This window comes from Kitasatospora sp. NPDC002522, from assembly GCF_053595195.1.
In genome coordinates, this window is sequence record NZ_JBSFXE010000027.1 from 55,982 (window position 1) to 111,829 (window position 55,848).

A 55,848-nucleotide genomic window follows, 5' to 3' on the forward strand; every position below is an offset into this window, starting at 1 on the left:
CCCGCGAGACCCTCGCCGCCCCCAAGGCCTGACCCCCCGTCACCGGGCCGCCCGCCACGTCGCGGGCGGCCGGGTGTCGACAGGCGACCGCGACCGCAGGGCCGCAGGCTGGACTCCGACAGTCCACGCAACCGAGACAGCCGTGAGGTGCACGCCATGCCACTGCTGAGCCAGATCACCGGGCCCGCCGACCTCAGACGACTGCACACCGGGCAGCTGCCGATCCTCGCCGACGAGATCCGCGACTTCCTGATCGACGCGGTCACCCGCACCGGCGGCCACCTCGGCCCGAACCTCGGCGTGGTGGAGCTCAGCATCGCCCTGCACCGGGTCTTCGACTCCCCGCACGACCGGATCCTCTGGGACACCGGCCACCAGGCGTACGTGCACAAGCTGCTCACCGGCCGTCAGGACTTCTCCCGGCTGCGCGCCAAGGACGGGCTCTCCGGCTACCCCTCGCGCGCCGAGTCCCCGCACGACCTGATCGAGAACTCGCACGCCTCCACCGCGCTCGGCTACGCCGACGGCATCGCCAAGGCCAACCAGCTGCTCGGCGTGGACCGCTGCACCGTCGCGGTGATCGGCGACGGCGCGCTCACCGGCGGCATGGCCTGGGAGGCGCTCAACAACATCGCCGAGGCGCAGGACCGCCCGCTGGTCATCGTGGTCAACGACAACGAGCGCTCCTACGCCCGCACCATCGGCGGCCTCGCCCACCACCTGGCCACCCTGCGCACCACCCGCGGCTACGAGCGCTTCCTGTCCTGGGGCAAGGACGCCCTGCAGCGCACCCCCGTGGTCGGCCCGCCGCTGTTCGACGCGCTGCACGGCGCCAAGAAGGGCTTCAAGGACGCTTTCGCGCCGCAGGGCATGTTCGAGGACCTGGGCCTGAAGTACCTCGGCCCGATCGACGGCCACGACATTGCCGCCGTCGAACAGGCGCTGCGCCAGGCCCGGCACTTCGGCGGCCCGGTCATCGTGCACTGCCTGACCGTCAAGGGCCGCGGCTACCGGCCCGCCGAGCAGGACGAGGCCGACCGCTTCCACGCCGTGAACCCGATCGACCCGTACACCTGCCTGCCGATCTCCCCGTCCGCGGGGGTCTCCTGGACCTCCGCCTTCGGCCAGGAGATGCTCGCCATCGGCGCGGAGCGGCCGGACGTGGTCGGGGTGACCGCGGCGATGCTGCAGCCGGTCGGACTCGGGCCGTTCGCGCGGGCGTACCCCGACCGGATCTACGACGTCGGGATCGCCGAGCAGCACGCGGTGGCCTCCGCCGCGGGCCTGGCCACCGGCGGTTTGCACCCGGTGGTCGCGGTGTACGCCACCTTCCTCAACCGGGCCTTCGACCAGGTCCTGATGGACGTCGCGCTGCACCGGCTCGGCGTCACCTTCGTGCTCGACCGGGCCGGGGTGACCGGGAACGACGGGGCCTCGCACAACGGCATGTGGGACCTGTCGATCCTGCAGGTCGTCCCCGGGCTGCGGCTGGCCGCCCCGCGCGACGCCGACCGGCTGCGCGAACAGCTCCGGGAGGCCGTCCAGGTCACCGACGCGCCCACCGTGCTGCGCTTCCCGAAGGGTGAACTCGGGCCCGCGGTACCGGCGTTGGAGCGGATCGGCGGCATCGACGTGCTGGCCCGCACCGGGCCCAGCCCGGACGTCCTGCTGGTCGCCGTCGGCGCGATGGCCCCCGCCTGCCTGGACGCCGCCGCGCTGCTCGCCGCCGAGGGGATCACCGCCACCGTGGTCGACCCGCGCTGGGTCAAGCCGATCGACCCGCAGCTGGTCACGCTGACCGCCGCCCACCGGATGGTGGTCACCGTCGAGGACGGCGGCCGCACCGGCGGCGTCGGCGCCGCCCTCGCCCAGGCCATGCGCGACGCCGAGGTGGACGTCCCGCTGCGCGACCTCGGCATCCCGCAGGAGTTCCTGGCGCACGCCTCGCGCGGTGAGATCCTCGAGGAAGTCGGACTCACCGGCACCGGCGTCGCCGCCCAGACCGCCGCCTACGCCCGCCGCCTGCTGCCCGGCACGCGGAGCGGCGCCGAGGAGTACCGGCCTCGGGTGCCGCGCAAGTGACCGACCCAAGGAGCGAACCAGCGTGACCCAGGCCGAACCGCTCGACCTCGCCGCCCTGCTCGACGCCCGGGGCGGCGAACGCTACGAACTGCACGCCCGCTACCTCAACCCGCAGCAGCCGCGGATGCTGCACACCATCGGCTTCGACCGGTACTACGAGCGCGCCGCGGGCCCGTACTTCTACGACGCCGAGGGCAACGAGTACCTGGACATGCTGGCCGGGTTCGGCATCTTCGCGCTCGGCCGGCACCACCCCGCCGTCCGGGCGACCATCGAGCAGGTGATGCGGCTGGAGACGGCCGACCTGACCCGCTTCGACTGCTCGCCGCTGCCCGGCCTGCTCGCCGAGCAGCTGATCGCGCACGCGCCGGGCCTGGACCGGGTGTTCTTCGGCAACAGCGGCACCGAGGCGGTCGAGACGGCGCTGAAGTTCGCCCGGTACGCCACCGGCCGGCGGCGGGTGCTGTACTGCGACCACGCCTTCCACGGGCTGACCGCGGGCTCGCTGTCGGTCAACGGCGAGGGCGGCTTCCGCAAGGGCTTCGACCCGCTGCTGCCGGACACCGCGATCCCGCTCGGCGACCTGGACGCGCTGCGGCGCGAGCTGAAGAAGGGCGACGTCGCGGCGCTGATCGTGGAGCCGATCCAGGGCAAGGGCGTGCTGGCCCCGCCGCCCGGCTGGCTGGCCGCCGCCCAGGCCCTGCTGCACGAACACAAGGCCCTGCTGATCTGCGACGAGGTGCAGACCGGCGTCGGCCGCACCGGCACCTTCTTCGCCTACCAGGCGGAGGAGGGCGTCCAGCCCGACCTGGTCTGCGCGGCGAAGGCGCTGTCCGGCGGCTACGTCCCGATCGGGGCGACCCTCGGCAAGTCGTGGATCTTCGAGAGGGTGTACTCCTCGATGGACCGCGTGCTGGTGCACTCCGCCAGCTTCGGCTCCAACGCCCAGGCGATGGCGGCGGGCCTGGCCACCCTGCACGTGATGCGGCAGGAGGGCGTGGTGGAGAACGCCGCCAGGATCGGCGAGCTGTTCCGCTCCCGGCTGGCCGCGCTGACCGACCGGTACGAGCTGCTGGCCGAGGTGCGCGGCCGCGGGCTGATGATCGGCATCGAGTTCGGCCGGCCCAGGTCGCTGAAGCTGCGCACCGGCTGGACGGCGCTGCAGGCCGCCCGCAAGGGCCTGTTCGCGCAGATGGTCGTGGTCCCGCTGCTGCAGCGGCACCGGATCCTCACCCAGGTCTCCGGCGACCATCTGGAAGTGATCAAGCTGATCCCGCCCCTGATCATCACCGAGAAGGAGGTCGACCGCTTCGTCGACGCCTTCACCGAGGTGATGGACGAGGCCCACCGCGGCAGCGGCCTGATGTGGGACTTCGGCCGCACCCTGGTCAAGCAGGCGGTCGGCAGTCGTTAGAGCTCGGTCCGGCGGCGGCGGACCACCACCCACAGGTCGGCCGCCGCCACCACCGTCAGCACGCCGCAGCCGACCGCGAAGACGGTCAGCGTCCCGCTGCTGGGCGCGCCGTCCGGCGCGGCGAGTGCCGCCCAGACCGCGAAGCCGGCGGTGCACAGGGCGAAGAACGGCAGGAACAGCACCGACAGCAGGAACCGGAGCTTCAGATCGCTGCGCGCGGTGGCCGGCTCCGTCCCGCTCCGCCACGTCCTGGGCGTCCTGGCGCGCCGCATCGCACACCGCCTCCCGCTGTCGTCGGCCTACTCTTTCAGCGTAGGACCGGTGGCAAGCGGGAGGCGGCGATGGACGACGTACTGGCGGACTACCTGGGACTGCCGGAGGAGCCGGCCCGCGCACTGGCGGCCGAACGGGGCTGGCGGACGGTGCGGGTGCTGGCCCCCGGCGAGCTGGTGACCATGGAGTACCGGTCCGACCGGCTCAACCTGACCGTCCGGGACGGCGAGGTCGAACGGGCCTGGGCGGCCTGAGGGCGGACCGGCAGCGGGGTGGTCGTCCACGACGGCCGGGCCGGCTCCCGGCGCGGCCGGGCGGCCGCGGGGCGGGCCGCGTCGCGTTCGCGGTGCCAGATCTCGGTGATCCGCTCGTTCAGCGCGGCCACCGCCGGCTCGGCCAGCGGGAGCGAGAGCAGCACCAGCGCCCCGGCCGCCCAGCCCGCGAGGACGTCCGAGATCCAGTGGGTGCCCAGGTAGACCGTGGTCAGTCCGATGGAGGCGGCGGTCAGCCCGGCCAGCACCGCGCCGGTCCGGCGCCAGCGGACCGCCAGGTAGGCCAGCACCCCCCAGGTGACCACCGCGTTGGCGGTGTGCCCGGAAGGGAAGATGGTCCCGCCGGAGAAGAGCTCCGGCGAGCCCACGTAGTGCGCGTAGTGCGGCCCGAGCCGCCCGGTGATGATCTTGACCGCGCCGACCGTGACGTTGAGCAGTAACAGCGCCATCCCCATCACCAGCAGCGGCCGCGCCGAGTGGGTCCGGTAGCAGCGCCAGCCCAGCCACAGGCAGGCCGCGATGGCGGTCGGCCCGCGCTGCCCGGCGACCACCCAGATGTCCAGGTACGGCAGCGCCTCCGGCCAGCGCCGGTACGGGCGCAGCTGCTGCAGCGCCCAGTCCAGGTCGACCAGCGGGGAGTCGTAGAGGATGGCGACCACCACGGCCAGGTACACCAGCCCGGTCAGGCCGAAGAGCACGGCGTGCCGTCGGCTGATCGGCGGAAGGACGGAATCGGTCACGGAAGTGGCGGATTCGCGGTCGGATTGGACCGGAACCGTGCACACGGTGGTCGATATCCGCTTCTCGAGGGATTCGGGCATGGCTGGCACGGTTCGACATTACCGGCTGCCCCCGGGCGGACCGGCTGATTCCGGGCACTTGTCACCCGCCGGTGACCCGTTGTCCGCAGCATCCACATAACGGCAGCTCACGGGCGGTACGGTGGCGCGGCAATCGCCGCACGAGTGGGCGAAATCACGCCCCCGGGGGCGCATCCGCGCGCCGTATTCCGCAGGTTTCTCCAATTGCCCTACGGGTAGTGCGCACGCGAAAGGGGCGGTCGATTTCCGGTGACGCAGGTCACTTCCGGGAAATCGGCCGCCCCTTCGAAGGGTGGCGCAGGGGTCAGGGCAGCAGCCGCTCGACGGCCACCGCGCCCTCCGTCTCCAGCTGTCGCCTGGCCTTCTCGATGAGCTCCGGCGTGGGGGTGCGGCCCGAGGCCATCACCAGGTCCTCGGGGTCGACGGGGTGCTCGGCCCCGGTGTGCAGCAGGTTGTCCGGCGTCGGCATGGAGTCGCTGTCCGTGGGTCCGGTCATCAAGAACCTCCGTGGATGGAGCACCGGAAGGGCCGTCGCGGCCCTTCCGTTCGGGCGCCCGCCGCCGGTCGGACGGCGGGAGGACTGCAAGTCGAGTGTGACCCCGGCCGCCGTCCCTCCGCACCACGAGGGCCGCGACGCGCCGGGATCAGTCCAGCGGGCCGCCCGCCACGTAGATCACCTGGCCGGAGACGAAGCCGGCGCCCTCGGAGGCGAGGAAGGAGATGGTGTGCGCGATGTCCTCCGGCACGCCGACCCGCGCCACCGGGATCGCGGTGGCCGCCGCCTGCTTGAAGGCCTCGAACTCCATGCCCACCCGGGCGGCGGTGGCCGCGGTCATGTCGGTCGCGATGAAGCCCGGGGCGACCGCGTTGGCGGTGATGCCGAACTTGCCGAGCTCGATCGCCAGGGTCTTGGTGAAGCCCTGCAGGCCGGCCTTGGCCGCCGAGTAGTTGGCCTGGCCGCGGTTGCCCTGCGCGGAGGAGGAGGAGAGGTTGACGATCCGGCCGAAGCCGGCGTCCACCATGTGCTTCTGCACCGCGCGGGTCATCAGGAAGGCGCCCTTGAGGTGCACGTTCATGACGGTGTCCCAGTCCGACTCGGACATCTTGAACAGCAGGTTGTCGCGGAGCACGCCCGCGTTGTTCACCAGCACCACCGGCGTGCCCAGCTCGGCGGCGATCCGGTCGACCGCCGCCTGCACCTGCTCGGCGTCCGACACGTCCGCGCCGACCGCCAGTGCCCGTCCGCCCGCCGCCTCGATCGCGTCGACGGTGCCCTTGGCGGTGGACTCCTCCAGGTCGACCACCGCGACCGCGTAGCCGTCGGCGGCGAGCCGCAGGGCGGTGGCCGCCCCGATCCCACGCGCCGCACCCGTCACCACGGCCACCCGGACCGGGGCGTCGGCGGTCACGGACGTGCTCTGCTCGGTCATCTTCGTACTCGTCTCTCTCGAAGTCGGACGACGGGACCGGCCACGTGCCGGCGACCCGCGAATGAGAATCAGGGGTTGCGCTGCGCGCTGCGGGCGTCACCCTACCGGCGGGTAGCGTTCCGGGCCAGAGTGCAGCGCCGCAGGTGACAGAGGGTGAGGTAGGGCTGCGGCCGAGCGGGTGATGTGACCCCGACATACGAGAGAAATATGCCAACTTCACCGAACCTGCGACTACTATCTGCCCCTACCTGCCAGCGCAGGCCGACCGTTTGTATAGTGTGCGCCAGCAGCCACCGGCTGCACGGCTGGCGCGTCCTCCCTCACAGCGGGATGCTCACTCGCCGTTACTGCCCCGCTCGGGTGTCCCACACACCCCGAGCGTGACACCGGGACGGATTTCATGGTGCTGGGGGAGATCCCGACGACCCGCGTGCCCGGCCGACTGCAGCAGTCGCCCGGTCACCTCATCCGCGTGGCCCAGCAGGTGCACACCCGCTTGTGGTCCGAATACGTCGGTACCGAGCTGACGGCTCCGCAGTTCGCGGTGCTGCTGGTACTGGCGTTGGAGCCCGGAGCCGACCAGCGCACGGTCGGCGAACGGGCCTCGCTCGACAAGGCCACGATGGCCGAAATGGTTGCCCGGCTGGTCCGGCGGGGCCTGGTGCTCCGCCGCCGCGACCCCGCCGACGGCCGCCGCAAGCTGCTGGCGCTCTCGCAGAGCGGCGCTCAGGCCGTCCGCGAGGCCACCGGCGGCGTGGTCCGCGTCCAGCGGACCCTGTTCGAACCGCTCAGCCCCGACGAACAGTTGGAGGTCGTCCGGGTGATGTCCCGGATAGCCAGGCTGGAGCCGGCCGCGGTCGCCGTCATGAACGACGCCCGGCCGACGCTGGACGCCCAGCGCGCCATCGGCTACCTCATCCGGGTGGCCCAGCAGGTGCACACCAAGCTCTGGTCGGAGAAGGTCGGCAACGAGCTGACGGCTCCTCAGTACGCGGTGCTGGACGCGCTGGAGACCGAGCCGGGCGCGGACCAGCGCACGGTCGGCGAACTGGCCTCGCTGGACAAGGCGACGATGGCCGAGATGGTCAGCCGGCTGGTCCGGCGCGGCCTGGTGCTGCGCCGTCGCGACCCCTCGGACGGGCGCCGCAACCTGCTCTCGCTCTCCCCGACCGGCCAGGAGCTGCTGCACCGCTCCACCGCCGGGGTCCGCGAGGTCCAGGAGGCGCTGCTCGCCCCGCTGGAGCCGCACGAGCACGCGTCGGCGCTGGCGCTGCTCGCGAAGGCGGCACGGCTGTAACGATTCTGCATCGCGCCGCCCGGCGGTTCGGGGGGCGACCGTGATCCGGGTGGCAACGCGGCACCGCCCGGAACGCGCCGGAGCGGGCCGACACCTGACAGGGTGTCGGCCCGCTCCGGTGTGCTGCGGGGGTTCTTGGCGCCGGATCAGTTCCAGTCGAAGCCGGCCGGGTCCGGGCCGATCCGCTTGCCGGTGGCGATCCCGGCGATGGCGGCCAGGTCCGCGGCGTCCAGCTCGAAGCCGGTGACGTCCAGGTTCTCCCGGATCCGGGCCGGGGTGACCGACTTCGGGATGGCGATGACGCCGCTCTGCAGGTGCCAGCGCAGCACCACCTGGGCGGCCGTGCGGCCGTGCTTCGCGGCGATCTCCAGCAGCGCGGGCTCGGCCAGCAGGTCACGGCCCTGGCCCAGCGGGCTCCACGCCTCGGTGGCGATGCCGTGCGCGGCGTGCAGCGCGCGCAGCTCCTCCTGCGGGAAGTACGGGTGCAGCTCGATCTGGTTCAGCGCCGGCACCACGTCGGTCTCCTTGAGCAGCAGCTCGAGGTCCGGGACGCGGAAGTTGGAGACGCCGATCGCGCGGACCCGGCCCTCGGCGTGCAGCTGCTCGAAGGCGCGCCAGATGTTCAGGAAGCTGTCGCCGTGCATCGGGCGCGGCCAGTGGATCAGGTACAGGTCCAGCTGGTCGACGCCGAGCTTGCCGAGCGACTCGTCGAACGCGCGCAGCACGCGGTCGCGGCCCTGCTCGCCGTTCCAGTCGAGGGTGCCGGAGTTCCACAGCTTGGTGGTGAGGAACAGCTCGGCGCGGTCGACGCCTGCCTCGGCCACGGCCTGACCGGTGCCCGCCTCGTTCTCGTAGATCGCGGCGGTGTCGATGGAGCGGTAGCCGGCCTCGATCGCGGTGCGCACCGCGGGGACGGCCTCCGCGTCCGGCACCTGCCAGACGCCGAAGCCGAGCTGCGGGATCTCCACGCCGTTGTTGAGCGTGATCGAGGGGATTGCGGGAGTGCTGGTCACGGGAAGGGGTGCCCTTCGGTTGTGCTGGTTGTTTCCAAGAGGCGGCCAACCCGGGTCGGCAATGGCCTATTCCCGGTCGGGAGAAAATCCCCGGATCGGATGAACCGTGACAGGGCCGACTCCCGCACCGGGCCGATCTGTCGGAAAACCTGTTGCGTGCGTCACATTCCGGCGGTCAGGCTCCCCATCATGACGAGCTGACACCCCCGCGCCGCTGCGCCGCCGCCCGCCCCGGCCCCCCTCCGCGACTCCGCTCCCCGGCCGCCTCCGCCCGCCGCGGAGCCCGTCCGTCCACGGCACCGCCGTCCCCGACCCGCCCCGCCGCGCCCCCACCCAGCGCGGCAGGCCGTCGCCGCCTGCCCCGACTCACCCCCGCAACGGAGCGACCATGCCGCTCAGGCCCCTCCCGCTGCCCGATCCCGGCAGCCCCGACCTCACCTCCCCGCTGGCGTTCCTGCGCTGGCTCCAACGCAGCCAACGCCGCGGGCAGTTGCTCGCCACCCTGTGGAGCCTGCTGGAACTCGGCTGCCTGGCCGCCCTCCCGGTGGCGATCGGCCGGGGCGTCCAGGCCGTGGTCGACGGCGACCCGGGCGCGCTGCTCGCCGCCGGCGGGCTCGCCCTGCTGCTCTCCGCCTGCCAGGCCGGGATGACGGTGCTGCTGCACCGCCAGGTGGTCTGGAACTGGATCCAGGCCGCGTCCCAGGTCCGGCAGCTGGTGGCCCGTCAGGCCTCCCGGCTGGGCTCCGGGCTGACCAGCCGGATCGCCACCGGCGAGATCGTCGCCGTCTCCAGCGGCGACGTGGAGAAGATCGGCTGGTACGTCGAGCTCACCGCCCGGCTGTACGGCGCGGTGCTCGCCTGGCTCGGCGTCAGCCTGGTGGTGCTGTTCTGGCAGCCCGGCCTCGGTCTCGCCGTCCTGCTCGGCGTGCCGGTGCTGGCCGCCGCGGTCTGGCCGCTGCTCGGCCCGTTCGAGCGGCGGTACACCGAGCAGCGCGCGCTCGGCGGCAAGGCGTCCGAGCTGGCCGCCGACACGGTGGCCGGGCTGCGGGTGCTGCGCGGCATCGGCGGCGAGGAGCTCTTCCTGGAGCGCTACCGCACCGCCTCGCAGAAGGTCCGCACCGCCGCCGTGCGCACCGCCCGCACCTGGGCGCTGATGCAGTCCCAGGAGGTGCTGCTGCCAGGCCTGTTCGTCATCGGTGTCACCTGGTACGGCGCACACCTCGCGCTCAGCGGCCGGATCGGGGTCGGCGAGCTGATCTCGGTCTACGGCGCGACGGCCTTCCTGGCCGCGCCGCTGCGGGTGCTGGGCGAGGCCGCGCACGCCTGGAGCGTGGCGCGGGTCTCGGCGGGCCGCGCGGTGCGGGTGCTGTCGCTGCAGCGGTCCTCGGCCGATCCGACACGAACGGAGGGTGACGGAGCGTCAGCATCGCCCGACGCCTCGTCGGAGCTGCTGGCCCGCGCAGACAGGTCCGACCTGCACGACCCGAGCAGCAGGCTCACCGCCCGGGCCGGACTGCTGACCGCCGTGGTGTGCGGCGATCCGGACGTGGCGGGCGAGTTGGCCGCCCGGCTGGGCGGGCAACCGGCGCTCGCCGAGGGCGCGCAGCCCGTGGCCTCCGCGCGGCTCGGAGGTCTGGAGCTGGACGCGGTGTCGTTGGCGGCGGCCAGGGCGGCCGTCCTGGTGCACGACAAGGAGCCGGTGCTGCTCTCGGGCTCGCTCGCCGAGCTGCTGGACGTGCCGCGCTCCGGCCGGGTCGGCACCGCGGAGGCGCTGGCCGCCGCCCGGGCCGAGGACGCGCTGGAGGCCCTGGTCGACGGCTCGCCCGAGTGCGCGGGCGACCCGATGGCGGCCAGGATCACCGAGCGCGGCCGCTCCCTCTCCGGCGGCCAGCGCCAGCGCCTGGCCCTGGCCCGCTCGCTGGTCGCCGACCCGCCCGTACTCGTCCTCGACGAGCCCACCAGCGCGGTCGACGCCCACACCGAGTCCCGCATCGCCGTCAACCTCCGCAAGCTCCGGGGCGGCCGCACCACGGTCGTGTTCGCCACCAGTCCGCTGCTGCTCGACCAGGCGGACGCGGTGCTGCTGGTCCAGGACGGCGCGGTGGTGGCCACCGGCACCCACCGCTCCCTGATGGCCCAGGACGGGCGCTACCGGGCGATCGTCACCCGCGAGGAGGCGGCGGCTGACGATCCGTCAGCTGCCGCCTCCGAGCCCGCGCTGCCCGCACCGACCGTCCCCCTGTTCCCGACCGCCCCGATCACCCCGACCGCTCCCGGAGGCTGCGCATGACGCCCACCCCCGTCCGCGGAACGTCACCCGCCGCCGCCCGCCGCCGGGTCCACCCGACCTGCCCGACCCACCCGACTCGTCCGAGGAGCGTGCTGTGAAGCCCCCCATGATCAAGGAGCAGGGGCCGGCGACCACCCTGCCGGTCGGTTCGACCCGCGCGGTACGGGAGTACGGGCGGATGCTGGCGCGGCGTCACCGGCGCGGGCTGGCCGGTGTGGTGGCGCTGCACGGGACGGCCACCGTCGCCGGGCTGGTCGGGCCCGCGCTGCTGGGGTCGCTGGTGGAGTCGCTGTCCACCGGCGGCGGGGGCGGGCAGATCGCCGCCGCGGTCGGCTGGTACCTGGCGGCGCTGCTGGTGCAGACGCTGTTCACCGGGCTGTCGCTGCTGCGCGGCAGCATCCTCGGCGAGGAGGTGCTGGCCGACCTGCGGGAGGACTTCCTGGTCCGCTCGGTCGCGCTGCCGCTCGGCGTCCTGGAGCGGGCCGGCACCGGCGACCTGGTCTCCCGCGGCACCACCGACATCGACCGGCTGGCCCGCTCGATCCGCGACGCGGTGCCCGAACTCGTGGTCGCGACGGTCTCGGTGGTGCTGGTGCTCGGCGCGCTGGTGGTCACTTCGCCGCTGCTGGCCGCCACCGCCGTGTTCGGCCTCCCGCTGCTGCTGATCACCTCCCGCTGGTACTTCCGGCGGGCCCCGGAGTCCTACCGCCACGAGTCGGCGGGGTACGCGGCGGTGAACACGGCGCTGGCCGAGACGGTCGACGCCGGCCGGACGGTCGAGACGCTGCGCCTCGGCGACCAGCGGGTGGCGCTGACGGACCGGAAGATCCGCGAGTGGATCCAGTGGGAGCGCTACACCCTGTGGCTGCGCAGCATCTGGTTCCCGACGGTGGACGGCACCTACGCGCTGGCGGTGCTCGGCACCCTGGTGCTGGGCGGGCTGTTCGCGATCCACGGCTGGATCACCCCCGGCCGCCTCACCACCGGGGTGCTGTACGCGCAGGCGCTGGTCCACCCGGTGTCGCGCCTCCTGCGCTGGTACGACGAGCTGCAGATCGGGCAGACCTCGCTGGCCCGGCTGGTCGGGGTGCGGGAGGTCGCCGAGCCGGACACCGACGAGGCGCTGCGGCCGGACGGCCGCCGGGTCGAGGCGGTCGACGTGAGCTTCGGCTACCGCGAGGGCACCGACGTGCTGCGCGAGATCACGCTGGAGGTGGAGCCGGGCAGCCGGGTCGCGCTGGTCGGCCCGTCGGGCGCGGGCAAGTCCACGCTCGGGCGGCTGCTGGCCGGGATCTACGCCCCGGGCCGCGGCCGGGTCACCCTCGGCGGGGCGCAGCTGTCCCGGATGCCCGCCGAGCGGGTGCGCACCGAGGTGGCGCTGGTCAACCAGGAGCACCACGTCTTCGTCGGCACCCTGCGCGACAACCTGCGGCTGGCCAGGGCGGAGGCCGACGACACCGAGCTGCGCGCCGCGCTCACCGCGGTGGACGCCGACGAGTGGGCGGACGCGCTGCCGGACGGGCTGGACACCGAGGTCGGCTCCGGCGGCGCGGCACTGACGCCCGCTCAGGCGCAGCAGCTCGCGCTGGCCCGGCTGGTGCTGGCCGACCCGCACACCCTGGTGCTGGACGAGGCGACCTCGCTGCTCGACCCGCGGGCGGCCCGGCACCTGGAGCGCTCGCTCTCCCGGGTGCTGGCGGGCCGCACGGTGGTGGCGATCGCGCACCGGCTGCACACCGCGCACGACGCCGACGTGATCGCGGTGGTCGAGCAGGGCCGGATCACCGAGTACGGCCCGCACCCGGAGCTGGTCGCCTCGGGCGGTCCGTACGCGGCGCTGTGGCGGTCCTGGCGGGACGAACGGTAGCCGCACCGGCCCGGGCGGCTGCTGACCCGGCGACGGTCAGCGGCCGCCCGGGCCGCCGCCGGTGGCGCGGACGGGTGAATGGGGCCCGGGCGGCGGGGGTGGCGCGGGCGGCGGGCGGCGGGGCGGGCGCAGACTGCGGTGGTGACCAAGACATCCGGTGGTTTCCAGTCAGGCTCCGGTCAGCGCAGTGAGATCGCGGGCATCCCGACCCGGTACCTCGCGATCGGCGCGATCACGGTGTTGGCGATCTGGTTCCTGTTCGCCAACCTGGAACGGGTGAAGATCCAGTTCTGGGTGTTCACCGTCACCAGCCCGCTGTGGATCGCGCTGCTGGCGACGCTGCTGGCCGGCATGGCACTGGGCTGGCTGCTGAAGGGGCGGCGCAGCAAGTGACGGTCCCGCAGGAGGCGGCGGGCTTCGCGCCGCTGATCGAGCTGCGCGCGGTCAACAAGCACTTCGGCGAGTTGCACGTGCTGCGGGACATCGACCTGACGGTGGGGCGCGGCGAGGTCGTGGTGGTGATCGGGCCGTCCGGATCGGGGAAGTCCACGCTGTGCCGGGCGATCAACCGGCTGGAGCCGGTGGAGAGCGGCAGCATCCGGATCGACGGCGAGCCGCTGCCCGCGGAGGGCAAGGGCCTGGCGAAGCTGCGGGCCGAGGTGGGGATGGTCTTCCAGTCCTTCAACCTGTTCGCGCACAAGACGGTGCTGCAGAACGTGACGCTGGCTCAGATCAAGGTCCGCGGGCGGGGCCGGGCGGAGGCCGAGACGAAGGGCCGGGCGCTGCTGGAGCGGGTGGGGCTGTCGGCGCACGCGGAGAAGTACCCGGCGCAGCTGTCCGGCGGCCAGCAGCAGCGGGTGGCGATCGCCCGGGCGCTGGCGATGGACCCCAAGGCGCTGCTGTTCGACGAGCCGACCTCCGCCCTCGACCCCGAGATGATCAACGAGGTGCTGGAGGTGATGCGCTCGCTGGCCGCCGAGGGGATGACGATGGTGGTGGTCACCCACGAGATGGGCTTCGCCCGGGCCTCCGCCAACCGCGTGGTGTTCATGGCAGACGGGCGGATCGTCGAGGACCGCGTCCCCGAGGAGTTCTTCGCGAACCCGCGCAGCGAGCGGGCCAGGGACTTCCTGTCCAAGATCCTGAAGCACTGAGGCGGCGCGGTGAGACGGTACGTACTGCCGGCGCTGGCGCTGCTCGCCGTGCTGGCCGGCTGCGGCAAGGAGGGCACCCCGCCGCCGAAGGGCCCGCAGCCCAGCGCCCTGCCCAGCTACCAGGTCCGGAGCAGCGACACGGTCAGCGGCTCGCCGACCCTGGACGCGGCCCGGGCACGCGGCCACCTGGTCGTCGGCGCCAAGGAGGACCAGCCGTACCTGGGGCAGAAGAATCCGGCGACCGGCGTCTACTCCGGCTTCGACATCGAGATCGCCAAGATGGTCGGCGCCGACCTCGGCTTCCCGCCCGACCGGATCGAGTTCCGCACGATCGCCTCGGCCAACCGGGAGACGGCGCTGCAGAACGGCCAGGTCGACTACTACGTCGGCACCTACACCATCAACGACAACCGCAAGAAGCTGGTCGGCTTCGCGGGCCCGTACTTCATCGCCGGGCAGAGCCTGCTGGTCCGGCACAACGAGGACAAGATCAACGGGCCGCAGGACCTGGCCGGGCGCAAGGTCTGCTCGGCGGCCGGGTCCACCCCCTTCCAGCGGATCCAGAAGGACTACCCGAAGGCGAAGCTGATCGGCTACGACACCTATTCGGCCTGCGTGGACAACCTGATCAGCAGTCAGGTCGACGCGGTGACCACCGACAACGCGATCCTGCAGGGCTACGCGGCGAAGGTCCCGGACGAGTTGAAGATCGCCGGGCAGCCGTTCTCCACCGAGCCGTACGGCATCGGGGTGCCCAAGGGCGACACCGTGCTGCGCCTCGCGCTGGACGACGCACTCCAGCGGCACGAGGCGAACGGCGACTGGAGGAAGGCGTACGACGCCACCCTCGGCCTGTCCGGGGTGCCGGCGCCGCAGCCGCCCCCGATCGACCGGTACCAGTAGGGAGGCGGCGCATGAAGGTCCTGGTCGACAACTGGTCCACCTACTGGCACGGCTTCCTCGGGACGCTCTGGCTGACCCTGGTCAGCGCGGCGCTGGCGCTGGTGCTCGGGGTGGTGACGGCGGGCTTCCGGGTCTCGCCGGTGCGGCCGCTGCGGGCGTTCGGCACCGGGTGGGTGACGGTGCTGCGCAACACCCCGCTGACGCTGCTGTTCTTCATCGTGGTGCTGGGCCTGCCGCGCTTCGACATCACGCTGCCGTTCTTCACCTTCGCCGTGCTGGCGCTGGGCTGCTACACCTCGGCGTTCGTCTGCGAGGTGCTGCGCTCCGGGGTGAACACGGTGCCGGCCGGGCAGGGCGAGGCGGCCCGCAGCCTGGGCATGACGTTCAGTCAGACGCTGTCCGTGGTGGTGCTGCCGCAGGCGTACCGCTCGGTGGTCGCGCCACTGGGCAGTGTGATGATCGCGCTGGCGAAGAACACCGCGATCGCCGGCTCGTTCAGCGTGGTCGAGCTGCTCGGCACCTACCGGACCATCAACGAACTGGGCTACAGCATCGTCTGGACCTTCGTCTGGATCGCGGTCGGCTACCTGATCATCACCCTGGCGATCAGCGCCCTGTTCAACCTGCTGGAGCGACGGGTGGCGGTGTCCCGATGACGGTGGAGTCCTCCGCGCTGTACGACGTCCCCGGCCCCAAGGCGCTGGCCCGGCACCGGCTGTACGGGGTGGCGGCGCTGCTGGCGATCGCCGCGCTGGTCGGCTGGGTGGTCTACATGCTGTTCCACACCGACCAGTTCACCTACGAGAAGTGGACGCCCTTCCAGTACAAGGGCGTTCAGCGGCTGCTGCTGCACGGCCTCGGCAACACCCTGAAGGCCTTCGGCTGGACGGTCCTGTTCGCGCTCCCCTTCGGCGCGCTGTTCGCCGCCGGCCGGCTCTCCGACCACCGGGCGGTGCGCTGGGTGTCCACCGTGGTGGTGGAGTTCTTCCGGGCCATGCCGCTGCTGGTGATGATCTTCTTCATCTTCGTCGCGCTCAAGGTCGAACCGCTGTGGGCCCTGGTCGCCGGACTCACCCTCTACAACGGCTCGGTGCTGGCCGAGGTGTTCCGGGCCGGCGTGCTGGCCGTGCCCCGCGGACAGAAGGAGGCGGCGTACGCGCTGGGCATGCGCAAGACCCAGGTCATGGCGTACGTGCTGGTGCCGCAGGCGAACCGGGCGATGCTGCCGACCATCGTCAGCCAGCTGGTGGTCGCGCTGAAGGACACCTCGCTGGGCTTCCTGATCACCTATGAGGAGTTCCTGCACGCCGGGAAGTTGATCGCCACCAACCTCGACTACGACCTGCCGTTCATCCCGGTGGTCATGGTCATCGCGCCGATCTACATCGGGATGTGTCTGCTGCTCTCCTGGCTGGCCAAGTGGCTGGAGCGGCGCGGTCGGCGCAGCCCCAAGGTGAAGGGCGGCGCGCCGGTCGCCGAGGTCGGCCCGGTGGTGGATGCCCAGGGGTAGCACCACCGATCGGCTAGGGTCGGATGGTCTACGACCGATGCCATCAGGAGGTCCCGGATGTCCGTGCTGCCGAGCCGCGAGGACCTGGCCGAGGCCGAACTGATCGACCGTCGGGACGGCCCGTACGGCGAGGTGGCGCTGCGACGTCGCGGGGCGCACTTCGAGATCATCGCCAACGGGTGCTTCCTGATGGACACCGCCGACGGGCGCTCCGAACGGTTACTGGTGCAGGCCGCACTGGACGAGTTGGCCGTCGAGCGGCCGAGCGTGCTGATCGGCGGACTCGGCGTCGGCTTCTCGCTGGCGTACGCCGTCGCCGAGCCGCGCTGGTCGCGGATCGCCGTGGTGGAGCGCGAGGGCGCGATCATCGACTGGCACCGCACCGGCCCGCTCGCCGCCGTCTCCGCCGGGGCGCTGGCCGACCCCCGGGTCGAGGTGCTGCACGCCGACCTGCTCGCCCACCTCGCCGCGCCCGGCGCGCGCTACGACGCGCTCTGCCTCGACATCGACAACGGCCCGGACTGGACCGTCACCGAGGACAACTCCGGCCTGTACGGCCCGGCCGGCCTGGCCGCCGCAGCCGAGCGCCTCCACGCCGGCGGGGTCCTCGCGGTGTGGAGCGCCCGGCCCTCCGCCGCCTTCGAACAGGCGCTGCGGGACGCCGGGTTCGGCGGGGTGCGCACCGAGGAGGTCGCGGTGGAGCGCGGCGCACCGGACGTCGTCCACCTGGCCCGCCGAACCTGACGCCACGTCAAGCCGACGCCGCGGCCCCTTCACCGGTCGGAGTCCTCGGGTTGGTGGTGCGGGGCCTGCTTGCGTACGGTGCGCCACCGGGAGCGCGTCTGTTCGACGATGGCGTCCCACTGGCGGCGGACCTCGTCCTGGGACGGCCGTCGGCCGTGGCGGATCCGGACGAGCTCCTCGCGCACCTCGCGCCCCAGGGCCGCCGACGCGACGAGCAGGATCATGGCGCCGAACAGGACCGACGCCATCCCGAAGACCGCGCCCGCCGCGCCGTAGTGCGAGGCGTAGGAGTTGAACAGGCGGGGCAGGTAGACGGTCGCGACCACCGAATAGGCCGCGGTCAGGACGGCGGCGCAGAGCGCGAAGGGGAGCAGGACCGTCGCGGTGAGCCGCTTCGCGGAGAGGAGCCGGCCGCTCAGGGTGAGGAAGGCCGCGGTGACCGGCACTTCGCACACCGCGGCCGCCAGTCCGAGGCGTCCGCCGCCCAGGGTCACGTAGAGCCACCCGATCACCGCGCTGTAGAAGCTGAGCGCGCAGACCCACCACAGGCCGTTGCGGGTGTTGCGCACACCGAGCGGCTTCAGTTCCCAGGTCTGCTCGAACAACCGCTGCATGGTCCGGGAGAAGCTCAGCACCGAGATCGCCAGGAAGACCGTCCCGAACGCGCCGACACCGGCACTCGCCGCCTCACCGGAGAACACCGTCCGGACCGCCTCGGCACCCCCGCCGGTGAGCCCGTAGCGGTTGATGATCCGGTCCGCGGCCTCACCGCCGAAGACCGCGCTGCTCAGCACCGCGAGCGGGATGAGAGCGGTCAGCGCGCCGGAGGCCAGGGCCATCGCGCGGTCGAAGCCCGCGATCCGCTGGAAGCGGCCGACGACACGCAGCACGAACGCCGGACGCAGCCAGAACGTCAGCGTTCTGATCACCCGCGCACGGTTGATTCCCGACGTACTGTCCTCCGCCGATCAGGGGTGAGGGTGGCGAAGCGAGCTTAGGGGATCCCCGGATCCACCGGCCGTCCGACACGTGGTGCCGTGCTCCGGGCACCTGACGGGGCCCGGAGCGGCGCTGACGCGTCGTCAGCCGAACGGCCTCGCTGCGGGCGGGGCCGACGGCGCGGGCGGCGGGGCGGCGGAGGGGGTGGCGGGCGGCGGGCTGGTCTGGGCGAAGGGGTTGAAGTCGGCCGGGGGGACGTGGACCCAGGTGCCCTTGCCGGGGAGGTCGTCGTCCTCGGCGGCGGCCGGAGCGGCGGCCTGGGTCGGCGGGGCCGGGGGTGCGAAGGGGTTGAAGTCCGGCGGGGGAACCTTCACCCAAGTGCCCTTGCCGGGAAGGGCGTTGTCGTCCTCGTCCGCGGCGGGCGGGGGCGGGGTCATGGGCGGGGTGGTCGGCTTCGGGGGGATCACGGGGGCCGAGCCGAGCGTGGTGCCGAACGGGTCGGGGGGCTCGACCGAGATCACCGTTCCGAACGGGTCGGCGTTGGCCGGACGCGCCGGAGCGACGGGTGCCGGTGCCGCGGCGGGTGCGGTGGCGGCCGGGGTGGCGGGCGGCGGAGTGGTCTGGGCGAAGGGGTTGAAGTCGGCCGGGGGGACGTGGACCCAGGTGCCCTTGCCGGGGAGGTCGTCGTCCTCGGCGGCGGCCGGAGCGGCGGCCTGGGTCGGCGGGGCCGGGGGTGCGAAGGGGTTGAAGTCCGGCGGGGGCACCTTCACCCAAGTGCCCTTGCCCGGCAGCTCGTTCTCCTCCTCCTCCACCACCGGCGCGGCCGCCGCGGCGAACGGATCGGCCGCGGCCGGAGTCGCGAACGGGTCGGCGGCCGGGGAACCGAACGGATCGGCGGCCGGAGAGCCGAACGGATCGGCGACCGGTGCGGCGGGGGCCGGGGTTGCGGGCGGCGGCGGAGTGGTCTGGGCGAAGGGGTTGAAGTCGGCCGGGGGGACGTGGACCCAGGTGCCCTTGCCGGGCAGGTCGTCGTCCTCGGCGGCGGCCGGAGCGGCGGCCGGTGCGGCAGCGGCCGGGGCCGGTGCCGGTGCCGGAGGTGCGAACGGGTTGAAGTCCGAGGGCGGGACGCGCACCGGGGTGCCCTTGGCGGAGGGCGGCACCTCGTCGCGCGGGGCGGCAGGCGCCGGCGTGGGCACGCTCAACTGGTCGGCGGCGGAAGCGCCGAACTGGTCGGCGGCCGGGGAACCGAACGGGTCGGCCGAGGCGAGCACCGGGGTCGGCTGGGCCGGCAGATCGGCGGGCGCCGGGGTCGCGAACGGGTTGAAGTCGGCGGCCGGGACGCGCACCGGGGTACCCGCGTCCGGGTCGGGCTGGGCCACCGGGGCGACGGGCGGCGGCGAGGCGCTGGCCTGCGCGGGCACCGAAACGGCGGGCACCGAGGCGGCGGGCGGCGCGGCCGGGGCCGATGCGGCAGGAGCCGGCACGGGCGGCGTCTGCACGGGCGGCGTCTGCACCGGCTGAGCCGGGGCGGGCGGCGGCGAGGCCACCGGCGTCGACGGCGCGGCAGCTGCCGTCGCGGGGCCGGGCGTCACCGCGGCGGCGACGCCGTCCCAGGCCATCTGGAGGCGGCACAGCAGGTCGGCGAAGACGCCGGTGTAGAGCTCCCAGTCCTCGCTGTTCGGGGTGGAGAGCTGGACGGTGAGCACGGTCGCGCCGTCCGGCATCGGCACGAAGGCCTCGACCACCGAGCTGACCACCCAGCTGCGCCGGCCGTCGCCGCTCAGCGGGGCGGGCACCGGTACCGTCCTGGCCTCCACCAGCACCGCCGCGGGGCCGGCGGGCAGCAGCACCGTCCAGACCTCGGCGTGCGGGCGCTCGGTGGACAGCGCCAGCGCCAACTCCTGGATCGGCTGCGGGCGGTGCGCGGTGGCCACCACCAGGCTGACCCGGGACGGGCGCCCGTCGACGGTCAGCGCGCCGACACCGGCGTAGGCGACCTGCGCGGCGGCGAACTCCTCCGCGAGCAGGGCGGCGACCAGCGCCCAGTCGAAGCGTTCGGCGGCGCTCGCCCCGGCGAACAACTCCTCGGCGGACTCGACGAGATGGGCGGCCAGCGCCGGCCCGGCGCCGCGTACGGTCAGTGGGTGGAAGGCCGGCGGCAGCACCAGCCGGGCCTCCACGCCCGCGCCCGTCGACAGTTCGTCAGGGTTCACCGTCACCCGCGGCTCGGCCAGCGCGGCGAGCGCCCGGGTGAAGGCGGGGCGCAGCTTCTCGTCGGCCGGCTCCGGTGCGGCGGGCAGCTGCAGGGCGGCGGCTGACGTGGTGTCGGCCAGGCCGCGGGCCGAGCCGCCGAAGCGCTGCGCGAGCACCGGCAGCGCCTCCCGCCCGGCACCGGGGCTCGGGCGGCGGGAGGCGGCGGCCTCGACCACGGTGCCGAGCTTCAGCACGGTCAGCAGGCCCGGTCCGACCGGGCTGACCCGCAGCCCGAACAGCGCCTTCGCGGCGGGGTGCGGGCTCCGGCGGAACGCGGTCAGCGCATCGGCGGGGTAGTGGGTGGCGCGGCTGCCGAGGAGCGCGGCGGAGACCGCGTCCAGGGTCGCCGTGATCCGGTCTGCGGCGGCGAAGCCGTCCTGCGTCATGCGCCGAGCCCCCTCGCTCTCGGGTGTGGACAGGTCCAGCCACTTTTTACCAGACCCGGCGGACGGGGTAGATCGTGTGCCGGGGGAGTGGGGCCTGGCGGAGCGGGGAGCGGGTGACGGCTCGTCAGTCGGTGGGGGGCGCGGCCAGTCGCAGCAGGGTCTCGGCAAGGCCTGGGGCGGAGAGGGTGGCGGCCAGGTCGCGGACCAGCCGGCCGGTGGGTCCGTCGGGCTGCTCGGCGGCGAAGAACTCGGTGAGGAAGCCCGCGAGTTCGGGCTCGCGGCCGGCCGCGACGGCCAGCGCGGCGACCAGTTCCTGGACCAGCTGGAGCTGCAGGGTCTCGACCGGGACCGGCCGGTCGGTGAGCCAGTCCAGCGAGCTGATCTCGGCGTTGGCGATCCAGGCGCGCACGGTACGGCGCAGGTTGGCGCTCGGGTCGGGGATGCCGAGGTGGCGCAGGATCTGCTCGGCCGCGGACCGCCGGACCTGGTCGATGACGGCGTCGGCGTCCGGGCTGGCGGTCACCGAGCCGCCGCGCAGCAGCGCGGTGAAGCCGGCCGCGTGGCTCTGCACGAAGTCCAGGTAACGGCCCATCACCCGGTACAGGCGCTCGGAGAGCGGGCCGTCGGCGGGCTCCTCGAAGCGGGTCGAGAGCTCCCGGCCAGCCCGCCGCAGCGCCTCCTCGTACAGCGCCTGCTTCCCGGGGAAGTAGTGGTACACCAGCGGCCGGGAGGCCCCCGCGGCGGCGGCGATGTCGTCGATCGAGACGTCCTCGGGGGCCTGCGCCGAGAACAGTTCGAGGGCGACCGCGATCAGCTGTTCGCGTCGCTCGTCGACGCTGAGCCGCCGCCGCGGGGCTCGCGGCTCCGTGCCACGGGCGGTGCGCGGTTCGTCCGACCTGGGCGCCACGGACGGCGTACGGGAAGCCATGCGCTCCACCCTAGTTCGTCGGTGCCGGGTGGGGACAGCGCGGGCGTGCTGGTCAGCCCGTGGTGCGATGCAGGAGGTAGCGGCGGTAGGCCTCGCGGCCGTCCGGGACGAAGTCGAGGGTGGCGAGGTGCTCGGCGAGTTCCTGCTCGGTCAGCCAGCCGTGCCAGGCGACCTCCTCGACCTGCGGGTCGACCGGCCCGTCCCACTCGGCCTCGTGGACGTCCGACCACCAGCTGTACCGGTCGCCGTCGGTGTACAGGAACCGGAACAGGGGGCGGGTGCGGATGCCGGTGACCCCGAGCTCCTCCTCGGCCTCCCGGACGGCGGCGTCGGCGTAGCCCTCGCCCGCGCCGACCACGCCGCCGACGAAGCAGTCGTAGGCGCCGGGGGCGAAGAGCTTGGTGTCGGTGCGCCGGTGGGTGAAGATCCGGCCCTGCGGGTCGCGGACCAGGACGAAGACGCAGCGGTGGATCAGCCCGTCGCGGTAGACCTCGGAGCGCGGGGCGGTGCGCAGCACCCGGTCCTGCTCGTCGACCACGTCGAGGATCTCGTCGCCGGGGTTGGTGGTGGGTTCGGTCATACCGGCATTGTGCCGGTGCGGGCGGCGGGATCACCCGAAAGAGTTGGTATACGCACCTCCTGGCCGGGGGAGGAATCCCGACGACACGTCAGTTCCCCGCACCAGGAGCCCCGTTGAAGAACCGCCTCACCGTCCTCGCCGCCGTCGCCGTCGCCCTGTTCGTGCCCGCGCTGCCCGCGCTGGCGGCCCCCGCTCCCGCCGCCGTCCGCTCGGGCCTGGACTGCTACACCTGGGTGCACAACAACGACGACCTGTACGGCGGGGTGGACTGCACCAACAACACCGGCGCCCCGGTCACCTTCCACGCCGACATCGTCTGCGGCCTCGCGCCGGACGTCACGGGCAACTCGGTGACCGCGCAGCCGGGCCGGACGGAGGAGTCCTCCGGCCACTGCGCCTTCTACAGCACCGGCATCGGCCACATCGGCTGGACGGTCGAGTAGCACCCCCGCCCCGGGCGGCCCGCCCCGCCGACCTGCTCGTATGGTGGGCGGGTGGAGATCCAGGGCGAGACGGCCGGCGGGTTCGAGCCGGTCAGGGCGGCGTTCGCGCGCAACTTCCGGGAGTACGGCGAGCTCGGCGCGGCCTTCGCGCTGTACGCGGACGGCCGCAAGGTGGTCGACCTGTGGGCCGGCGACGCCCGGCCCGAGGTCGGCGCGCGCCCCGCCCCCGCGGTGCCCTGGACGGCCGACACCGCCCAGGTGCTCCGCTCGGTGACCAAGGGCCTGACCGCGGCCGCCGCGCTGCACCTCGCCCAGCGCGGCCTGCTCGACCTCGACGCGCCGGTGGCCGGGTACTGGCCGGAGTTCGCGGCGGCCGGCAAGGACCGGATCCCGGTGCGCTGGCTGCTCTCGCACCAGGCCGGGCTGCCCGCGCTGGACGTGCCGCTGCGGATCGAGGACGTCCTCGCCTGGGAGCCCGCCGCGGCCGCGGTCGCCGCGCAGGCCCCCGCCTGGGAGCCGGGCACCGCGCACGGCTACCACCCGCTGACCTTCGGCTGGCTGGTCGGCGAGGTGGTCCGGCGGGTCTCCGGGCAGACGGTCGGCCACTACTTCGCCGAGGAGATCGCCCGTCCGCTCGGCCTCGACCTGTGGATCGGCCTGCCCGCCGGGGCCGCGCCCCGGGTCGGCCGGCTGGTCGACCTGCCCGCGCCGGAGGCCGCCAAGGTCGGCCCGAACGGGATGCGGATGCGGCCGAAGCAGTCGGTGGTGGACGCCTACCGCGACCCGCGCTCGCTGACCGCCCGCTCCTTCGGCTCCGTGCGCAGCAGCGTGGACCTGAACGATCCGGCGGTCCAGGCGGTCGAGGTGCCCGGCGCGGGCGGCATCGGCACCGCCCGCGCGGTGGCCCGGTTCTACGCGGCGCTGATCGGCGCCGCCGACCGGCACGGGGCGCCCGGCGAGCGGCTGCCCGCGCTGTTCGGGAAGGAGGCCCTGGCCGAGGCGACGGGTCCCTCGGTGCACGGGCCGGACCGGGTGCTGATCGTCAACACCACCTTCGGCCAGGGCTTCTTCCGGCACGGCGGCACGTCACCGATGGCCTCCCCGGCGAGCTTCGGCCACCCCGGCCGGGGCGGCTCGCTGGGCTTCGCCGACCCGGAGCTGGGCATCGGCTTCGGCTACGTCACCAACGGCATGCAGCCCGGCGTCACCGGCGACATCCGCTCCCGGACGCTGATCGCCGCCGTCCGGGAGTGCCTCGCGGCGCGCTGAGCCCTGCGCCGCCGCCGGCGCCGGGCTACTGCTGACGCCGGGTCACCGCTGACGCCGGGTCACCGTACGGCCCGTCAGGCCTGGCCGGTCTCGAAGCGGCTGACCCGCCCGTCGGGGGAGACGGTGAACCGCCAGGCGGTGCGCATCTCGCCCCAGGTGTCGTTGCGGTAGTCGGCGACCACCGCCCGGCCGCCGGACTTCTCGGTCTGCACGTCGATGTGCCCGTGCGAGGAGAAGATCTCCCGGTCGACCCACTGCGCCAGGTCGCGGTCCGAGCCGTCGTCGGACATCGTGGCGTCCTCGGTCAGAGCGGCGAAGAAGGCGTCCCGGTCACCGGAGTTGACCGCCCCGAGCAGGCGGCGGACGGCCGGATCGGAGAGCTTGTCGATGGCGATGGTCATGGCTGGTGGTGCTCCCTGTCGTCGGAACGGGTGTGACTCCAGTGAGACCCGTCCGGCCGCCGTCCGCCAGCGGCCTTGGTCCACCCGGATTTCACCCGTTCGCCGGTGCCGGAGTGTGCCGATCCGTCAGGGGCGGGTCACCAGAGCTGGTCCCACCACCAGGAGATCTCCGGGTAGGGCGGCGGGGTGAGCCGGCCGTCGGCGGGCCGGTCGGCGCGTTCGGCGACCGGGATCGTCCCGGGCTGCCGGGGGGCGTAGCGGGCCGAGGTGAAGCCCCACTCCAGGTTGCCGCTCACCAGGTTGGACAACTGGCGGACGTAGCGCCGCAGTTCGGGCCCGGCGCGGCGCGAGGTGCGGTCGGCGAGCCGGAGGAAGAGGCACATGGTGCGGTCGTGCAGCGCGGCGGTCTCGTGCAGCGCCCGCTCCCGGTCGCAGGCCAGGTGGCGCTGGACGGCGTCGACCATGTTGCTCTGCAGCGCGCCCTGGCTGTCCTCGCGGCGGTAGGAGTAGAGGTCGGCGGCGATCAGCACCAGGAACTTGGCGGCCTGGGTGAGCGCGTGCACCCGGGGGGAGTCCAGCTGGGACTGCGGCAGGCAGGTGCGCTCGCAGACCTCGATGATGTCGATGCAGGAGCGGCTGCCGCGGTCCAGCGGCCCGACCGTGAGGTACTCGGCGAGGGACATCGTCTTGCCCTCGGCGCGGAAGGCGACCACCGTCGCCGCGCCCATGAAGGACTCCAGCTGGCTGTCCGCCCAGCGCCGCACGGTCGGCGCGGGGGCCCACTCGCGGGCCCGCCGGAAGACGTCGCGGACCGACTCGCCGTAGCGGTCGGTCTGGTGCAGGTGAGAATTCGGCGAGTTGATAACGGCCAGTAGCGTGGCTGCTATGGTGAGTACACGCGAAGGGTCGCGGTTCAACTCGCCGGTGTCCCACTCGTCGTCGAGTGTGAGCATGCTGCACAGCCATTGTGAGACCAGTTCGAGTCCCGTGGTGCCCTCGGCGTCCCTGGCGATTCGGCAGACGAATTCGTGTGCCCCGATCGCCAGCAGTCGTCGGCGCTGTTCCGGGTCCGTGCTGAAGCCCATCGTCTCCAGCCACAGCTCCGTGCTCTTCCCGACCGATTCGTGGTCCGGGTGCAAGGCGGACGGGATCGGGCAGAACAGCGGGGGGATGGCAGCCAACGTGTCTCCAGAGCGCCTCTTGCCGGTGCGTCAAAACTGTTGAGGGTGGGCGCCGGCGGTGGCCTCTCCCACTAAGATCAACTACACCCCTGAGGCCCGAACATTATCCGATCGGATCATCAGATGTCAGGGGTAGTAAGGCATTTGCCCCAGGCCAGGTCGTCTAACCCTCCGTCAGGTCGCCCGCCTGCGCGAACGTCGCCCGCGCCGGGCGCGACGGCGCTAAGGTCGGAAACGGAGTGCCGGGACGGCGAGGCGGAGGGACGGGCGTGGCCGAAGAGCAGAGCGGGCCGCAGGAGCGGGAGGTCGGCCCCGAGACGGTCGACGTGCGGCTGTGGGAGCGGGACATCGAACTGCGCTCCGCCGAACAGGCCGTGGACCGGTTGTGCCGGGAGTTCGCCGCGGGTGGTACCAAGATCGGCGAACTGCTGGTCTTCTCCGGACCGCCCGGGATGGGCAAGACCTCGGTGCTCGAACAGGTCCGGCGGATCGCCGGGCAGCGCAAGGACAGCACCGTCCTGTTCGCCCGCGGCGGCGAGCGCCAGAAGAAGGAACCCTTCCGCGTCCTCCGGCAGTTGCTGCTCCCGGTGCTCGGCGGTCTGAGCGAGGAGGAGCGGTCCGAGGTCTTCGGCAACTGGTACAACATCGTCGCGCCGGCCGTCGGCCTGGCCCCGCCGTCCGACGAGATCGAGCGGATCGACCCGCAGGGCATCCGCGACGGCCTGGACTTCGTGATCACCCAACTCGCGCCCCGCCGCGCCCCGTTGGTGGTCGCCGTGGACGACCTGCACTGGGCCGACATGGAGTCGCTGACCTGGCTGCACGCCTTCGCCGCGCGGGCCCGCGAACTGCCGGTGCTGCTGGCCTTCGCCTACCGGCACGAGTTCGAGGACGAGGCCCGCCCGCTGGCCGCGCAGATCGAGCGGATGGCCGTGCGCCGCCACGAGCTGATGCCGCTCAACCCGGTCTCGGTCGCCGAGCTCGTCCACACCGAGTTCGCCGACGCCGACGACGCGTTCTGCCGGCAGGTCTGGGCGGTCACCGCCGGCGCCCCGTTCGACACCGTGGCCCTGCTGCGCGAGATCCGCGAGCAGAGCCTCGAACCGGTCGAGGAGAACTCGCCCCGGCTGCGCGACCTCGCGGCGGCCGCCCGCGGCCAGGGCCGCGACTACTGGCTGGACAAGCTCGGGCCGACCACCATCCGGTTCGCCTGGGCCGCCGCCCTGCTCGGCACCGACATCAAGGAGGAGCTGGCCTCCGCGATCTGCGCCCAGGGTCCCGCCCAGGCCGCCGACTCGGTCCGCGAGCTGCGCCGCCACCGGGTGCTCACCAGCCAGCCCAACGGCCGACTGGAGTTCGTCCACCCGCTGATCGGCACCTCCATCTACCAGTCGATGTCGCCCAGCACCCGCACCGCCATGCACGGCATCGCCGCCACCGTCATCGAGAACACCGGCGGCTCGCTGATCGCCGCCTCCCGGCACCTGCTGGAGACCCACCCCGGCGAGGGCGACGACGCCATCGTCCGCAAGCTCCGCCGGGCCGCCGCCGAGAACCTCGCCATCGGCGCGCCCGAAGCCGCCCGCCGCTGTCTGGAGCGCGCCCTCAACGAGCCGCCGGACGAGGACGACCGGGCCGAGGTGCTGTACGAACTCGGCTGCGCCGCGCTGCTCACCGACCCGGAGGCCACCGCCAACCAGCTGCGCCTGGCGCTCGCCATCGAAGGCGGCCTCAGCTCCGACCTGCGGGTCGACGCGGTGTTCCGGCTCTCCGAGGTGATCGCCCACGGCGGTGACCTGAACGGCGCGGCCGCACTCTGTCGCGACGAGGCCGAGCACACCCCGGAGGGCCTCGGCAAGCTCCGCCTGACGGTCGCCCACCTGCTGTACACCACCCTGCAGCGCGACGAGGAGGACGGCCCGGCCCGCTCCCGCCAGCTCGCCGAACTCGCCACCCAGGTCGACCCGGACAGCGAGGCCGCCCGCCCGGTGCACGCGCTGCGCGCCTGGGACCTCACGCTGCAGGGCGCACCCGCCCCGGAGACCCTGCGCGAGGCCGAACTCGCCCTGGCCGACGGCCGGTTGCCGCGCAGCCTCGGGTGGACCAACACCACCTGGAACTTCGAGCTGCCCGCGCTGCTCGGCCTCTGCTACGCCTACCACGACGAACTCGCCCGCGCCGAGAAGCTGTTCTCCTCCGCGATCCTGGAGTTCGAGATCGCCGGGTGGAGCGGCGCGCACCGCGGCTTCGCCTACTTCCTGATGGGCTTCGCCCGGCTGCGCCGCGGCTTCCTGCCGGAGGCCGAGGACTTCCTGCGCCGCGGCCTGCGGATCGCCGACCGGATGGGCGGCGGGCTGCCGCTGCAGTGGAACCTGGTCGGCGCGCTGATCGACACCCTGCTCGCCCGCGGCCGCGACGAGGAGGCCTGGGAGGTCGCCGAGCAGTACCGCTTCACGCCGCCGTACCACCAGACCGCGCTGCTGCTGCCGGACGTCGCCACCATCTACGGCAAGCTGCTGATCTCCCGCGGCGAGTACGACATGGCGGTCGAGGTGCTCGCCGAGACCGGCCTGCGGCTGGACCGGCGCGGCTGGCGCTCCACCGTGCACGCCCCGTGGGCGGGCCACCTGGCCGTCGCGATGGCGCACCGTGACGTGCCGTCGGCCCGCAAGAACGGTGACGAGGCGATCAGCCGGGCCCGGCTGTCCGGCTCGCCGTCGGCGATCGGCACCTCGCTGCGGCTGGCCGCCAGCGTGTGGGAGGGCCCGCGCGCCGTCGAGCTGCTGTCGGAGGCGGTCGCCTGGCTCGGCCGCTCCCCGGCGTCCTACGAGCACGCGCACGCGCTGGTCGACCTCGGTGCCGCCCTGGTGCAGGTCGGCCGTTCCGTGGACGCCGCCGAACTGCTGTACCAGGGAATGGAGTTGGCGCAGCACTGCGGTGCCGACGGCCTGGTGGTGCGGGCCCGCAACGTGCTGGCGCGCTCCGGGCTGCAGCCCAACCGGGTGCTGCTGCCGGCCAAAGAGGCACTCAATCCGCAGGAGCGGGCGGTGGCCGAGCTCGCGGTGCTCCAGGTGCCGCCGCAGCGGATCGCCGAGCAGCTGGGCGTCCCGGTGTCGCTGGTGAAGCAGCGGCTCGCGGCCGTCCACCGCAAGCTCGGCACCGGCCCCGAGGGCCTGGCCGCGGCGCTCGGATTGCCCACCACCGGCCCCGGGCAGGCTGACTGACACCTTGCCGGTCGCCCCGGCGCGCGGGGGCGGGTCACCGCCGCCCGGGCCGGGGCGGGCTACCCTGGCCGGGCAGGGTGATCAAGAGTGAGGAGCAGGTCATGACCGCATCGGTCGAACCCACCGAGGTGCATCGGGCGCCGTTCGACTCCTCCGGGCCCGGCATGGGGTTGGAGCGGTGGACGCTGCGCTCGGGCCCGATCGAGGCCACCGTGATCACCCTCGGCGCGGCCCTGCACACCCTGACCGCCCCCGACCGCACCGGCACCCCGGCCCAACTGCTGCTCACCACGCGGGACGTGGGCGCGCTGCTCGGCCCGGCCAAGCACTACGGGGTGTCCGTCGGCCGGTACGCCAACCGGATCGCCGACAGCCGGATCACCCTGGACGGCGAGGACCACCCGCTGATGCCGACCGGCGGCGGCGTGACCCTGCACGGCGGCCCGGACTCCTTCTCGCACCGGGTCTGGGAGGCCGAGCAGATCCCCGGCGGGGTGCGGATGCACCTGCACTCCCCGGACGGCGACCAGGGCTTCCCCGGGGCGATGGACGTGTGGGTCGAGTTCGTGCTGGCCGGCGCCGACCTGTCGATCTCCTACCGGGCCGTCACCAACAAGCCCACCGTGGTCAACCTGACCAACCACGCCTACTTCAACCTGGCGGGCGAGGGCAGCGGCGACGTGCTCGGCCACCTGCTGACGCTGGACGCGGACGCCTACACCCCGGTCGACGAGCGGCAGATCCCGTACGGCCCGTACGCGCCGGTGGCGGGCACCCCGTTCGACTTCACCACCGCCCGGCCGATCGGCAAGGACATCGCCGACGGCCACCCGCAGCTGAAGCCCTCCCGCGGTTACGACCACAACTGGGTGCTGCGGGAGCGCCCGGCGGACGGTCCGCCGGTGCGGGCGGCGCTGCTGGAGGACCCGGGCAGCGGGCGCACCCTGGAGGTGCTGACCACCGAGCCGGGCCTGCAGGTGTACACCGCGAACGGCTTCGCGGGCGCGGTCACCGGCCCGTCCGGGGTGGCCTACGGCCCGTACGCGGGCGTCGCCCTGGAGACCCAGCACCACCCCGACTCCCCGCACCAGCCGTCCTACCCGTCGACCGAGCTGCGGCCGGGGCAGGAGTTCCGCTCCACCACGGTGCTGCGCCTGGGCACCACCGGCTGACGTCCGCTCCACGAAGGCCCCGGGGAAGCGCCCCCGGGGCCTTTCGCGTGCCCGGGCGCTGCAAGGCCTTTCCGCAAGCGGCAGATCGTCAAGACGCGTGACGGCAACTCTCAGGACACGTAGACGTAACGATCCCCGTCATCTTGCAGAAACTTGCTGCAAGGACTTTCAGCTGTGCTCGCCCCGCTGTTACGTTCCTGGTCAAGCCCGACGGCCGCAACGGCGCAGTCGGCTCGGGACAGCCATTATGCGCCGTCCTCCACCATCTCGGGCACCCCCACTTTTCCTAGGAGTTTCCATGCGGCGTGGCATCGCGGCCTCCGCTCTCGTTGCGGCTCTTGCGGTCACTCTTGCGGCCTGCGGCAGCAGCGGCTCCGGCTCGGACGCCAAGGGCGACGGCGGACCGGTCACCATCACTTACTGGGACACTTCCAACGCCACCAACGAGGCTCCCAACTACCAGGAGCTGGTCAAGAAGTTCGAGGCCGCGAACCCGAACATCAAGGTCAACTTCGTCAACGTGCCGTTCGACCAGGCGCAGAACAAGCTCCAGACCGCGATGGGCGCCAAGGGCGCGCCGGACGCCTTCCGCTCCGAGGTCGGCTGGACCTCCGCCTTCGCCAAGGCCGGCTACCTGGAGGCACTGGACGGCACCCCCGCGCTGACCGACGCCTCCGTCTTCCAGCCCTCGCTGATCCAGCAGGCCAAGTACTCGGGCAAGACCTACGGCGTGCCGCTGGTCACCGACACCCTGGCCCTGATGTACAACAAGGACCTCTTCACCAAGGCCGGCATCACCGCCGCGCCGACCAGCTGGGACGAGCTCAAGGCCGACGCCGCGCTGCTGAAGGACAAGGCCGGCGTCGACGGCTTCTGGATGCGCGCCGGCGACGGCTACTACGCCATGCCGTTCCTGTACGGCGAGGGCACCAACATGGTGGACGCGGCCGGCAAGAAGGTCACGGTCAACTCGCCGGAGGCCGTCAAGGCCATCGAGACCTACAAGTCGATGTTCACCGCGCCGGGCACCGTCAAGGCCGACGTCACGACCGACTCCTACGCCCACATGATGGACGCCTTCAACAGCGGCAAGGTCGCGGCGATCATCCAGGGCCCGTGGGAGGTCACCAACGTCTACAAGGGCACCGCCTTCGCCGACAAGAAGAACCTCGGCATCGCGGCCGTCCCGAAGGGCTCCACCGGCAAGGGCGGCGCGCCCACCGGCGGCCACAACGTCTCGGTGTACGCCGGCTCCGACGCCGCCCACAAGGCCGCCGCCGAGAAGCTCGCCGCGTTCCTCACCTCGGCGGAGAGCCAGACCTTCCTCGCGCTGAAGAACGGCACCCTGCCCACCCGCACCGACGCGTACACCGCCGAGGTCAAGGCCAACCCGGGCATCGCCGACTTCCAGGCGATCCTCACCTCCGCCCAGCCGCGCCCCGAACTGCCCGAGTACGCCTCGCTGTTCGGCTCCTTCGGCACCAACCTCGGCAAGATCGTCCAGGGCCAGTCGGACACCAAGGCCGGCCTGGACGCCACCGCCACCGACTACGCGAAGCTCCTGCCGGACTTCACCAAGTAGCAGACCTGCCGCCCGGCCCACACCTGACAGTGGGCCGGGCGGCGCCCGTCACACCAAGCAGCAGTCGCCGAGGCAGGCGGCGGACCTCCCGGAGAAGGTGTCAACCCATGGCAGTTGCGGTCGCACAGCGCATCAGGCTGTCGTACTCGAAGTACTGGTACGCGTACGCGATGATCGCGCCGGTCGCGATCGTCCTCGGGGTGCTGGTCGGCTACCCGCTGGTCCGCGGGGTGTACCTGACCCTCACCGATGCCAACAGCCTCAACGTCGGACGGCAGATCGGCGTCAACCACATCCCCGACAGCTTCAAGTTCGTCGGACTCGACAACTACGCGGACGTGCTGTGGGGCCCGACCGCCTACGACCGGTTCTGGTCGCACTTCGTGTGGACCGTCGCGTGGACCGTGATCTGCGTCGTCCTGCACTACACCATCGGCCTGGGCCTGGCCATGCTGCTCAACCGCAAGCTGCGCGGCCGCGGCCTGTACCGGCTGGTGCTGATCCTGCCGTGGGCGGTGCCGACCTTCGTCACCGTCTTCTCCTGGCGCCTGATGCTCGCCGACGGCGGTGCGCTCAACGGCCTGCTCGGCGCCGTCGGCCTGCCCGAACCCAGCTGGCTGGCCGACCCGTGGGCGCAGAAGGCGGCCGCGATCCTGGTCAACACCTGGGTCGGCGTGCCGTTCATGATGATCTCGCTGCTCGGCGGCCTGCAGTCGATCCCCGCCGAGCTGTACGAGGCCGCCGAGATGGACGGCGCCAGCGCGTGGCAGCGGTTCCGCTACGTCACCCTGCCCGGCCTGCGCACCGTCTCCTCCACCGTCGTGCTGCTCGGCGTGATCTGGACCTTCAACCAGTTCGCCGTCATCTTCCTGCTGTTCGGCTCCGGCGCCCCCGACGCGCAGATCCTGGTCACCTGGGCCTACCGCCTCGGCTTCGGCCAGCAGCCCGCGGACTACGCGCAGTCCGCCACCTACGGCATCCTGCTGCTCTCCATCCTGATCGTGTTCACCAGCTTCTACCGCCGCTGGCTGGCCCGGAACGAGAAGGCCAACGGATGAGCACCGAGGCCCGCACCGGAACGACCCCGCAGCCGACCAAGGACCACGACCAGGCAGGTACCGCCATGACCCTCACCGCCGACCGCCCCGCCGCGACCCCGGCCTCCGCCGAACGGCCCGTCAAGGTCCGCGCGCGCGGCGAGTCCTCGCCGCTCGGCGCCGTCCTCTCGCACGGCGCGCTGCTGATCGCCAGCCTGATCGCGCTCTTCCCGGTGCTGTACATCGGGTACATCTCGCTCGGTCCGGACGACATGGACTACCTGCACCCGGCGAAGATCATGGACAAGGCCACCTTCGCCAACTACGGCAAGGTGCTGGGCGACACCGACTTCCTCACCTGGTTCGGCAACTCGGCGATCGTGGCCGGCGGCACCACCGTGGTCGGCGTGCTGATCGCCGCCTCCACCGGCTACGCGGTCTCCCGGATGCGCTTCCCCGGCCACCGCCAGCTGATGTGGACCCTGCTGGTCACCCAGATGTTCCCGATCGCGGTGCTGATCGTGCCGATGTACTACATCCTGTCCAACCTGCAGATGCTGGACAGCTACACCGGCCTGGTCCTGGTCTACTCCGCCACCACGGTGCCGTACTGCGCCTGGCTGCTGAAGGGCTACTTCGACACCATCCCGGTGGAGATCGACGAGGCCGGCCGGGTCGACGGACTGTCCCCGTTCGGCACCTTCTGGCGGCTCATCCTGCCGCTCGCCCGGCCCGGCCTGGCGGTCGCCGCGTTCTACTCCTTCCTCACCGCCTGGGGCGAGGTCGCGTACGCCTCGACCTTCATGCTCTCGTCCTCCAAGTACACCCTGGCCGTCGGTCTGTCCTCGTTCGTCAGCGAGCACGACCACCAGTGGCAGCTGATGGCCGCCACCTCGGTGCTGATCGCGATCCCCGCCGCGGTCGTCTTCTACCTGGTGCAGCGCCACCTGGTCACCGGCCTCACCGCCGGCGCCGCGAAGTCCTGAACCACCGTCACCTTCCACACAGCTTCCAAGGGATGACTGTCCAATGACCCAGAACCTGGCCGACGCCTCCCGGCCCGCCGCCGTTCCCGCCGCTCGGACTGCTGCGAACACCGGGGCCTCCAGAGGCTGGTGGCGGGACGCGGTCATCTACCAGGTGTACCCGCGCAGCTTCGCCGACGGCAACGGGGACGGCATGGGCGACCTGCCCGGCATCCGCAGCCGCCTGCCCTACCTGCGCGACCTGGGTGTGGACGCGGTCTGGCTGTCCCCGTTCTACGCCTCCCCGCAGGCCGACGCCGGCTACGACGTCGCCGACTACCGCGCCGTCGACCCGATGTTCGGCACCCTGCTGGACGCCGACGCGCTGATCCGCGACGCCCACGAGCTGGGCCTGCGGATCATCGTCGACCTGGTCCCCAACCACTCCTCGGACCAGCACGAGTGGTTCCAGCGCGCGCTGCGCGAGGGCCCCGGCTCCCCGCTGCGCGAGCGCTACCACTTCCGCCCCGGCAAGGGCGAGAACGGCGAACTCCCGCCCAACGACTGGGAGTCCATCTTCGGCGGCCCCGCCTGGACCCGCACCGAGAACCCGGACGGCACCCCGGGCGACTGGTACCTGCACCTGTTCGCCCCGGAGCAGCCCGACTTCAACTGGGACAGCCCGGCGGTCGCCGACGAGTTCCGCTCCATCCTGCGGTTCTGGCTCGACATGGGCGTCGACGGCTTCCGGATCGACGTCGCGCACGGCATGGTCAAGGCCCCCGGCCTGCCCGACCTCGGCAGCCACGACCAGCTCAAGCTGCTCGGCAACGACGTGATGCCGTTCTTCGACCAGGACGGCGTGCACGCCATCTACCGCAGCTGGCGCGCCATCCTCGACGAGTACCCCGGCCAGCGGATCGGCGTCGCCGAGGCCTGGACCCCCACCGTCCAGCGCACCGCCAACTACGTCCGCCCCGACGAGCTGCACCAGGCCTTCAACTTCCAGTACCTGGGCACCGGTTGGGACGCCGCCGCGCTGCGCGAGGTGATCGACGTGTCGCTCGACTCGATGCGCCCGGTCGACGCCCCCACCACCTGGGTGCTCTCCAACCACGACGTCACCCGGCACGCCACCCGGTTCGCCAACCCGCCCGGCCTCGGCACCCAGATCCGCACCCCCGGCGACCGCGAACTCGGCCTGCGCCGGGCCCGCGCCGCCTCCCTGCTGATGCTGGCCCTGCCCGGCTCCGCCTACGTCTACCAGGGCGAGGAGCTCGGCCTGCCCGACGTCACCGACCTGCCCGACGAGGTCCGCCAGGACCCGTCGTTCTTCCGGCAGGCCGGCCAGGACGGCTACCGCGACGGCTGCCGGGTGCCGATCCCGTGGTCCGGCACCGAGGCCCCGTACGGCTTCGGCCCGAACCCCGGCGGCCCCAGCTGGCTGCCGCAGCCCGCCGAGTGGGCCAAGCTCTCGGTGGAGGTCCAGACCGGCGACCCCACCTCCACCCTGGAGCTGTACCGCTCCGCGCTCGCGGTGCGCCGCGCCCAGCCCGCGCTCGGCGCCGGCACCGAGGTCGAGTGGCTGCCCGCCCCCGAGGGTGTGCTGGCCTTCCGCCGCACCGCCGCCGAAGGCTCCTTCGTCTGCACCGTGAACACCACCTCCGAGGCGGTCCGGATCGCCGCCCCCGGCCGTATGCTGCTGTCCTCCGCCGAGGCTGTCGCAGTGGAGGACGGCGTCGAACTCGCGGCCGACAGCACCGCATGGTGGGCGGTCTGACGTGGTTGCAATAGGCTCTGGGATCGTGACTACGGCGCGACTCTCCGACATCGCGGCGCAGGCGGGGGTCAGCGAAGCCACCGTCAGCCGCGTACTCAACGGCAAGGCGGGTGTCTCCGCGACCACCCGGCAGACCGTGCTGGCCGCCCTCGACGTGCTCGGCTACGAGCGCCCGACCCGGCTGCGCCAGCGCAGCGCCGGGCTGATCGGTCTGATCACCCCCGAGCTCAGCAACCCGATCTTCCCGGCGCTGGCCCAGGTCATCGAACAGGTGCTCAGCCGGCACGGCTACACGCCGGTGCTGTGCACCCAGACCCCGGGCGGCTCCACCGAGGACGAACTCGTCGAGATGCTGGTCGAACGCGGCGTGGCCGGCATCGTGTTCGTCTCCGGCCTGCACGCCGACACCACCGCCGACCACGACCGGTACGCCAAACTGGCGGGCCGTCAGGTCCCGTTCGTGCTGATCAACGGCTACAGCGAGAAGATCGCCGCGCCGTTCATCTCCCCGGACGACCGGGCCGCGATGTGGATGGCCGTCCAGCACCTGGTCGAACTCGGCCACGAGACGATCGGGTTGGCGGTCGGCCAGAAGCGCTACGTGCCGGTGCTGCGCAAGATCGAGGGCTTCACGGCCGCCGTGCAGCAGCTCACCGCGCGCACCCCCGAGCAGGCCGCCGAGCTCGTCCACCACACCCTGTTCAGCGTGGAGGGCGGCCACGCCGCCGCGCAGGCGCTGCTCGACAAGGGCTGCACCGCGATCGTCTGCGGCTCCGACATGATGGCGCTCGGCGCGATCCGCGCGGTGCGCCAGCGCGGACTGTCGGTGCCGCAGGACGTCTCGGTGGTCGGCTTCGACGACTCCCCGCTGATAGCGTTCACCGAGCCGCCGCTGACCACCGTGCGCCAGCCGGTGGAGGCGATGGCCACCGCCGCGGTCGACGCCCTCCTCGAAGAGGTCGGCGGAAACCCGGCCCAGCGCTCGGAGTTCATGTTCCAGCCGGAGCTCGTGATGCGCGGCTCCACCGGCTCCGGACCGCGCCGGCCCTGATCGGGCGACCCCTCAGCCGCACTAAGCCGCCAGCGGCCTCCGGGAGCCAACTCCCGGAGGCCGCTTCGGCGTTCACGCGTACAGCTGCTCGATGTCGCGGCGGTACGCGGTGGCGACGGCCAGCCGGCGGACCTTCAACGAGGGTGTGAGCAGGCCGCGTTCCTCGGTGAAGTCGCCCGCCACCACGCGCACCCGGCGGATCGACTCGGCGCGCGAGACCGTCGAGTTGACCGCCCGCACCGCCGCCGCCAGCTCGGTCAGCACCGCGTGGTGCACCGGGATCGCACTGGCGATGTCGACGGCCTCCGTCCCGGTCGGCGGGCTCTGCGGCCGCAGTTCCAGGAAGTGCTCGACCGCCTCGGCGTCCAGGGTGACCAGCGCGCCCACGTACGGGCGGCCGTTGCCGACCACCAGGCACTGGCCGACCAGCGGATGGGCGCGCAGCCGGTCCTCCAGCGGGCCGGGGGAGACGTTCTTGCCGCCGGAGGTCACCAGGATCTCCTTCTTGCGGCCGGTGATGCTGAGGTAGCCGTCCTCGTCCAGCCGGCCCAGGTCACCGGTGGCGAACCACCGCGGCCGGGAGGGCCGCGGCGCGCCCAACTCGTAGTAGCCGTCGAAGATCTGATCACCGCTCAGGTGCACCTCGCCGTCCTCGGCGATCCGCACCGCGGTGCCCGGCACCGGCGGGCCGACCGTGCCGGGGCGGGGCCGCAGCGGCGGGTTCACGGTGGACGGGCCGGTGGTCTCGGTCAGCCCGTAGCCCTCGTGCACCAGCACCCCGGCGCCGGCGAAGAACAGCAGCAGCTCCGGGTCGATCGAGGAGCCGCCGCTGATCGCGTACCGGATTTTCCCGCCCATCGCCTGCCGGACCCTGCGGTACACCAGCACGTCGTACACGCCGTGGGCCATCCGCAGCGACAGCGGCGCGGGCCCTCCCTCGCCCGCCAGGGCGGCGAGTTCGGCCCGGGCGTAGCGCACCGCGACCCGCGCCGCCCGGTCGAACAGCTTCACCGCGCCCCTGGCCTGCGCCTGGGCCCGCCCCACCTGGTGGATCTTCTCGAACAGGTAGGGCACCCCGACCACGAAGGTGGGCCCGAACTCGGCCAGGTCCGGCCGCAGTTGATCGGGCTTCAGGGACGGGCTGTGGCCGACCCGGATCCGCCCGTGCACGCAGGTCACCTGGATCATCCGGCCCAGCACGTGGGCGAGCGGCAGGAACAGCAGGGTGGACGGAGCCTCGCCGGTGACCTCCTCGAAGACCGGTTCCAGCAGCGCCCGGCAGTTCGCCGCCCCGGTCAGGAAGTTGCCGTGCGTGAGCAGGCAGCCCTTGGGTCGCCCAGTGGTCCCCGAGGTGTAGATCAGGGTGGCCTCGCTGCGCGGGCCGAGCGCCGCCCGCCGCCGCTCCAACTCGGCGTTCGGCACCGCCTGTCCGAGCTCGGCGAGGGCGCCGACGGCGTCCTCGTCGAGCCGCCACAGCGGGACCGTCCCGCCGGTGCGGGCGATCGCGACGGTCAGCACCTCCGCGGTCTCGGCGTCCTCCGCGACCGCCAGCACCGCGCCGGAGTCCCGGACGATCCACTCCGCCTGCTCGACCGAGGAGGTCGGGTACACCGGCACCACCGAGGCGCCGGCCGACCAGGCCGCGAAGTCCAGCAGCATCCACTCGTACCGGGTGCGCGACATCAGTGCGACCCGGTCGCCGGGCCGCACCCCGGCCGCGACCAGTCCGCGCGCGGTGGTCGCCACCTGGTCGGCGAACTGACGGGCCGTCAGGTGCTCCCAACCGCCGTCGGCCCGGCGCCTGCTGGCGACCCGGGCCGCCGGGTCCTCCTGCGCGTTGCGGAAGGGCAGGTCGGCGAGGCTGCCGGTCTCCGGCGGCGCGACCAGGTGGGGGCTGTGCGCCTCGACCACCCGCCCGCCGGAGCGGACGGTCCGGACCGGCACGCGGTCGATCAGGTGTTCAGTGCGCCCGGCACGGGCGAGGGGATGTGCCATGAGCGGACTCCCTTGGGTGGTGGGGGTCCGCCAAGGGTAGGTACTCGGCAGTAAACTTACTAGACGGTAAGTTCCTTGACGGTGCCGGAGATTGTGTAAAAGGTGCGTGTTCCCTGACGGAGCGTCAGCCCTGGTCGGCCTGCGGCGCGGGACCGGTGAACCGCTCGTTCTCCCGGTCGTTGCCGGTGATCGCCTCGGTGCGCCTGCCGGTCGAGAGGTAGTCGCGCACCACCAGCTCCACCGCGTCCTGCGGACTGGTCGTGCCGACCCGCATCATCACCTCGAGCGCGAGGTCCGCGTCGAGCGAGATCGTCACCTTGGCCATCGGGTCGCTCCTGAACGCTCGGGACAGGTCCGTCCGGCCGAGCATAGGCCGCTGCCCCCGGAGCCGACCAGGGTCCCCGAGGGCAGCGGTGCATCAGGCGCGGGCCGGGCCCGCGTCAGGCACTGGGTGGGCGGACGGGTCAGACCCGGCCGGCGAAGTCCGGCGCCCAGTTGGCGATGGTCTCCGTGCGCACACCGGCGCTCGGGTTGGCCGCCTCGACGTACTTGCCGCCGCCGACGTACATCGCCACGTGGTACACGCCCGAGTTGGCGCCGTTGCTGGACCAGAACAGCAGGTCGCCCGGCTGCAGGTTGTCCAGCGACACCCGGGTCGAGTAGTCCGCCTGGTCGGCGGCCACCCGCGGCAGGCTGATGCCGGCCTGGCGGAAGGCCGCCTGGGTCAGGCCCGAGCAGTCCCAACCGCCGTTGCCGGTACCGCCGTAGACGTACGCCTGGCCGACCTTGGACAGCGCGAAGTTCACCGCGGCGGCCTTGGAACCGGTCACCGCGGAGGCGGTGGTGGTGGCGGACTTGGTGGTGCTCGCCGCGATGGTCGAGGTGCTCGCCTTGGCGGTGCTGCTCTTGGCGGCGGCGGTGGAGCCGGTGCTCTGGGTGGTGTTCTTGCCGGTGCCCTGGTGCGAGGAGCCGTTGTTCCAGGAGTCGTGCGAGCCGTTCCACGACGACTTGGTGGACTGCTCGGCCGGGGCGGAGGCGGTCGCGACGTTGCCCAGCGAGAGCTGCTGACCCGGGTAGATCATGTCCGGACCCTCGGTCAGGAGGGAGCGGTTCAGGTCGTACAGCTTCTGCCAGCCGCCGTCCACGTGGTGGCTCTGCGCGATGGTGGACAGCCAGTCGCCCGCGACCACGGTGTAGGTCTCGGCGGCCTGGGTGCTCTGCTGCGGCTGGGCGGCCGGCTGCTGCGGCTGCTGGGCCGGCTTGGTCTCGGCCTTCGCCTGCGGGGCGGCGGCCGGGGCCTGCTGCTGGGCCTTGGGCTGCTGGGTCTTGGCCGCGCTCTGGCCGGCCGAGGTGTCGACCTGCGGGGCGGAGCCGCCCTTGGTCAGACCCGCCTGGATCGAGCAGACCGGCCAGGCGCCGGGGCCCTGCACGGCCAGCACCTTCTCGGCGGTGGCGATCTGCTGGTCCTTGGTGGCCAGGTCGGCGCGCGAGGCGTACGCCGTGCCGCCGAAGGCGGCCCAGGTGCTGTTGGTGAACTGGAGGCCGCCGTAGAAGCCGTTACCGGTGTTGATCGACCAGTCGCCGCTGGACTCGCACTGCGCGACCTTGTCCCAGGTCGACACCGAGGCGGCCGAGGCGGAGCCGGAGGCCAGGCAGGGAACGGTGAGGCCGATGCCGACGACGCCGGTGGTCGCGATCAGGCGGCGGGCGCGCTTGGCGCTGATGGGCAGCATGAAGAAGCGTTCCTCTCCCACGCCTGCGAGGTGAGCTGTCGGATTCGGGCTGGAGTTGCCCGGCCGCGCACACCTGACGGCGTGCACGGCTTCACCCCAAGCCCCGGAGCGGCCTTCGACCACTCCCGGGCGACTTACCTGGTTCCCCCGCCCCTGCCGTGGTGCGTATCGCAATGCCAGCGCACCCGGCGGCAGGACTCGGCGTTCCGGGCGAACTGGGTCCGTGTGACCACGAACGTGGGCAGGAGATTAAGCGGAGTCAAGAGCAATTCGCAAATGGCTGTGAGGGGGGTCACTTTCTTTCGGAATGGCGATCAAGGAATTTCCGGCGAACTCCGATGGGTGGTCCGGAATCTGTTTTCGCGTCAGGGGTCGGCCGATCTTGTGTCCCGTTTGTCACCTTACGTTCTGATCCATGCCTTATGGTGGCTTTGGTGAGTGTTCGGTGCGAGTGGATCGGCGGACGTTTTGGATGGTTTTGCCGATGTTTGGTGGATAATCTCCCTCTGATCGCAAGGCCTTTCCGGAATTCCGGCTCGCTCCCGATGCGTTCTCGAACGCACGTGCCTGACGCTACGTCAGGATGCTTACTCGGATGCCGAGATGCGTGGCTTCGACACCTCCTCTGCCTATGCTGCCCTCGAGTTGAGTCGGGGTAGCGGGCCCCGGAAGGGCGGCGGCGGTGGAGCGGCAGCAGGACGGCGGGCGGCATCGGCGGCCGGTGGTGGGGCGGCGGCGGTTACTGGGGTGGCTGGCGGCGGGGACGGTGGCCGCGGTCGGCGGGGGAGTGGCGCTGCGCGGGTCGCTGGCCGGAGGTGTGGTCCAGACGCCCGTCGCGCTGCCGAGCATGAGCGACCATCAGCACGGTGCCATGAGCAACAGCAGCCCGGCCGCGCCGCCGCCGTCCAGCCCGGCGCCGCTGCCGCCGGCGCCGCCGGTGGACGAGGGCGGCCGCAAGTGGTCGGACGCCAAGGGCTGGGGCGGGCAGCTGCCGGGCCCGAAGAGCGCGGTGCGGATCACCGACCGGGTGCTGCTCGACACCGACGTGCAGGTCGGCTCGCTGCTGGTGGACACCGGCGGTTCGCTGGTCTTCGCCAAGGACCGCTCGGTGACCCTGGCCAGCGCCGGCAACGTGGAGGTCCGCGGCTCGCTCGCGCTCGCCCCGAGCGGCGCGGCCGTGCACACCCTGCGCTTCCCGTCCGTGGACGAACACCGCTTCCAGGGCGGCGGGATGACCGTGGTCGACACCGACACCGGCCTGTGGGTCACCGGGCAGGGGTACCTGCGGCTGGACGGTGCGCCGCGCACCGCCTGGGTCCGGGCCGCCGCCGACCTCAAGCCGGGCGACGCCACCCTCCGGCTGGCCGCCGCGCCGGAGGGCTGGCAGGTCGGCGACGAACTCGCCGTCACCCCGACCGCCCCGCCCGACACCGCCGACTTCTCCACCGCCTACGACCTGTGCACCGTCAAGGCGATCGACGGCGCCGCCGTCACCCTGGACGCGCCGCTGCAGCACGCCCACCCGCGGGTCGCGCTCGGTGGCGGGCTCACGCTCGGCGCGGAGGTGCTCAACCTGACCCGCAACGTCCGGATCGAGGGCACCGAGCAGGGCCGGGCGCACGTCCACGTCACGTCGAGCCGCCCGGCGGACGTCCGGCACGCGGCGATCCGCTGGATGGGCCCGCGCTCGGCCGGCAAGGACAGTTGGAACGGACAGCCCGTCACCGAGCCGGTGCTGGGCCGGTACGGGCTGCACTTCCACATGCTGCTGAACGCCTCGCGCGGCACCGTGGTGGAGGGCGTGGTGGTCCGCGACACCGGCAGCCACGCGTTCGTGCCGCACGCCAGCCACGGCATCACCTTCCGCGGCTGCATCTCCCACCAGACCTGGGAGGACGCCTACTGGTGGGACGGCCCGATCGACACCCGCACGCCGCAGGGCCCGTCCGACGACATCGGCTACGAGGGCTGCGTCGCCTCCCGCACCGTCTTCGAACCCAACCCGCGCGGCTACCGGCTGACCGGCTTCAGCCTCGGCGCGGGCACCGGCTCGTTCGCCCGGGACTGCGTGGCGGTGGGCGTGCAGGGCGCGACCGGGGCGTCCGGGTACGAGTGGCCGGAGACCAGCGAGGGCGTGTGGACCTTCGAACGGTGCCTGGCGCACAACAACCTGGAGAACGGCATCTTCGTCTGGCTGAACGCCGAACACCACCACACCGTCAGCCAGTTCGCGGCGTACCACAACGGCGGCTGGGGCATCGAGCACGGCGCGTACCTGAACGACTTCGACTACGGCGCCTCGGTGCTGTACGGCAACGCGGCCGGCGGCATCGCGGTGCACGCGCTCGGCCGGGACAAGGGCACGGTCTTCGACGGCCTGCTGATCGACGCGGCCGGGCAGTCCGACTACGCGGTCGCCACCCTCAAGCACCAGCTGGCGGGCGAGACGGTGACCCTCAGCCGCAGCCGGCTGATCGGGTACCGCAAGGCGGGCGTGGCGTTCCGGGCCACCGACGACGGCAAGCCGGACGACATCGCGGTGCTGGACTGCGAGTTCAGCGGCACCGAACTGTGGCTGGACCCGGAGGCGCCCGCGCCGAAGCGGATCCTGTTCCGCAAGGCGGGCCAGTCGCAGACCCTGTCGGTGACCAAGCCGGGCCCGGGCCTCGCGCCCAACCCGTGGAACGCCGCCACCAGCCCGACCACCGCGCCCGACGCACCGCGCCAGGTCGCGCCGCCGACGCTGAAGTTCACCGACTCCGCCCCGAGAACCGGCCGCGTCGCCGGCTGACCCCGCCGCCGCCTGGCGCGGGAGGTAGAGGGGAAAGCGCGACGGGCGGGAGCGCGCTGTTTCGCTACTCCTGCCCGTCGCGGCTGAAGGGCGGCGTCACGGCGCCGCGTGTGCTCCCGGGGTGGCGCGCGGCTCGGCGGCGGCGGCCTCGGCCGCGTCGAGCTGCTCCTGGGTCGGCTCGGGGAGCGCGGCCAGGTAGGTGGCGGCGATCAGCTGACCGACCGTCGGGTAGGCGCCGATCGGGGCGGCGCTCGGGCAGCCGGTCTCCTCGGCGGCGGTGGCCAGCAGCTCCGGGTCGGCCTCGGGGCCGATCACCAGCGGGGCCAGCGCCGGGCGCTCGGAGCCGGTCGCCCGCAGGTGGGCGACGGCCGCGGCGACCGAGCCGGGGACGTCCAGGGCGGCGGGCACCACGGGCACGGCGAGCCGGGCGGCCAGCAGCACACCGGTGATCCCGGCCGCGGCGGCGGCCTCCTCGCCGCCGGTGGTGGTGAGCACCACGCCGTCGGCCGCGGTGGCGATCGCGAACAGCCGCGCCCGGTCGGCCCGGGCCAGCCCGGCCTCGGACAGCCGGACGTGCACGGCCTCGGCGAGCAGCGGGTGCGGGCCCAGCGGGTCCAGCACCACGGCGCCGGTCTCGGCGGCGAGCTTGTGCAGCTCCGTCAGGAACTCGTGCGGGCCCGGGACCAGCGGCAGCACGATCGGCGCGGGCATCCCGGCCTCGGCGGCCTCGGCCAGCAGCCCGGCCACCGTCGGGGCGTCCTCGCCGTCCAGGTACCCCGCCGCCGCCGTGATGCCCGGCTGCTCGCCGCGCACGATGGACAGCAACTCCTCCACGACCGGGCGGGAGTCCGGCCCGGCGACGGCCGGTACGGCCAGGACCAGGGCAGGCGAACCGGCCACGATCTCGGGGCGCTCGGGACGGCGGTGGCGCCCCCGCGCACGGGAGCCTGGCGTACGGACGGGCAGTGGCGCGCCCGGGATGGCTGCGGTGCTCATGCGCCAGATCGTAGGACATCGACCAGGGAGGACTGCAGCCGGATACCGGCAGTGGGCGGCTTTCCGCCAGAAAGTGACGGTCATCACAGTGGGCGCTGTGACTGCCTGTAAGGCGTGTGGCGCTCACTCGATGATCAACTCCGCGCAGACGGCTGTGTGCGGACCGTCATGTGGGCGACGAGGTTTCGTGCCGCTATGTCCGCTTACGCGCCGTCAATTGCCCTGCTGTGAAGGGATGGTGATGGCATCGGCACGTTCGTATGCACGGGCACAATCCCATGCTGATGCACGTGCAGCCGAGCTATCATCACGTCAAGTGAGGCATTCGCCGGATTCAGGGGAGAAATCGATGCGTGAGGCGTTCAACGGCATGGCGGCCGCGGATCTTGATGGCGTGGTCTGGCAGAAGAGCCGGTACAGCAACTCGAAGGGGAACTGCGTGGAGTTCGCCGCGCTGCCGGGTGGCGGTGTCGCGATGCGCAACTCGCGCTTCCCGGAGGGGCCGGCGCTGGTCTACACCCGCGGCGAGATCGAGGCGATGCTGCTCGGCGTGAAGGACGGCGAATTCGACCACCTGGGAGAAGTGCCGCTCTGACGATCCGTCAAGTCCGTTTGTGCCAGGCCGTCGTGGGGATTCCACGGCGGCCTTTCGCTGTGTGGGGTGGGCCTCCGGCGGAGGGCTGGGTTCAGGCGGAGCGGCGGTGGCGGCCGAGGCTGGGAAGGATCTGCTCCATCGCGGGCTGCTGCGGGCGGGCGTCGAAGAGCGCCCAGACCACCTTGCCGGCGCCGGCCAGCGGGTGCCAGCCCCAGGAGCGGGAGAAGGAGTCCACCAGGTGCAGGCCGCGGCCGGACTCGGCGACGAAGTCGGCCTCCCGGGCGATCGGCCCGGAGCTGGAGGGGTCGCTGACCGCGCAGACCACCTGCGGGGCGCGGTGCACCAGGCTGATCCGGATCGGCAGGGCCTCGACGGCCAGCTGCGGTGAGACCTGCGCCGGGACGCGTGACGGCTCGCTCTGGCCGAGCGCGTGCCGCAGTGCGTTGGTGACGAGTTCGGAGGCGACCAGGGCGACGTCGTCGAAGAGTTCGCCCAGGCCCCAGCCGTCCAGCGTGGTCCTGGCGAACTCCCGTGCGGTGCGCACGGCTTCGAAGCGGGGAGCGAGGGTACAGCTGACCACGTGAGGGTCGGTCGCCACTGCCGTACCGGTGCTCATGAAGAGCTCCTCCCATAAGGGGGCGGACACGGCGGGACCCACCGGGGTCATGCCGGTCACCTCCGACTCACTCGGCCGCGCGGCCGACCGGTCGAAGCCCTGGCGCGCGCACACAAGTACCCAGCGACGCGCGGGCGTTGCCGGGAGAGTGTGCGGTATCGCGCGTGGGGTCGACGCGGAGCCCGCGGGATTGCCAAGGGCGTGCAAGTGCACGTGCACCATGGTCCTCTGCGCTCACGGCAGATGCAAGAGTCGATTCACGTGCAGTCGTGCGATTGGCATATGCATGCACCAGATGCACGTGCAAGATGGTGTCGTTGGTGCGGAAGCGGGGGACGACCGCACCACTACCTGCACCGTGCGCGCTCAACTGATGGCAGACTGTGCAACTGTCTGTCCGAGTGGAGGTTTGGTCCGCATGACCACAGTTCAGCCCGGCGGGGGCTCGATGGTGCGCCGCATCCTCCTCGGCTCCCAGCTCCGCCGGCTCCGCGAGGGCTGTGCGATCAGCCGCGAGGACGCGGGATACGCGATCCGCGCCTCCGAGTCCAAGATCAGCCGGATGGAACTGGGACGGGTCTCCTTCAAGGAGCGCGACGTCGCCGACCTGCTGAGCCTCTACGGCCTGCAGGACGGGCAGGAGCGCGAGGCCCTGCTCGCCCTGGTCCGCGAGGCCAACAAGTCCGGCTGGTGGCACAGTTACAACGACGTGCTGCCGGGCTGGTTCCAGACCTACATCGGACTGGAGGAGGCCGCCGCCCTGATCCGCACCTACGAGGTGCAGTTCATCCCCGGCCTGCTGCAGTGCGAGGAGTACGCGCGGGCGATCTTCGCGCAGAACCGCCCGGTGCTGGCCGAGGAGGAGATCGAGCGCCGGGTCGCGCTGCGCTCCCGCCGCCAGAAGCTGCTCACCGCCGGCCACGGCCCCAGGCTGTGGGCGGTGATCGACGAGGCGGCGCTGCGCCGCCCGGTCGGCGGCCCCGAGGTGATGCGCGCCCAGCTGCAGCACCTCGTCGAGCTGGCCCAACTGCCCAGCGTGGTCGTGCAGGTGATGCCGTTCCGGTTCGGCGCGCACGCCGGCGAGAGCGGGGCCTTCTCGGTGCTGCGCTTCCCCGAGCAGGACCTGCCGGACGTGGTCTACCTGGAGCAGCTCACCAGTGCGCTGTACCTGGACAAGCGCGACGACGTCGACGAGTACGTGCAGGTGATGGAGCGGCTCTGCGTGGACAGCCTGACCCCGCAGCAGACCCTGGAACTGCTCCACACCATCCTCAAGAACCAGTAGCCGAGCGGCAGTTCGGCAACGGCGGAGCCGGGTGCATTGACCGTCGCGCAGCGAGCTGTCATGGTGACTGCTCCGAACGGCCGCGCCGCCGTCCGGCCTGGTCGTCGAGACCCACGGCCTGAGGCGGAAACGCTCCGGCTCCACCAAGACGGGGGTTTGGTGGAGCCGGGTCCGGCGGAGCTCGGGCGGCGAGGGGTCGACCGCCCGAGTCCGGTTCCGGAATGCCTGTCCGTCGCGGGAGTTCAGCGCTCCGACAGCACCTCCACCGCGGGGTAGCTGTAGTCCGGCACCGCGGCGGGCTCGGCCGCGCGGCGGCCGGAGCGCAGCGCGCCGGTCAGCGCGATCAGCAGGCCGACCGTGGCCGCGCCGGTGACCAGCAGCAACGCGGGCCGGTAGCCGGCGAGTTGGGCGTGCGCGTCGGTGCCGCCAGCGGTGCCAGCGGTGAGTACCGCGGTGGTGGCGGCCAGCACGATCGCGCCGCCGACCTGCAGCCCGGTGTTCACCAGCCCGGAGGCGAGCCCCTGTTCCTCGTCCGCCACCCCCGCGGTGGCGGTGACGTTGATGGCCGGGAAGGCCAGCGCGAAGCCCGCGCCGATCAGCAGCATGCTGGGCAGCACCAGGCCGAGGAACCCGCTGTGCTCGTCCAGCCGCAGGAACAGCGCGTAGCCGACGGTCATCGACGCCACCCCGACCGGCAGCACCCGGGCCGGGCCGAACCGGTCCAGCAGCCGGCCGACGGCGCCCGCCGACAGGGCCACCACCGCGCCGCCGGGCAGCAGTCCGAGCGCGGTCTCCAGCGCCGACCAGCCGAGCAGCCGCTGCAGGTAGAGGGTCGCGATGAACTGGAAGCCCGCGTACGAGCCCATCAGGGTCAGCGCGGTGAGGTTGGCCCGGCGCACCCCGGTGGAGCGGAAGATCCCGAGCCGGACCAGCGGGTGCGCGGTGCGGGTCTCGATCAGCAGGAAGGCCGCCGCCAGCGCGAGCACCAGGGCCAGCGAGCCGAGGGTGCGGACGGAGAGCCAGCCCGCGCCCTGTGCCTCGGTGACGGTGAAGACCAGCAGCAGCACCGCCGCGGTGCCGGTGATCGCGCCCGCCACGTCGTACCCGCCGGTGCGGCGCTCGGTGTGCTGACGGGGCAGCAGCTTCACGCCCGCGGCCAGTGCGAGCAGGGCGACCGGGACGGGCATCAGGAAGGTCCAGCGCCAGCCCGCCGAGGTGAGCAGTCCGCTGATCACCAGGCCGAGCGAGAAGCCGGCGGCGGAGCAGGTGGTGTAGATGGACAGCGCCCGGTTGCGGGCCGGGCCCTCGGCGAAGGTGGTGGTGATGATGGAGAGTCCGGCCGGGGCGGTGAAGGCCGCGGCGACTCCCTTCAGGAAGCGGGCGCCGATCAGCAGCGGGCCGCTGTCCACCACGCCGCCGAGCAGCGAGGCGGCGGCGAAGACGGCGAGCGCCACCAGGAAGACCCGGCGGCGGCCGAGCAGGTCGGCGGCGCGGCCGCCGAGCAGCAGCAGTCCGCCGTAGCCGAGGACGTAGCCGCTGACCACCCATTGCAGGGCGGAGTCGGACAGGTGCAGGTCGGAGCCGATCGAGGGCAGGGCGACGCCCACCATCGAGACGTCTAGGGCGTCCAGGAACATCGCGGCGCACAGCACCACGAGGGTGCCCCAGAGGCGAGGGGTCAATCGCGTGTCGGTCATGGCACGGGACACTACATGCATGTGCATCGAATGCAAGCGCATTTAATCCTCATGCAACAAATGCACATGCATGTGCTACCGTGGCGGTGTGACCGACCTCGACCCCACCGCGGAGACGGCTCTCAGCGAGCAGTGGCGCAGCCTGCTGGCGCGCCACGCGGCGACCTCCTGCGCCATCGACCGGGAGCTCGGCGAGGCGTACGGACTGGGCGTCAGCGAGTTCGAACTGCTGGAGCGTCTCTGGGAGTTCGAGCAGCAGGAGAACGACGGCGGGCGGCGCGCACAGGTGCTGGCGGGCACCGTCCACCTCAGCCAGAGCGCCTTCTCCCGGCTGATCGCCCGGATGGAGAAGGCCGGACTGGTCGAGCGCTCGCTCTGCCCGGACGACCGGCGCGGCATCAACGTGACGCTCACCGGCGAGGGCCGCGAACGCTTCCTGAAGGCCCGTCCGGTGCACCGGCGGATCCTGAAGGAGATGCTGGGCTGACGCCGCCGCTCCTGGCGGACCGTCAGCCCGCCCGCCGGCCAGGCGGGCTCAGCCGAGCGAGGCCAGCCCCGGGGCGACCGCCAGCAGTGCGGCGCCCAGCGGAGCGGCCAGTGCGGCCAGGGTCAACGCCAGCCGGCCCAGTACGGGCAGCCGCGGCGCGCCCAGCAGCAGCCGGTCCACCCGGCCCGGCGACTGTGCCAACTGCCGTGGCGGGCAGGACGCGAAGACCGCGCTGTTCAGCTCCGCCAGGGCCAGCGCCGTGGTCACCCGCCCGTGCCGGCGCGCCGCCCGGTCGTCGGCGGCCAACTCCACCAGCACCGCCACCTGGTCGCGGAAGGCACTGAACACCTCCACCCCGGGGAAGCCGGTCGCCAGCGCCTGCGCGCACTGCGCCAGCCAGTGGTGCCGGGCCCGCACGTGGCCGCGCTCATGGCTCAGCACCGCCGCCAACTCTCGGTCGCTGAGCTGCTGCAGGGCGCCCGTGGTGACCACCAGCCGGGCGCGCGGACCAGGCAGCGACCAGGCCTGCGGGCGGACGTTCTCCAGCACCACCAGCGGCTCCCTGACCCGCCGACGCGGCGCCAGCCCTCGGGGCAACTCCGGTGCCCGGCTCACCAGTTCGGCGTGCTGGTGGCCGCGTAGCGCGCGCGCCGCCCGGATCTCCCGGGCCAGCGACACCGCCGTCCACACCCCGCCCGCCGCCAGCACCGCCGCCGCCAGCCGCCCCCAGCCCTCGCGGCCGGTCAGCCCGTACGCCGCCTCCACCCCGTCCGGCGCGGTCGCGAACACCAGCGTCCGCCACTCCGGAAGCGCCGCCGCACTCGCCAGGAGCAGGCTCAGCACGCAGCACAGCAGCACCGCGACCACCAGCATCTGCCACACCAGCAGCGCCAGCACCGGTTCGCGCTCGACCCAGCGGGCCCGGGCCAGGCGGCTCGGAGCCACGGTGGCGAGCAGCAGTCCGAGCAGCAGCAGGCTCAGCAGTGCCGACATGGCGGGGCTCCCCGAGGAGGGATCGAGGCGCGGCGATGCGCTTCCCCCCAACCTATGCCGCCTTAGGCCCGTGCGGAACGGCGGGGCGGAGCCAGTGACCAAGGCCACGCCGCCCGCCGGTCCGCACCTGCGCTGACGGGCCGTCAGCCGGACGCGCGCCCGGCGGCGGCGCGGGTGACCGGGCGTCGGCTCACGTCGTCAGCAGCATCGCGAACATGCCGATCCCCATCGCCGCCCGGCAGGCCCGCGGAACCGGCGCCACCACCGCCTGGCCCGTCGCCAGCACCCGGGTGCCCTCCCACAGCGCGTAGCCGCCGAAGTAGAGGAGCAGCAGCCCGGTCACCGGCGGCAGCCCGCCCGCCTGGGCGTGGTGCCCGGCGTGCCCGCCCGACGGGCCGGCCATCGCGAGCGCCATGTACGCCATCGCCAGCGCCCCGATCCCGTGGTGCAGCCGGTGCACCCGCAGGCCCGCCCCCCGTCCGCCCACCGCACCCGCCAGCAGCAGCACGGCCAGCAACGCGTACGGCCAGCCCCAGGCGACCCCCGGCAGCAGCGCCATGCCGGCCATGCCGAGGCCCATCGCCGCCTCCACCGCGTCGGACTCGCGGGTGGCCGGGTGGCCGCCGCCGCAGGACGGGTCGGCCCGCAGGTGGCGGAAGCGGTGGAGGCAGTAGCCGCCGCTGCCGGCCGCCAAGCCCGCCAGCAGCCAGTTCACCAGAGCCGGACCGTGCATCGGCTCGCCCCCTCCAGGCCGGATCGCTCCTCCTCCACGATCACCGACCGTGGCCGGGCGTAGCAGGGCGCGAGAGGGGGCGCACCGAGGCGCGATCCCGGCCGGCCACGCAGCCGGCGCCCCCGGTGGCGGGGTGTGAGGGGCCGGGGCATGGTCTGCCGTACCGGGCACCGCCGGACCAGTCCGCTTTTCATCCAATGCGTTGGAACCGCAGATCGAGAGCGCTCCGAACTGGAGTGTTTGCCGTCAAACTGGCCTTGAGCCGGAGAACCTTTCGCACGTAACGTGGTCTTGTCGAAATAACTCCTGTCGAAGTGAGCCTGTGATGCAGAATCTTTCGCCGACGCTCGCGGTCGCGGGCGACGCCCCCACTGCGGAGCCGGCCGGCCACCCGGCCTGGCTGCGCCTCAAGGACGCCGTCGAGGCCCTCCGGCCCCTGCAGTCCAAGGACGGCTCCATCGACCTCGCCGCCGTGCCGCGGCACACCGTCGACCCGCTGGTCGAGACCGTGCTGACCGCCGTCGCCGAACTCGCTCCGCTCTTCCCGCACGACGCCGCGTACCTCACCGCCGTCCAGAGCGACCTGCGCAAGTGGGCCGACACCGGCTACCGCGAGCCGGACTTCCTCGACTCCCTGCTCGCCTTCCACCCCGACGAGCACCGCACCGACGGCATCGGCCACCTGGTCGTCTTCCCGATGTACACCCAGAACGGCAACCCGAACCGCAACCTCGAGGCCGTCCTGCTGAAGGTCGTCTGGCCCGAGTGGATCGCCGAACTGGAGCGCACCCGCTTCGACAACCCCGGCTACCTCGGCATCGCCTTCGACGACTTCACCGCCGGGTACGACACCAACTCCGCCGTCCTCTTCCCGGAGACCGTGGCCGTCCGCGAGGCGCCGGAACGTTTCACCTGGGGCGGCATCTTCTGCGACCGCGAGGCCGCCCGCTTCCGCGCCGTCTCCACCAGCGCCGTCCGCCAGCTCGGCCTCGACATCCCCGCCGACGCCGAGGGCCTGCTCACCGACCAGGACCGCGCCCAGCAGACCTTCGTGCTCTGGGACCTGGTCCACGACCGCACCCACAGCCACGGCGACCTGCCCTTCGACCCGTTCATGATCAAGCAGCGCAGCCCGTTCTGGATGTACGGCCTCGAAGAGCTCCGCTGCGACCTGACCACCTTCAAGGAGTCGGTCAAACTCGAGGCCGAGGGCTACGCCCAGGGCCGCGACGTCCAGTACGCGATCCTCTTCGACCGGATGTTCCGCTTCACCGTCACCGGCGACCGGGTCCGCAACTACGACGGCATGGGCGGCCAGCTGCTCTTCGCCTACCTGCACAAGCACGACGCCCTGCGCTGGCGCGACAACCGCCTGACCATCGACTGGTCGCGGGTCGCCGAGGTCACCAACGGACTCTGCGCCGAGATCGAGACCCTCTACCGCGAGGGCATCGACCGCCCCAAGACGGCCCACTGGATCGCCGCCTACGAGCTGGTCTCCAAGTACCTCACCCCGCACCCCGCCTCCACCTGGGCCAAGGGCACCGCCGCCCTCCCGCTCGACATCACCGACGAGAAGGCCCTCAAGAAGGCCCTGTGCGACGCCGTCCTCCCGGACGAGTTCCCGCTCAGCATGTTCTTCGAAGCGCTGGCCAAGAAGCTCGGCCGCGTCATCGCCGGCACCAAGGGCATCACCGGCGCCGCCACCCAGGAGGTCGCCGCGTGAGCACCACCCCCGTCACCCCCCTCGACGGCAAGGTCATCGCCGTCGCCGGAGCCAGCGGCCCCGCCGGCCAGGCCACCCTGCGCCGCCTCGCCGCCGCCGGCGCCACCGTCATCGGCGCCGACATCGACCAGCGCCGCCTCGACGCGGCCCTCGCCGCCGTCCGCACCGCCGTCCCCGACGCCCAGGTCAGCGGCCAGGTCATCGACCTGCTCGACCCGCAGGAAGTCCACGACTGGGCCGACCACCTGGAAGCCGAGTACGGCCACGTCGACGGCCTGCTCCACCTGGTCGGCGGCTGGCGCGGCAGCAAGACCTTCTTCGACACCCGCATCGACGACTGGGACTTCCTGCACGACACCGTCGTCCGCACCCTCCAGCACACCTCGCTGGCGTTCCAGCCCGCCCTGGTCCGCAGCCCCGCCGGCCGCTACGCCATGGTCTCCGCCGCCGCCGCGCACAAGCCCACCGCGGGCGGCGCCGCGTACGCCGCCGCCAAGGCCGCCACCGAGGCCTGGACCCTCGCGATGGCCGACTCCTTCGTCAAGGAGACCACCGCCCCCGACGGAGCCCCCACCGCCGCGGCTGCGATCCTGGTCATCAAGGCCCTGGTCAGCCCCGAGATGCGGGCCGAGAAGCCGGACGCCAAGTTCGCCGGCTTCACCGACACCGCCGACCTGGCCGACACCCTCGCGGGCCTCTGGGACCGCCCCGCAGCAGAACTGAACGGACAGCACCTGTGGCTGACAGCCCGATGACCCCCTCGCCCGGCACCACGGACGCGGTGCGGCACCACGACCCCGCCGTCCGCGGCTTCGCCAGCGACAACTACGCCGGCGTCCACCCCGAGGTCCTCGCCGCGATCGCCCTCGCCAACGACGGCCACCAGGTCGCCTACGGCGAGGACCAGTACACCGAGCACCTGCAGACCGTCTTCCGCCGCCACTTCGGCGAGCGCGCCGAGGCCTACCCCGTCTTCAACGGCACCGGCGCAAACGTGGTCGCCCTGCAGGCCCTGCTCCCGCGCTGGGGCGCGGTGATCGCCGCCGAGTCCGCCCACATCAACGTGGACGAGGGCGGCGCCCCCGAGAAGCTCGCCGGCATCAAGATCCACACCGTCCCCACCCCCGACGGCAAACTCACCCCCGCCCTGATCGACCAGCAGGCCTGGGGCTGGGGCGACGAGCACCGCGCCCAGCCGCTCGCCGTCTCGATCACCCAGAGCACCGAACTCGGCACCCTCTACACCGCCGACGAGATCCGGGCGATCTGCGACCACGCCCACGAACGCGGCATGCTCGTCCACGTCGACGGCTCCCGACTCGCCAACGCCGCCGCCTCCCTCGGCGTCCCGTTCCGCGAGTTCACCACCGACGCCGGAGTCGACGTCCTCTCCTTCGGCGGCACCAAGAACGGCCTGCTGCTCGGCGAGGTCGTGGTCGTCCTCAACCCCGACCGCGTCAAGAACCTCAAGTACCTGCGCAAGATGTCGATGCAGCTCGCCTCGAAGATGCGCTTCGTCTCGGTCCAGTTCGAAGCCCTGCTGGCCGGCGACCTCTGGCTGCGCAACGCCGGCCACGCCAACGCGATGGCCCGCCGCCTGGAAGCCGCCGTCCGCGAGATCCCCGGCATCACGGTGGTCCGCCCCGTCCAGGCCAACGCCGTCTTCGCGCTGCTCCCGCGCGAGGTCAGCGAGCGCCTGCAGAAGCGCTACCGCTTCTACTTCTGGGACGAGCACACCGGCGAGGTCCGCTGGATGGCCGCCTTCGACACCACCGAAGCCGACATCGACGCCTTCGCCGCCGCCATCGCCGAGGAGATGGGCCGGGGCCAGGCCGACTGAGCCCGCTGCCGTCCGCCTGCCCACCACCGGGCGTGCCACCGACCGACCCCGGTCCGGAAGATTCCGGACCGGGGTCGGTCGCCTTCGGCCACGGTGGTCGGGTCAGCCGGTCGGCACGCGCAGCTGCGCCCAGCTCGTCGGGCCGGGGATGCCGTCCGCATCCGCGCCGGAGAATCCCAGCTTCTGCTGGAAGGCCGCGTACGAAGCCTGGTCCGCCGGGCCGAAGTCGGGCCCCGGTCCGACCTTGTAGCGGGAACACCCCTCCTCGACGAGCCGCACGCCCATCCGCGTGACGATGTCGGAGTGCTGCCCGATGTGGAAGAACGCCGCGCCGGGGAACGGTTCGAGCCCGCCGGCCTGCCCGATGACAGGCGTCCCGCCGTTGGGGCGGGGCGCGCCGGCGCGCACCCAGGTCTCCAACGGTTCGCCGGGACAGTCGGTGGCGAAGCCGTCCTGGTGCCCCTTGATGTCGGGCCCGGCCCCGTTCTGCTGCAGCAGCTCGACACCGTCCCGCAGGGCGTTCAGCATCTCCTTGGTCGGGTCGGTGAGCCCCTGGTCGCCGACCAGCCCGACGATCGCGTAGTGCGCCCGGTTCAGCGGCTGATTGCCGTTCGCGCCGGTCCGGTGGCCGATCCCGCGACCCTCCATGAGGAAGCCGTGCGGGCAGGCCGCGTAGTTGTAGGCGACGTCGGAGAAGTTCTCCTTCTTGTTGGCGAGGTGCGAGGCCCGGATCGCCTGCCACTCGCGGAGGCAGGCGTCGTGATCGGTGAGCAGGTCCGTCGAGACCGGGGTGCCCTCGTAGTGGATCTTGACGCCATCGGTGGTGGCCTGGAGCGGCGACTCGGTCGGGGGCCAACCCAGCTGTTCACGGGTGATGAGCTTCATGGTTCCTCCAGGCGCGGTGGCGCCGTATTCGGAGGCTGGTGGAGGGTTGTCGAGTTGTCCGATTGTCGTTGGGGGTCTGTCAGTACCAGTGGGGCGGGCGGTTCTTGTCCGCCTGCTGGACCCTGGACGTCAGGTTCCCGCCGTCCCGCGAGACGCCGTACCGGTCCATGACGTAGTTCATCGACGCGGCGATGTTCGCCACCCCGTCGTAGATGTGGGCCGAGGTGCCGGACTGGTGGTAGGTCGCGAAGACCGGCGGAATGCACTGCGACACCCCGCGCGAGCAGTACAGCGGGTGGCCGTCCGACTGGATCGGCCCGTGCGCGTTCATGTCGGTGGTGTTGACGGCGTTGAAGAACCAGCTGGACTCCCGGCTCGTGAGGGTCTTGTAGCCCTCGAACCACCCGTCCACGGGAAGCCCCATCAGATTGCAGGCCTCGCGGATCGCTTCGCTGGTGCTTCCGTCCACGACCTGGTCGAAGACCACGTCCGCCATCCGGAAGTCGCCGCTGCTGCTCTGCGTGCCGCCACCCTCCACGACCGAGAACAGCCCGCTCTCCTGACCGAGCCGGCTCAGCGACGTCATCCCGGGGATACCGTCCGCATCACGCCCGCTGAACCCGAACTGCTCCTGCAGGTGGCTGTACGCCTCGACGGTCAGCGTGCCGAACGAGCCGTCGACGAAACTCGAATCCAGCAACCCACGGCCGGCCAGCGCTTCCTCCACAGGTCTCACGTCGTCCGGGAACGAGGTGGCCCCCTGGGGCGCCGGCGGGTCGGATCGCGAGGCTTGGATCACGTGCGAGAGATCAATCGTGGTCATGTCGCTACCTCCTCATGGACCTCTTGTTTCGACCGTACGGCCAGGTGGCGGATCGGTCGTCCCGGGGCAGACCGGTGGCCGGGGCAGTGGTGTGCGCGGGTGCACACAGGGCGCACAAAGGGCGGATAACAGGGCGCGCATCGAGGGTGTTCACCCGGCCGACGTAGCGGGCGGGGGCGGATTTGCTTCGCGGCCGCCGGTACCCGTACAGTTCCGGAGTCGCGCCGAGAGGGGCGAACGAAGGCGAGTTCGAGGAAACACCGGTGAAAAACACGGTGAAAACCTCTGATAAGCTTCAAACACGAAAGAACGAAGCGCCCGGAGGGTCGGTCGGAAGGCCGCCTGAAGGAAGTGTCCGTTCCTTGAGAACTCAACAGCGTGCCAAAAGTCAA

At 72.6% G+C, this 55,848-nt stretch carries 49 protein-coding genes, 1 pseudogene and 1 riboswitch (1 of these 51 running past the window's edge); of the genes and pseudogenes, 29 read left to right on the top strand and 21 right to left on the bottom strand.

Features of this window, described 5'->3' with window-relative positions:
* From hpnH to ACWD4U_RS22605, 3 genes are all read left to right on the top strand, one after another.
* A protein-coding gene (hpnH, locus tag ACWD4U_RS22595) for an adenosyl-hopene transferase HpnH (protein WP_363454978.1) crosses the window boundary here: on the top strand, nucleotides 1-32 show its end. 991 nt of this gene lie to the left of the window's left edge; the window shows 32 of its 1,023 coding nt (coding positions 992-1,023); its start codon lies beyond the left edge, outside the window; the stop codon is at nucleotides 30-32.
* A 124-nt stretch (nucleotides 33-156) separates the two neighbouring features.
* Nucleotides 157-2,082 (top strand): 1-deoxy-D-xylulose-5-phosphate synthase, encoded by a 1,926-nt coding sequence (gene dxs / locus ACWD4U_RS22600; protein WP_363454975.1) that lies wholly within the window; start codon nucleotides 157-159, stop codon nucleotides 2,080-2,082.
* A 22-nt stretch (nucleotides 2,083-2,104) separates the two neighbouring features.
* Nucleotides 2,105-3,496, top strand: coding sequence for an aspartate aminotransferase family protein (locus tag ACWD4U_RS22605; protein ID WP_363454972.1), 1,392 nt, complete (start codon nucleotides 2,105-2,107; stop codon nucleotides 3,494-3,496).
* Here ACWD4U_RS22605 and ACWD4U_RS22610 read toward each other — a convergent pair.
* Complete coding sequence (locus ACWD4U_RS22610; RefSeq protein ID WP_363454969.1) at nucleotides 3,493-3,768, bottom strand: DUF6343 family protein; 276 nt, start codon at nucleotides 3,766-3,768, stop codon at nucleotides 3,493-3,495. The genes ACWD4U_RS22605 and ACWD4U_RS22610 overlap by 4 nt on opposite strands.
* A 69-nt stretch (nucleotides 3,769-3,837) precedes the next feature.
* Here ACWD4U_RS22610 and ACWD4U_RS22615 point away from each other — a divergent pair, with 69 nt between their 5' ends.
* A complete protein-coding gene (locus ACWD4U_RS22615) occupies nucleotides 3,838-4,023 on the top strand; it encodes an I78 family peptidase inhibitor (protein ID WP_363454966.1) in 186 nt (61 codons plus the stop codon).
* A gap of 212 nt (nucleotides 4,024-4,235) precedes the next feature.
* On the opposite strand, the pseudogene ACWD4U_RS22620 reads toward ACWD4U_RS22615, so the two are convergent.
* From ACWD4U_RS22620 to fabG, 3 genes and pseudogenes are all read right to left on the bottom strand, one after another.
* A pseudogene (locus ACWD4U_RS22620) lies at nucleotides 4,236-4,862 on the bottom strand (phosphatase PAP2 family protein); the annotation flags it as partial.
* Between the two features lie 304 nt (nucleotides 4,863-5,166).
* Nucleotides 5,167-5,358: a hypothetical protein gene (locus ACWD4U_RS22625; protein ID WP_363454963.1), complete on the bottom strand. Its 192-nt coding sequence runs from the start codon at nucleotides 5,356-5,358 to the stop codon at nucleotides 5,167-5,169.
* A gap of 148 nt (nucleotides 5,359-5,506) precedes the next feature.
* Nucleotides 5,507-6,292 carry a 3-oxoacyl-ACP reductase FabG gene (fabG, locus tag ACWD4U_RS22630; RefSeq protein WP_363454960.1) on the bottom strand — a complete coding sequence of 262 codons (786 nt, stop codon included), beginning with the start codon at nucleotides 6,290-6,292 and terminating at the stop codon, nucleotides 5,507-5,509.
* Between the two features lie 496 nt (nucleotides 6,293-6,788).
* On the opposite strand from fabG, the gene ACWD4U_RS22635 reads away from it, so the two are divergent.
* Nucleotides 6,789-7,589 (top strand): MarR family winged helix-turn-helix transcriptional regulator, encoded by an 801-nt coding sequence (locus ACWD4U_RS22635; RefSeq protein ID WP_363454957.1) that lies wholly within the window; start codon nucleotides 6,789-6,791, stop codon nucleotides 7,587-7,589.
* Between the two features lie 146 nt (nucleotides 7,590-7,735).
* Here the strand turns inward: ACWD4U_RS22635 and ACWD4U_RS22640 are convergent, their stop codons facing one another.
* Nucleotides 7,736-8,602, bottom strand: coding sequence for an aldo/keto reductase (locus tag ACWD4U_RS22640; RefSeq protein ID WP_363454954.1), 867 nt, complete (start codon nucleotides 8,600-8,602; stop codon nucleotides 7,736-7,738).
* 388 nt (nucleotides 8,603-8,990) lie between these two features.
* On the opposite strand from ACWD4U_RS22640, the gene ACWD4U_RS22645 reads away from it, so the two are divergent.
* From ACWD4U_RS22645 to ACWD4U_RS22680, 8 genes are all read left to right on the top strand, one after another.
* A complete protein-coding gene (locus ACWD4U_RS22645; protein WP_363454951.1) occupies nucleotides 8,991-10,892 on the top strand; it encodes an ABC transporter ATP-binding protein in 1,902 nt (633 codons plus the stop codon).
* A gap of 106 nt (nucleotides 10,893-10,998) precedes the next feature.
* A complete protein-coding gene (locus ACWD4U_RS22650; RefSeq protein ID WP_363455118.1) occupies nucleotides 10,999-12,759 on the top strand; it encodes an ABC transporter ATP-binding protein in 1,761 nt (586 codons plus the stop codon).
* A 141-nt stretch (nucleotides 12,760-12,900) separates the two neighbouring features.
* Entirely contained in the window at nucleotides 12,901-13,152 is a 252-nt protein-coding gene (locus ACWD4U_RS22655) for a LapA family protein (RefSeq protein WP_363454949.1), read from the top strand.
* Between the two features lie 32 nt (nucleotides 13,153-13,184).
* Nucleotides 13,185-13,913, top strand: a complete 729-nt coding sequence (locus ACWD4U_RS22660; RefSeq protein ID WP_449787276.1) for an amino acid ABC transporter ATP-binding protein — start codon at nucleotides 13,185-13,187, stop codon at nucleotides 13,911-13,913.
* A 9-nt stretch (nucleotides 13,914-13,922) separates the two neighbouring features.
* On the top strand, nucleotides 13,923-14,816 hold the full coding sequence (locus ACWD4U_RS22665) for a glutamate ABC transporter substrate-binding protein (RefSeq protein WP_363454943.1): 894 nt from the start codon (nucleotides 13,923-13,925) through the stop codon (nucleotides 14,814-14,816).
* 11 nt (nucleotides 14,817-14,827) lie between these two features.
* The gene (locus ACWD4U_RS22670; RefSeq protein ID WP_363454940.1) at nucleotides 14,828-15,472 is read left to right on the top strand and encodes an amino acid ABC transporter permease; all 645 of its coding nucleotides are present in this window, start codon (nucleotides 14,828-14,830) and stop codon (nucleotides 15,470-15,472) included.
* Nucleotides 15,469-16,326, top strand: coding sequence for an amino acid ABC transporter permease (locus tag ACWD4U_RS22675; protein ID WP_363454937.1), 858 nt, complete (start codon nucleotides 15,469-15,471; stop codon nucleotides 16,324-16,326). Before ACWD4U_RS22670 ends, ACWD4U_RS22675 begins: the two co-directional genes overlap by 4 nt.
* Before the next feature lie 57 nt (nucleotides 16,327-16,383).
* On the top strand, nucleotides 16,384-17,070 hold the full coding sequence (locus tag ACWD4U_RS22680) for a spermidine synthase family protein (protein ID WP_363454934.1): 687 nt from the start codon (nucleotides 16,384-16,386) through the stop codon (nucleotides 17,068-17,070).
* Between the two features lie 29 nt (nucleotides 17,071-17,099).
* On the opposite strand, the gene ACWD4U_RS22685 is transcribed toward ACWD4U_RS22680, so the two are convergent.
* The 4 genes from ACWD4U_RS22685 to ACWD4U_RS22700 all read right to left on the bottom strand — a co-directional run bounded on the left by ACWD4U_RS22685 (nucleotide 17,100) and on the right by ACWD4U_RS22700 (nucleotide 22,156).
* Nucleotides 17,100-17,999, bottom strand: a complete 900-nt coding sequence (locus ACWD4U_RS22685; RefSeq protein ID WP_363454932.1) for a hypothetical protein — start codon at nucleotides 17,997-17,999, stop codon at nucleotides 17,100-17,102.
* Between the two features lie 153 nt (nucleotides 18,000-18,152).
* Nucleotides 18,153-20,648: a hypothetical protein gene (locus ACWD4U_RS22690; protein WP_449787274.1), complete on the bottom strand. Its 2,496-nt coding sequence runs from the start codon at nucleotides 20,646-20,648 to the stop codon at nucleotides 18,153-18,155.
* Nucleotides 20,649-20,772: 124 nt separating this feature from the next.
* Nucleotides 20,773-21,576: a TetR/AcrR family transcriptional regulator gene (locus ACWD4U_RS22695; protein WP_363454930.1), complete on the bottom strand. Its 804-nt coding sequence runs from the start codon at nucleotides 21,574-21,576 to the stop codon at nucleotides 20,773-20,775.
* A gap of 52 nt (nucleotides 21,577-21,628) precedes the next feature.
* Nucleotides 21,629-22,156, bottom strand: coding sequence for an NUDIX hydrolase (locus tag ACWD4U_RS22700; protein WP_363454927.1), 528 nt, complete (start codon nucleotides 22,154-22,156; stop codon nucleotides 21,629-21,631).
* A gap of 113 nt (nucleotides 22,157-22,269) precedes the next feature.
* Here ACWD4U_RS22700 and ACWD4U_RS22705 point away from each other — a divergent pair, with 113 nt between their 5' ends.
* Nucleotides 22,270-22,599, top strand: coding sequence for a hypothetical protein (locus ACWD4U_RS22705; protein ID WP_363454925.1), 330 nt, complete (start codon nucleotides 22,270-22,272; stop codon nucleotides 22,597-22,599).
* Nucleotides 22,600-22,650: 51 nt separating this feature from the next.
* The gene (locus tag ACWD4U_RS22710; RefSeq protein WP_363454922.1) at nucleotides 22,651-23,868 is read left to right on the top strand and encodes a serine hydrolase domain-containing protein; all 1,218 of its coding nucleotides are present in this window, start codon (nucleotides 22,651-22,653) and stop codon (nucleotides 23,866-23,868) included.
* A 74-nt stretch (nucleotides 23,869-23,942) separates the two neighbouring features.
* Here ACWD4U_RS22710 and ACWD4U_RS22715 read toward each other — a convergent pair whose 3' ends face one another.
* Together ACWD4U_RS22715 and ACWD4U_RS22720 are read right to left on the bottom strand one after the other, a co-directional pair.
* Nucleotides 23,943-24,269 carry a nuclear transport factor 2-like protein gene (locus ACWD4U_RS22715; RefSeq protein ID WP_363454919.1) on the bottom strand — a complete coding sequence of 109 codons (327 nt, stop codon included), beginning with the start codon at nucleotides 24,267-24,269 and terminating at the stop codon, nucleotides 23,943-23,945.
* 137 nt (nucleotides 24,270-24,406) lie between these two features.
* Entirely contained in the window at nucleotides 24,407-25,450 is a 1,044-nt protein-coding gene (locus tag ACWD4U_RS22720; RefSeq protein ID WP_363454916.1) for a terpene synthase family protein, read from the bottom strand.
* 269 nt (nucleotides 25,451-25,719) lie between these two features.
* Between ACWD4U_RS22720 and ACWD4U_RS22725 the strand changes: the two genes are divergently transcribed.
* The 7 genes from ACWD4U_RS22725 (at nucleotide 25,720) to ACWD4U_RS22755 (ending at nucleotide 36,261) form a co-directional block, all read left to right on the top strand.
* Entirely contained in the window at nucleotides 25,720-28,674 is a 2,955-nt protein-coding gene (locus ACWD4U_RS22725; RefSeq protein WP_449787275.1) for an ATP-binding protein, read from the top strand.
* Between the two features lie 101 nt (nucleotides 28,675-28,775).
* Nucleotides 28,776-29,846: an aldose epimerase family protein gene (locus ACWD4U_RS22730; protein WP_363454911.1), complete on the top strand. Its 1,071-nt coding sequence runs from the start codon at nucleotides 28,776-28,778 to the stop codon at nucleotides 29,844-29,846.
* A 298-nt stretch (nucleotides 29,847-30,144) separates the two neighbouring features.
* A complete protein-coding gene (locus ACWD4U_RS22735; protein ID WP_363454909.1) occupies nucleotides 30,145-31,428 on the top strand; it encodes an extracellular solute-binding protein in 1,284 nt (427 codons plus the stop codon).
* 107 nt (nucleotides 31,429-31,535) lie between these two features.
* Complete coding sequence (locus ACWD4U_RS22740) at nucleotides 31,536-32,486, top strand: carbohydrate ABC transporter permease (RefSeq protein WP_363454906.1); 951 nt, start codon at nucleotides 31,536-31,538, stop codon at nucleotides 32,484-32,486.
* Nucleotides 32,487-32,551: 65 nt separating this feature from the next.
* Nucleotides 32,552-33,451, top strand: a complete 900-nt coding sequence (locus tag ACWD4U_RS22745; protein ID WP_363455116.1) for a sugar ABC transporter permease — start codon at nucleotides 32,552-32,554, stop codon at nucleotides 33,449-33,451.
* 43 nt (nucleotides 33,452-33,494) lie between these two features.
* Nucleotides 33,495-35,210, top strand: a complete 1,716-nt coding sequence (locus tag ACWD4U_RS22750) for a glycoside hydrolase family 13 protein (RefSeq protein WP_363454903.1) — start codon at nucleotides 33,495-33,497, stop codon at nucleotides 35,208-35,210.
* A gap of 25 nt (nucleotides 35,211-35,235) precedes the next feature.
* Entirely contained in the window at nucleotides 35,236-36,261 is a 1,026-nt protein-coding gene (locus ACWD4U_RS22755) for a LacI family DNA-binding transcriptional regulator (protein ID WP_363454901.1), read from the top strand.
* A gap of 72 nt (nucleotides 36,262-36,333) precedes the next feature.
* Here the strand turns inward: ACWD4U_RS22755 and ACWD4U_RS22760 are convergent, their stop codons facing one another.
* From ACWD4U_RS22760 to ACWD4U_RS22770, 3 genes are all read right to left on the bottom strand, one after another.
* On the bottom strand, nucleotides 36,334-38,256 hold the full coding sequence (locus ACWD4U_RS22760) for an AMP-dependent synthetase/ligase (RefSeq protein WP_363454899.1): 1,923 nt from the start codon (nucleotides 38,254-38,256) through the stop codon (nucleotides 36,334-36,336).
* Nucleotides 38,257-38,380: 124 nt separating this feature from the next.
* Nucleotides 38,381-38,581 (bottom strand): hypothetical protein, encoded by a 201-nt coding sequence (locus ACWD4U_RS22765; protein WP_363454897.1) that lies wholly within the window; start codon nucleotides 38,579-38,581, stop codon nucleotides 38,381-38,383.
* Between the two features lie 139 nt (nucleotides 38,582-38,720).
* Nucleotides 38,721-39,989 (bottom strand): transglycosylase family protein, encoded by a 1,269-nt coding sequence (locus tag ACWD4U_RS22770; RefSeq protein WP_363454894.1) that lies wholly within the window; start codon nucleotides 39,987-39,989, stop codon nucleotides 38,721-38,723.
* Between the two features lie 5 nt (nucleotides 39,990-39,994).
* Nucleotides 39,995-40,165, bottom strand: a riboswitch (cyclic di-AMP (ydaO/yuaA leader).
* A gap of 506 nt (nucleotides 40,166-40,671) precedes the next feature.
* Here ACWD4U_RS22770 and ACWD4U_RS22775 point away from each other — a divergent pair.
* Nucleotides 40,672-42,780, top strand: coding sequence for a hypothetical protein (locus tag ACWD4U_RS22775; RefSeq protein ID WP_363454891.1), 2,109 nt, complete (start codon nucleotides 40,672-40,674; stop codon nucleotides 42,778-42,780).
* 96 nt (nucleotides 42,781-42,876) lie between these two features.
* Here the strand turns inward: ACWD4U_RS22775 and ACWD4U_RS22780 are convergent, their stop codons facing one another.
* On the bottom strand, nucleotides 42,877-43,776 hold the full coding sequence (locus tag ACWD4U_RS22780) for a hypothetical protein (RefSeq protein WP_363454888.1): 900 nt from the start codon (nucleotides 43,774-43,776) through the stop codon (nucleotides 42,877-42,879).
* Between the two features lie 349 nt (nucleotides 43,777-44,125).
* On the opposite strand from ACWD4U_RS22780, the gene ACWD4U_RS22785 reads away from it, so the two are divergent.
* Entirely contained in the window at nucleotides 44,126-44,371 is a 246-nt protein-coding gene (locus tag ACWD4U_RS22785) for a DUF397 domain-containing protein (protein WP_363454885.1), read from the top strand.
* A gap of 91 nt (nucleotides 44,372-44,462) precedes the next feature.
* Here ACWD4U_RS22785 and ACWD4U_RS22790 read toward each other — a convergent pair whose 3' ends face one another.
* On the bottom strand, nucleotides 44,463-44,987 hold the full coding sequence (locus ACWD4U_RS22790; protein ID WP_363454882.1) for an ATP-binding protein: 525 nt from the start codon (nucleotides 44,985-44,987) through the stop codon (nucleotides 44,463-44,465).
* A 418-nt stretch (nucleotides 44,988-45,405) separates the two neighbouring features.
* Between ACWD4U_RS22790 and ACWD4U_RS22795 the strand changes: the two genes are divergently transcribed.
* Nucleotides 45,406-46,272: a helix-turn-helix domain-containing protein gene (locus ACWD4U_RS22795; RefSeq protein WP_363454879.1), complete on the top strand. Its 867-nt coding sequence runs from the start codon at nucleotides 45,406-45,408 to the stop codon at nucleotides 46,270-46,272.
* A gap of 242 nt (nucleotides 46,273-46,514) precedes the next feature.
* On the opposite strand, the gene ACWD4U_RS22800 is transcribed toward ACWD4U_RS22795, so the two are convergent.
* Nucleotides 46,515-47,969: an MFS transporter gene (locus ACWD4U_RS22800; protein ID WP_363454876.1), complete on the bottom strand. Its 1,455-nt coding sequence runs from the start codon at nucleotides 47,967-47,969 to the stop codon at nucleotides 46,515-46,517.
* A gap of 88 nt (nucleotides 47,970-48,057) precedes the next feature.
* On the opposite strand from ACWD4U_RS22800, the gene ACWD4U_RS22805 reads away from it, so the two are divergent.
* Nucleotides 48,058-48,456 carry a MarR family winged helix-turn-helix transcriptional regulator gene (locus tag ACWD4U_RS22805; protein WP_363454873.1) on the top strand — a complete coding sequence of 133 codons (399 nt, stop codon included), beginning with the start codon at nucleotides 48,058-48,060 and terminating at the stop codon, nucleotides 48,454-48,456.
* A gap of 48 nt (nucleotides 48,457-48,504) precedes the next feature.
* Here the strand turns inward: ACWD4U_RS22805 and ACWD4U_RS22810 are convergent, their stop codons facing one another.
* Both ACWD4U_RS22810 and ACWD4U_RS22815 read right to left on the bottom strand, forming a co-directional pair.
* Nucleotides 48,505-49,449: a M56 family metallopeptidase gene (locus ACWD4U_RS22810; protein WP_363454870.1), complete on the bottom strand. Its 945-nt coding sequence runs from the start codon at nucleotides 49,447-49,449 to the stop codon at nucleotides 48,505-48,507.
* A gap of 190 nt (nucleotides 49,450-49,639) precedes the next feature.
* Nucleotides 49,640-50,182: a DUF5134 domain-containing protein gene (locus ACWD4U_RS22815; protein ID WP_363454867.1), complete on the bottom strand. Its 543-nt coding sequence runs from the start codon at nucleotides 50,180-50,182 to the stop codon at nucleotides 49,640-49,642.
* A 325-nt stretch (nucleotides 50,183-50,507) separates the two neighbouring features.
* Here ACWD4U_RS22815 and ACWD4U_RS22820 point away from each other — a divergent pair, with 325 nt between their 5' ends.
* From ACWD4U_RS22820 to ACWD4U_RS22830, 3 genes are read left to right on the top strand one after another with little or no spacing between them, the layout of a single operon-like run.
* The gene (locus ACWD4U_RS22820) at nucleotides 50,508-51,908 is read left to right on the top strand and encodes a DUF6421 family protein (protein WP_363454865.1); all 1,401 of its coding nucleotides are present in this window, start codon (nucleotides 50,508-50,510) and stop codon (nucleotides 51,906-51,908) included.
* Nucleotides 51,905-52,663, top strand: coding sequence for an SDR family NAD(P)-dependent oxidoreductase (locus tag ACWD4U_RS22825; protein WP_363454863.1), 759 nt, complete (start codon nucleotides 51,905-51,907; stop codon nucleotides 52,661-52,663). Before ACWD4U_RS22820 ends, ACWD4U_RS22825 begins: the two co-directional genes overlap by 4 nt.
* Nucleotides 52,660-53,748 (top strand): threonine aldolase family protein, encoded by a 1,089-nt coding sequence (locus ACWD4U_RS22830; RefSeq protein ID WP_363455113.1) that lies wholly within the window; start codon nucleotides 52,660-52,662, stop codon nucleotides 53,746-53,748. Before ACWD4U_RS22825 ends, ACWD4U_RS22830 begins: the two co-directional genes overlap by 4 nt.
* Before the next feature lie 102 nt (nucleotides 53,749-53,850).
* Here the strand turns inward: ACWD4U_RS22830 and ACWD4U_RS22835 are convergent, their stop codons facing one another.
* The gene (locus ACWD4U_RS22835) at nucleotides 53,851-54,633 is read right to left on the bottom strand and encodes a peptidoglycan-binding protein (protein WP_363454861.1); all 783 of its coding nucleotides are present in this window, start codon (nucleotides 54,631-54,633) and stop codon (nucleotides 53,851-53,853) included.
* Between the two features lie 79 nt (nucleotides 54,634-54,712).
* Entirely contained in the window at nucleotides 54,713-55,456 is a 744-nt protein-coding gene (locus ACWD4U_RS22840; RefSeq protein WP_363454859.1) for a hypothetical protein, read from the bottom strand.
* Nucleotides 55,457-55,848: the final 392 nt, after the last annotated feature.

Coding starts and splice junctions, on each gene's coding strand:
- ACWD4U_RS22675 (WP_363454937.1), top strand. CDS start 15,469: ATGACGGTGGAGTCCTCCGCGCTGTACGACGTCCCCGGCCCCAAGGCG.
- ACWD4U_RS22610 (WP_363454969.1), bottom strand. CDS start 3,768: ATGCGGCGCGCCAGGACGCCCAGGACGTGGCGGAGCGGGACGGAGCCG.
- ACWD4U_RS22770 (WP_363454894.1), bottom strand. CDS start 39,989: ATGCTGCCCATCAGCGCCAAGCGCGCCCGCCGCCTGATCGCGACCACC.
- ACWD4U_RS22670 (WP_363454940.1), top strand. CDS start 14,828: ATGAAGGTCCTGGTCGACAACTGGTCCACCTACTGGCACGGCTTCCTC.
- ACWD4U_RS22625 (WP_363454963.1), bottom strand. CDS start 5,358: ATGACCGGACCCACGGACAGCGACTCCATGCCGACGCCGGACAACCTG.
- ACWD4U_RS22815 (WP_363454867.1), bottom strand. CDS start 50,182: ATGCACGGTCCGGCTCTGGTGAACTGGCTGCTGGCGGGCTTGGCGGCC.
- ACWD4U_RS22735 (WP_363454909.1), top strand. CDS start 30,145: ATGCGGCGTGGCATCGCGGCCTCCGCTCTCGTTGCGGCTCTTGCGGTC.
- ACWD4U_RS22615 (WP_363454966.1), top strand. CDS start 3,838: ATGGACGACGTACTGGCGGACTACCTGGGACTGCCGGAGGAGCCGGCC.
- ACWD4U_RS22810 (WP_363454870.1), bottom strand. CDS start 49,449: ATGTCGGCACTGCTGAGCCTGCTGCTGCTCGGACTGCTGCTCGCCACC.
- ACWD4U_RS22730 (WP_363454911.1), top strand. CDS start 28,776: ATGACCGCATCGGTCGAACCCACCGAGGTGCATCGGGCGCCGTTCGAC.
- ACWD4U_RS22765 (WP_363454897.1), bottom strand. CDS start 38,581: ATGGCCAAGGTGACGATCTCGCTCGACGCGGACCTCGCGCTCGAGGTG.
- fabG (WP_363454960.1), bottom strand. CDS start 6,292: ATGACCGAGCAGAGCACGTCCGTGACCGCCGACGCCCCGGTCCGGGTG.
- ACWD4U_RS22700 (WP_363454927.1), bottom strand. CDS start 22,156: ATGACCGAACCCACCACCAACCCCGGCGACGAGATCCTCGACGTGGTC.
- dxs (WP_363454975.1), top strand. CDS start 157: ATGCCACTGCTGAGCCAGATCACCGGGCCCGCCGACCTCAGACGACTG.
- ACWD4U_RS22790 (WP_363454882.1), bottom strand. CDS start 44,987: ATGAGCACCGGTACGGCAGTGGCGACCGACCCTCACGTGGTCAGCTGT.
- ACWD4U_RS22695 (WP_363454930.1), bottom strand. CDS start 21,576: ATGGCTTCCCGTACGCCGTCCGTGGCGCCCAGGTCGGACGAACCGCGC.
- ACWD4U_RS22785 (WP_363454885.1), top strand. CDS start 44,126: ATGCGTGAGGCGTTCAACGGCATGGCGGCCGCGGATCTTGATGGCGTG.
- ACWD4U_RS22780 (WP_363454888.1), bottom strand. CDS start 43,776: ATGAGCACCGCAGCCATCCCGGGCGCGCCACTGCCCGTCCGTACGCCA.
- ACWD4U_RS22740 (WP_363454906.1), top strand. CDS start 31,536: ATGGCAGTTGCGGTCGCACAGCGCATCAGGCTGTCGTACTCGAAGTAC.
- ACWD4U_RS22715 (WP_363454919.1), bottom strand. CDS start 24,269: ATGACCATCGCCATCGACAAGCTCTCCGATCCGGCCGTCCGCCGCCTG.
- ACWD4U_RS22690 (WP_449787274.1), bottom strand. CDS start 20,648: ATGACGCAGGACGGCTTCGCCGCCGCAGACCGGATCACGGCGACCCTG.
- ACWD4U_RS22800 (WP_363454876.1), bottom strand. CDS start 47,969: ATGACCGACACGCGATTGACCCCTCGCCTCTGGGGCACCCTCGTGGTG.
- ACWD4U_RS22830 (WP_363455113.1), top strand. CDS start 52,660: ATGACCCCCTCGCCCGGCACCACGGACGCGGTGCGGCACCACGACCCC.
- ACWD4U_RS22750 (WP_363454903.1), top strand. CDS start 33,495: ATGACCCAGAACCTGGCCGACGCCTCCCGGCCCGCCGCCGTTCCCGCC.
- ACWD4U_RS22835 (WP_363454861.1), bottom strand. CDS start 54,633: ATGAAGCTCATCACCCGTGAACAGCTGGGTTGGCCCCCGACCGAGTCG.
- ACWD4U_RS22795 (WP_363454879.1), top strand. CDS start 45,406: ATGACCACAGTTCAGCCCGGCGGGGGCTCGATGGTGCGCCGCATCCTC.
- ACWD4U_RS22760 (WP_363454899.1), bottom strand. CDS start 38,256: ATGGCACATCCCCTCGCCCGTGCCGGGCGCACTGAACACCTGATCGAC.
- ACWD4U_RS22650 (WP_363455118.1), top strand. CDS start 10,999: ATGATCAAGGAGCAGGGGCCGGCGACCACCCTGCCGGTCGGTTCGACC.
- ACWD4U_RS22680 (WP_363454934.1), top strand. CDS start 16,384: ATGTCCGTGCTGCCGAGCCGCGAGGACCTGGCCGAGGCCGAACTGATC.
- ACWD4U_RS22745 (WP_363455116.1), top strand. CDS start 32,552: ATGACCCTCACCGCCGACCGCCCCGCCGCGACCCCGGCCTCCGCCGAA.
- ACWD4U_RS22645 (WP_363454951.1), top strand. CDS start 8,991: ATGCCGCTCAGGCCCCTCCCGCTGCCCGATCCCGGCAGCCCCGACCTC.
- ACWD4U_RS22820 (WP_363454865.1), top strand. CDS start 50,508: ATGCAGAATCTTTCGCCGACGCTCGCGGTCGCGGGCGACGCCCCCACT.
- ACWD4U_RS22840 (WP_363454859.1), bottom strand. CDS start 55,456: ATGACCACGATTGATCTCTCGCACGTGATCCAAGCCTCGCGATCCGAC.